Source organism: Puia sp., from assembly GCF_035546395.1.
GTDB lineage: Bacteria > Bacteroidota > Bacteroidia > Chitinophagales > Chitinophagaceae > Puia.
In genome coordinates, this window is the sequence record NZ_DASZXR010000002.1 from 1 (window position 1) to 57671 (window position 57671).

General features: G+C 52.3%; 49 protein-coding genes and 1 rRNA gene (1 of these 50 running past the window's edge). 26 read left to right on the top strand and 24 right to left on the bottom strand.

Annotation, left to right across the window (positions count from 1 at the left end):
* Positions 1–11 precede the first annotated feature (11 nt).
* Both rrf and VHE34_RS01030 read left to right on the top strand, forming a co-directional pair.
* Positions 12–123 (top strand): 5S ribosomal RNA (gene rrf, locus VHE34_RS01025).
* Between the two features lie 82 nt (positions 124–205).
* Entirely contained in the window at positions 206–1573 is a 1368-nt protein-coding gene (locus VHE34_RS01030; protein WP_325583648.1) for a DUF1080 domain-containing protein, read from the top strand.
* Here the strand turns inward: VHE34_RS01030 and VHE34_RS01035 are convergent.
* The 5 genes from VHE34_RS01035 to rpsF form a co-directional block, all read right to left on the bottom strand.
* Entirely contained in the window at positions 1570–2901 is a 1332-nt protein-coding gene (locus tag VHE34_RS01035) for a Gfo/Idh/MocA family oxidoreductase (RefSeq protein WP_325583650.1), read from the bottom strand. The genes VHE34_RS01030 and VHE34_RS01035 overlap by 4 nt on opposite strands.
* Before the next feature lie 72 nt (positions 2902–2973).
* Positions 2974–3339 (bottom strand): RNA-binding protein, encoded by a 366-nt coding sequence (locus VHE34_RS01040; RefSeq protein ID WP_325583652.1) that lies wholly within the window; start codon positions 3337–3339, stop codon positions 2974–2976.
* Between the two features lie 360 nt (positions 3340–3699).
* Positions 3700–4146 (bottom strand): 50S ribosomal protein L9, encoded by a 447-nt coding sequence (gene rplI / locus VHE34_RS01045; protein WP_325583654.1) that lies wholly within the window; start codon positions 4144–4146, stop codon positions 3700–3702.
* An 87-nt stretch (positions 4147–4233) separates the two neighbouring features.
* Positions 4234–4500 carry a 30S ribosomal protein S18 gene (rpsR, locus tag VHE34_RS01050; protein WP_188937544.1) on the bottom strand — a complete coding sequence of 89 codons (267 nt, stop codon included), beginning with the start codon at positions 4498–4500 and terminating at the stop codon, positions 4234–4236.
* 3 nt (positions 4501–4503) lie between these two features.
* On the bottom strand, positions 4504–4857 hold the full coding sequence (gene rpsF, locus VHE34_RS01055; RefSeq protein WP_325583658.1) for a 30S ribosomal protein S6: 354 nt from the start codon (positions 4855–4857) through the stop codon (positions 4504–4506).
* Positions 4858–5030: 173 nt separating this feature from the next.
* On the opposite strand from rpsF, the gene htpG reads away from it, so the two are divergent.
* Complete coding sequence (gene htpG / locus VHE34_RS01060) at positions 5031–6881, top strand: molecular chaperone HtpG (protein ID WP_325583660.1); 1851 nt, start codon at positions 5031–5033, stop codon at positions 6879–6881.
* Here htpG and recJ read toward each other — a convergent pair.
* Both recJ and VHE34_RS01070 read right to left on the bottom strand, forming a co-directional pair.
* Positions 6878–8578: a single-stranded-DNA-specific exonuclease RecJ gene (recJ, locus tag VHE34_RS01065; protein WP_325583662.1), complete on the bottom strand. Its 1701-nt coding sequence runs from the start codon at positions 8576–8578 to the stop codon at positions 6878–6880. The two genes, htpG and recJ, sit on opposite strands and share 4 nt — an antisense overlap.
* Positions 8579–8583: 5 nt before the next feature.
* Positions 8584–9546, bottom strand: a complete 963-nt coding sequence (locus VHE34_RS01070; protein WP_325583664.1) for a polyprenyl synthetase family protein — start codon at positions 9544–9546, stop codon at positions 8584–8586.
* A 197-nt stretch (positions 9547–9743) separates the two neighbouring features.
* Between VHE34_RS01070 and VHE34_RS01075 the strand changes: the two genes are divergently transcribed.
* From VHE34_RS01075 to VHE34_RS01110, 8 genes are all read left to right on the top strand, one after another.
* On the top strand, positions 9744–11420 hold the full coding sequence (locus VHE34_RS01075; RefSeq protein ID WP_325583666.1) for an OmpA family protein: 1677 nt from the start codon (positions 9744–9746) through the stop codon (positions 11418–11420).
* A gap of 157 nt (positions 11421–11577) precedes the next feature.
* The gene (locus VHE34_RS01080) at positions 11578–12393 is read left to right on the top strand and encodes an outer membrane protein assembly factor BamD (protein ID WP_325583668.1); all 816 of its coding nucleotides are present in this window, start codon (positions 11578–11580) and stop codon (positions 12391–12393) included.
* Positions 12368–12709, top strand: a complete 342-nt coding sequence (locus VHE34_RS01085; RefSeq protein ID WP_422662668.1) for a DNA-directed RNA polymerase subunit omega — start codon at positions 12368–12370, stop codon at positions 12707–12709. The genes VHE34_RS01080 and VHE34_RS01085 overlap by 26 nt, the downstream gene beginning before the upstream one ends.
* A 71-nt stretch (positions 12710–12780) precedes the next feature.
* Complete coding sequence (coaBC, locus tag VHE34_RS01090) at positions 12781–13992, top strand: bifunctional phosphopantothenoylcysteine decarboxylase/phosphopantothenate--cysteine ligase CoaBC (protein ID WP_325583672.1); 1212 nt, start codon at positions 12781–12783, stop codon at positions 13990–13992.
* On the top strand, positions 13992–14915 hold the full coding sequence (locus tag VHE34_RS01095) for a DUF4835 family protein (RefSeq protein WP_325583674.1): 924 nt from the start codon (positions 13992–13994) through the stop codon (positions 14913–14915). The genes coaBC and VHE34_RS01095 overlap by 1 nt, the downstream gene beginning before the upstream one ends.
* Positions 14912–15427, top strand: coding sequence for a DUF4296 domain-containing protein (locus tag VHE34_RS01100; protein ID WP_325583676.1), 516 nt, complete (start codon positions 14912–14914; stop codon positions 15425–15427). Before VHE34_RS01095 ends, VHE34_RS01100 begins: the two co-directional genes overlap by 4 nt.
* Before the next feature lie 41 nt (positions 15428–15468).
* Positions 15469–16176, top strand: a complete 708-nt coding sequence (locus VHE34_RS01105; protein ID WP_325583678.1) for a CoA transferase subunit A — start codon at positions 15469–15471, stop codon at positions 16174–16176.
* A gap of 23 nt (positions 16177–16199) precedes the next feature.
* Positions 16200–16856, top strand: a complete 657-nt coding sequence (locus VHE34_RS01110; protein ID WP_325583680.1) for a 3-oxoacid CoA-transferase subunit B — start codon at positions 16200–16202, stop codon at positions 16854–16856.
* Here VHE34_RS01110 and VHE34_RS01115 read toward each other — a convergent pair whose 3' ends face one another.
* From VHE34_RS01115 to VHE34_RS01130, 4 genes are all read right to left on the bottom strand, one after another.
* Positions 16857–17507: a response regulator transcription factor gene (locus VHE34_RS01115; RefSeq protein ID WP_325583682.1), complete on the bottom strand. Its 651-nt coding sequence runs from the start codon at positions 17505–17507 to the stop codon at positions 16857–16859.
* Positions 17508–17549: 42 nt separating this feature from the next.
* Complete coding sequence (locus VHE34_RS01120) at positions 17550–18392, bottom strand: sensor histidine kinase (protein WP_325583684.1); 843 nt, start codon at positions 18390–18392, stop codon at positions 17550–17552.
* A gap of 74 nt (positions 18393–18466) precedes the next feature.
* A complete protein-coding gene (locus tag VHE34_RS01125) occupies positions 18467–19102 on the bottom strand; it encodes a hypothetical protein (protein WP_325583686.1) in 636 nt (211 codons plus the stop codon).
* A gap of 154 nt (positions 19103–19256) precedes the next feature.
* Positions 19257–19610, bottom strand: a complete 354-nt coding sequence (locus VHE34_RS01130) for a hypothetical protein (protein WP_325583688.1) — start codon at positions 19608–19610, stop codon at positions 19257–19259.
* Positions 19611–20311: 701 nt separating this feature from the next.
* On the opposite strand from VHE34_RS01130, the gene VHE34_RS01135 reads away from it, so the two are divergent.
* The 5 genes from VHE34_RS01135 (at position 20312) to VHE34_RS01155 (ending at position 24578) form a co-directional block, all read left to right on the top strand.
* Positions 20312–20971, top strand: a complete 660-nt coding sequence (locus VHE34_RS01135) for a response regulator transcription factor (protein ID WP_188937515.1) — start codon at positions 20312–20314, stop codon at positions 20969–20971.
* A 148-nt stretch (positions 20972–21119) separates the two neighbouring features.
* Positions 21120–21389 carry a hypothetical protein gene (locus tag VHE34_RS01140; RefSeq protein ID WP_325583692.1) on the top strand — a complete coding sequence of 90 codons (270 nt, stop codon included), beginning with the start codon at positions 21120–21122 and terminating at the stop codon, positions 21387–21389.
* A gap of 360 nt (positions 21390–21749) precedes the next feature.
* Positions 21750–22421, top strand: coding sequence for a response regulator transcription factor (locus VHE34_RS01145; RefSeq protein WP_325583694.1), 672 nt, complete (start codon positions 21750–21752; stop codon positions 22419–22421).
* 1 nt (position 22422) lies between these two features.
* A complete protein-coding gene (locus VHE34_RS01150; protein WP_325583696.1) occupies positions 22423–23271 on the top strand; it encodes an aminotransferase class IV in 849 nt (282 codons plus the stop codon).
* Positions 23268–24578: a deoxyribodipyrimidine photo-lyase gene (locus VHE34_RS01155; RefSeq protein WP_325583698.1), complete on the top strand. Its 1311-nt coding sequence runs from the start codon at positions 23268–23270 to the stop codon at positions 24576–24578. Before VHE34_RS01150 ends, VHE34_RS01155 begins: the two co-directional genes overlap by 4 nt.
* Here the strand turns inward: VHE34_RS01155 and VHE34_RS01160 are convergent.
* Positions 24565–25383: a 1,4-dihydroxy-6-naphthoate synthase gene (locus VHE34_RS01160; RefSeq protein ID WP_325583700.1), complete on the bottom strand. Its 819-nt coding sequence runs from the start codon at positions 25381–25383 to the stop codon at positions 24565–24567. The genes VHE34_RS01155 and VHE34_RS01160 overlap by 14 nt on opposite strands.
* Complete coding sequence (gene mqnB, locus VHE34_RS01165) at positions 25380–26036, bottom strand: futalosine hydrolase (RefSeq protein ID WP_325583702.1); 657 nt, start codon at positions 26034–26036, stop codon at positions 25380–25382. Before mqnB ends, VHE34_RS01160 begins: the two co-directional genes overlap by 4 nt.
* A gap of 66 nt (positions 26037–26102) precedes the next feature.
* Here mqnB and VHE34_RS01170 point away from each other — a divergent pair, with 66 nt between their 5' ends.
* The 4 genes from VHE34_RS01170 to fabD all read left to right on the top strand — a co-directional run bounded on the left by VHE34_RS01170 (position 26103) and on the right by fabD (position 28643).
* Entirely contained in the window at positions 26103–26513 is a 411-nt protein-coding gene (locus VHE34_RS01170) for a 6-pyruvoyl trahydropterin synthase family protein (protein ID WP_325583704.1), read from the top strand.
* 77 nt (positions 26514–26590) lie between these two features.
* Entirely contained in the window at positions 26591–27013 is a 423-nt protein-coding gene (locus VHE34_RS01175; RefSeq protein WP_325583705.1) for a 6-carboxytetrahydropterin synthase, read from the top strand.
* Positions 27014–27042: 29 nt separating this feature from the next.
* Complete coding sequence (gene folE, locus VHE34_RS01180; RefSeq protein WP_325583707.1) at positions 27043–27639, top strand: GTP cyclohydrolase I FolE; 597 nt, start codon at positions 27043–27045, stop codon at positions 27637–27639.
* 113 nt (positions 27640–27752) lie between these two features.
* The gene (gene fabD, locus VHE34_RS01185) at positions 27753–28643 is read left to right on the top strand and encodes an ACP S-malonyltransferase (protein WP_325583708.1); all 891 of its coding nucleotides are present in this window, start codon (positions 27753–27755) and stop codon (positions 28641–28643) included.
* A gap of 10 nt (positions 28644–28653) precedes the next feature.
* Here the strand turns inward: fabD and VHE34_RS01190 are convergent, their stop codons facing one another.
* Together VHE34_RS01190 and VHE34_RS01195 are read right to left on the bottom strand one after the other, a co-directional pair.
* Positions 28654–29103, bottom strand: a complete 450-nt coding sequence (locus tag VHE34_RS01190; RefSeq protein WP_325583709.1) for a GNAT family N-acetyltransferase — start codon at positions 29101–29103, stop codon at positions 28654–28656.
* Positions 29104–29120: 17 nt separating this feature from the next.
* Complete coding sequence (locus VHE34_RS01195) at positions 29121–30113, bottom strand: beta-ketoacyl-ACP synthase III (RefSeq protein ID WP_325583711.1); 993 nt, start codon at positions 30111–30113, stop codon at positions 29121–29123.
* A gap of 58 nt (positions 30114–30171) precedes the next feature.
* Here VHE34_RS01195 and ruvA point away from each other — a divergent pair, with 58 nt between their 5' ends.
* Positions 30172–30777: a Holliday junction branch migration protein RuvA gene (gene ruvA / locus VHE34_RS01200; RefSeq protein ID WP_325583712.1), complete on the top strand. Its 606-nt coding sequence runs from the start codon at positions 30172–30174 to the stop codon at positions 30775–30777.
* Between the two features lie 102 nt (positions 30778–30879).
* Entirely contained in the window at positions 30880–38229 is a 7350-nt protein-coding gene (gene sprA / locus VHE34_RS01205; protein WP_325583714.1) for a cell surface protein SprA, read from the top strand.
* On the opposite strand, the gene VHE34_RS01210 is transcribed toward sprA, so the two are convergent.
* The 8 genes from VHE34_RS01210 to VHE34_RS01245 form a co-directional block, all read right to left on the bottom strand.
* Complete coding sequence (locus tag VHE34_RS01210) at positions 38226–38987, bottom strand: SDR family NAD(P)-dependent oxidoreductase (RefSeq protein WP_325583716.1); 762 nt, start codon at positions 38985–38987, stop codon at positions 38226–38228. The two genes, sprA and VHE34_RS01210, sit on opposite strands and share 4 nt — an antisense overlap.
* Before the next feature lie 2 nt (positions 38988–38989).
* Positions 38990–39787, bottom strand: a complete 798-nt coding sequence (locus VHE34_RS01215) for an alpha/beta hydrolase (RefSeq protein WP_325583718.1) — start codon at positions 39785–39787, stop codon at positions 38990–38992.
* The gene (gene lnt, locus VHE34_RS01220) at positions 39780–41369 is read right to left on the bottom strand and encodes an apolipoprotein N-acyltransferase (RefSeq protein ID WP_325583719.1); all 1590 of its coding nucleotides are present in this window, start codon (positions 41367–41369) and stop codon (positions 39780–39782) included. Before lnt ends, VHE34_RS01215 begins: the two co-directional genes overlap by 8 nt.
* Entirely contained in the window at positions 41369–42874 is a 1506-nt protein-coding gene (gene guaB, locus VHE34_RS01225) for an IMP dehydrogenase (RefSeq protein ID WP_325583720.1), read from the bottom strand. Before guaB ends, lnt begins: the two co-directional genes overlap by 1 nt.
* Positions 42875–42983: 109 nt before the next feature.
* The gene (dprA, locus tag VHE34_RS01230; RefSeq protein WP_325583722.1) at positions 42984–44180 is read right to left on the bottom strand and encodes a DNA-processing protein DprA; all 1197 of its coding nucleotides are present in this window, start codon (positions 44178–44180) and stop codon (positions 42984–42986) included.
* Between the two features lie 46 nt (positions 44181–44226).
* Positions 44227–46143: an OmpA family protein gene (locus VHE34_RS01235; RefSeq protein ID WP_325583725.1), complete on the bottom strand. Its 1917-nt coding sequence runs from the start codon at positions 46141–46143 to the stop codon at positions 44227–44229.
* A gap of 12 nt (positions 46144–46155) precedes the next feature.
* The gene (locus tag VHE34_RS01240) at positions 46156–46767 is read right to left on the bottom strand and encodes a 7-carboxy-7-deazaguanine synthase QueE (RefSeq protein ID WP_325583727.1); all 612 of its coding nucleotides are present in this window, start codon (positions 46765–46767) and stop codon (positions 46156–46158) included.
* Positions 46760–47644 carry a bifunctional 5,10-methylenetetrahydrofolate dehydrogenase/5,10-methenyltetrahydrofolate cyclohydrolase gene (locus VHE34_RS01245; protein WP_325583729.1) on the bottom strand — a complete coding sequence of 295 codons (885 nt, stop codon included), beginning with the start codon at positions 47642–47644 and terminating at the stop codon, positions 46760–46762. The genes VHE34_RS01240 and VHE34_RS01245 overlap by 8 nt, the downstream gene beginning before the upstream one ends.
* A gap of 329 nt (positions 47645–47973) precedes the next feature.
* Here VHE34_RS01245 and VHE34_RS01250 point away from each other — a divergent pair, with 329 nt between their 5' ends.
* From VHE34_RS01250 to VHE34_RS01260, 3 genes are read left to right on the top strand one after another with little or no spacing between them, the layout of a single operon-like run.
* Positions 47974–51213 carry a SusC/RagA family TonB-linked outer membrane protein gene (locus VHE34_RS01250; RefSeq protein ID WP_325583731.1) on the top strand — a complete coding sequence of 1080 codons (3240 nt, stop codon included), beginning with the start codon at positions 47974–47976 and terminating at the stop codon, positions 51211–51213.
* A gap of 23 nt (positions 51214–51236) precedes the next feature.
* Positions 51237–52742: a SusD/RagB family nutrient-binding outer membrane lipoprotein gene (locus tag VHE34_RS01255; RefSeq protein WP_325583733.1), complete on the top strand. Its 1506-nt coding sequence runs from the start codon at positions 51237–51239 to the stop codon at positions 52740–52742.
* Positions 52743–52782: 40 nt separating this feature from the next.
* Positions 52783–53718, top strand: coding sequence for a DUF1735 domain-containing protein (locus VHE34_RS01260; RefSeq protein WP_325583735.1), 936 nt, complete (start codon positions 52783–52785; stop codon positions 53716–53718).
* 68 nt (positions 53719–53786) lie between these two features.
* Here the strand turns inward: VHE34_RS01260 and VHE34_RS01265 are convergent, their stop codons facing one another.
* On the bottom strand, positions 53787–54482 hold the full coding sequence (locus VHE34_RS01265) for a hypothetical protein (RefSeq protein ID WP_325583737.1): 696 nt from the start codon (positions 54480–54482) through the stop codon (positions 53787–53789).
* 369 nt (positions 54483–54851) lie between these two features.
* Here VHE34_RS01265 and VHE34_RS01270 point away from each other — a divergent pair, with 369 nt between their 5' ends.
* Positions 54852–57671, top strand: the 5' portion of a protein-coding gene (locus VHE34_RS01270) for a SusC/RagA family TonB-linked outer membrane protein (protein WP_325583739.1). Its footprint extends 417 nt past the window's final position; only the first 2820 of its 3237 coding nucleotides appear in the window; its start codon is at positions 54852–54854; its stop codon lies beyond the right edge, outside the window.

Here is a 57671-nt window from a genome sequence, read left to right on the forward strand (position 1 = left end):
CAGGAGCGTCTTATGGTGTTTTTGCCGAGGGTGTTCACCTCTTCCCATACCGAACAGAGAAGTTAAGCCCCTCATGGCCGATGGTACTGCACCACAATGCGGGAGAGTAGGTAGATGCCATATTCATTTAAAAGCCTCGTCTAACAAGACGAGGCTTTTTTATTTACTGCCATCCCTTAACTTTACCTTCGTAATCATCCCTCCAATGAAGAAACAATCCATCCTCACGCTTGCTGGTCTCCTTTTCGCTTCCTCTCTCCTCGCTCAATCCTGGACACCCCTCTTTGACGGCAAAAGCCTCAACGGCTGGAAAAGACTGGCCGGCACGGCGGAATATACCGTAGAAGACGGCGCCATTGTCGGCACCAACGTCCCTAACTCCGGTAACACCTTCCTCGTCACGGAAAAGACATACGGCAACTTCATCCTCGAGCTGGACGTAAAGATTATGGACACGACCAGCAACTCCGGCGTACAGGTACGTAGCCACTACGACCCCGCAGGCCATCAGGGCAAGGGCCTCGTATACGGCTGCCAGTACGAAATAGACCCTTCTGCCCGTCGCTGGTCAGGCGGTATCTATGACGAAGGACGCAGGGACTGGCTCTATCCCGGCTCCCTCAACCCTAAGGCACAGGACGCTTTTAAAGTCGGTGAATACAATCACATCCGCATCGAATGCATCGGCAACGAAATGAAGACCTGGGTCAACGACAAGGCCGTCGCCTACCTGGTGGACACCGTAGATCACAATGGATTTATCGGTCTCCAGGTCCATGCCGTAAGCAAACCCGGTCTGGCAGGAAGAAAAGTATATTTTAAGAACATACGCATTCAGACGGAAGGCCTTCAGTCCAAGGCCTTCCCTTCAGGCATCTATGTCGTCGACAATATCCCTAACCACCTTACTGCCTATGAGAAGAACAGCGGCTGGAAATTGCTGTTCGATGGTAAAAAGGCCGAGCAGTGGGTCGGCGCCTACAAGGACAAATTTCCCGACACCGGCTGGAAAGTGGCCGACGGAATGATCAGCGTACACGAAACGGCAGGAAAGGAAGGCGGGACCGGCGGCGATATCGTCACAAAGGATGTCTATAAAGCCTTTGACCTGTCCTTCGAATTCCTGCTGACACCCGGAGCCAACAGTGGAGTAAAATACTTTGTAAAGCTCGCCCCTGAAGAAAAAACGACCGGCTCCGCCATCGGCCTCGAATACCAGATCCTGGACGACACCTTGCACCCGGACGCGAAATTGGGCCGCGACGGCGACCGCACGCTCGCCTCCCTCTATGATCTCATCAAAGCCAATAAACAAAAGAGGTTTATCCATCCAATGGGACAATGGAATACCGGCAGGATCATCGTCTATCCCAACAACCATGTCGAACACTATCTCAATGGTGTGAAAGTGCTGGAGTACCAACGGGGATCACAAGCATACCGGAACCTCGTCGCGATCAGCAAATACAAGATCTGGCATAACTTCGGCGAAGCCGCCGAAGGCCATCTCCTCCTGCAGGACCATGGCAATGACGTCAGCTATCGAAGTATCAAAGTACGCCGGCTGAACTAAGCCACTACCGGCTCCCACCCGTGTTCATATTGGCGCCGCCAAAGGGCCATCGCTTCGGGATTGTTGAGGATGTGCCCATTAGCGGGGTCGCAATGAAAAGCGCCTAAGGTCCGCTGGGCGATGTTCGCCAGGTGACAAAGCAACACACTTTTAGCGCCTTCATCGACAGGCTGTGTGAGCGCAGCTTCTCCGCGTATGGCTTTGACGAAATTATCGAAGTGATAGAGGTCCATATTGCCGCTCGCAGCCACTGGATCGGTCGGATCGGCTACGACCTCTGACTTCACTTCTTTTACGAGCTTATTCTTGTCGTCAAATATTTTGTAGTCCCCACCTCCGAGGTTGACCAGGCTTCCTTTATCGCCATAGATGATAAAGCCGCGATCGCTGCCCTCGGTCGGAAAGTGATTGCAGCTGCGCCCTTCCCATGTGATGGTCTTACCCTCCGCAAACTCGAAGCTTGCGATCTGGGTGTCCGGCGTCTGCCAGTCATCTTTATATGCATAACGGCCGCCGGCCGAGACCACCTTGGTGGGATAATTTACACCCAGAAACCAGCGGCAGCAGTCAATCTCATGCGTCCCATTGTTACACGCCTCACCCGTCCCCCAATTCCAGAACCAATGCCAGTTGTAATGCACGAGATTGTCCTGGTATTGCTTTCGGGGGGCCGGCCCCTGCCATAGCTCGAAGTCGAGCGTCGACGGTACGGGCACCTTCTTTCCAACGCCGATGGATTTTCGATTGTTGGCATACCAGGCCTTTCCCAGGTACGCATTCCCAATAACCCCTTCCTTTACCTGGCGGACCGCGTCGATCAAAGATGGGAATGAACGGCGCTGGCTTCCCATCTGGATATGGCGCTTATACTTGACCAATGCTTTTGCCAACAATTCCCCTTCATAGGGATTGTGACCGCAAGGCTTCTCAACATATACATGCTTGCCGTTTGCGGCGCCAAGGATTGCCGCTGGGGCATGCCAGTGATCCGGCGCGGCTATCACCAGCCCATCGAAATCTTTTTGCTGAACAAGCTTACGGATATCGTGCACGACCGTTGGCTGTCTGGAAGCCGCCTTTAACGCTACTAATCCGTTCTGAATGGCCTTCTCCTCTACGTCACAGATATAAGCTACTTCGACATTCGGCAATTGAGAGAAAGACTTGGCGAGATAAGCCCCGCGGCTGTTGACCCCCATGACGGCCAGCAATACCCTATTGCTGGGTGCCATTTTGCCATAAATGGGAAAATTAAGAATGGTCACACCGGCAGTGGCGAGACCAGCCGTACGAACGAATTCACGGCGACTGATATTTTTACGCTGCATAGGAGCAATTTAAAATAAAAAATCCTTTCCACATGTAGAAAGGATTTTGAAATAGATGTATCGATGGAAAGATTAATAATCCCGGTTGTAACCACCACCGCCGCCGCGGTCATAGCCACCTTTTTTATAACCTCCGCCGCCACCGCCGCCGAAGCTTCTCTTCTTGTAACCGCCACCACCGCCGCTGCCGCCTTGTTGTTTAGGCTGCGATTCGTTGACGATGATCTTGCGGCCCATTACTTCCTGGTCGTAGAGATTGGTGATGGCTTGCTGAGCTTCGCCATCGTCTTCCATCTCGACAAACCCGAAGCCTTTGCTGCGACCGGAGACCTTGTCTTTTACGATCTTGGCAGAAGCGACTGTGCCGTGTTGTTCAAAAAGATTCCTAAGATCCTCATCGGTCATCTGCCAGGAGAGGTTGCCTACATAAATGTTCATTGTACAAAAAATTAAAAAAATGAAAAAAACTACTCTACCTACTGTTAGACTATAATGACTGAGGAATCTCGCTGAATAGAAAGTTACGACAGCCGAATGACAACACTAAATAATAGAGCTATTGTAAAGATAGCAATTTTTATTACTTGTTAAAATTTTGGCTGAATTCCCGGAAATTTAGTATTGGTCAGGTTTTTAGCGGATTTCATAGGCTACAAAAAGCAATTTTGTACATAATTGATTGGAGATTCTTTAACATAATAGCAGGAAATGTGGGCGCACAAATAAAAAAGCCCACGATTTATTCGTGGGCTTTCAAACAATCAGCTATTTTGTTAGCAGGATTTTAGCAAATTGCCATTATTCTGCCGTGACTTCGAACTCTACCTCGGTTTCATTGCTGTTACCAAAATCGACCTTTGCCTTGTAAGTACCCAATTCCTTGACCTCATCAAGGATATGGATCCTGCGGCGATCGATTTCGTAGCCTTTCTGGTCGCGGATAGCGCGGGCCAACTGCACAGAAGTGACGCTCCCGAAGATCTTGCCGCTGGTACCGGTTTTGGCGCCGACCTTTACAGGAGAAGCCTTCAGTACCTCGATAACCTTGTTCACCTCCGCCATCATCTTGGCTTCCTTCTTCTGCTGCTGCTTCATCCGTTCTTCCAGCTGTTTTAGGTTGGAAGGGTTGGCTTCTACGGCTAACTTTCGGGGGATCAGAAAGTTACGAGCATACCCATTCTTCACATTCACCTTTTCGTGCGCAGAACCGAGATTGTCTACGTCTTGGATCAAAATGACTTCCATTATTCTGTTTTTGTTCACCGTTTTCCCAATCCAGCCTTCGCAAAGTGAAGGCGGACTGTTTCCGCAATATCGCGGATTAGGGTGAGGTTACTTTAAAAGGTCTGTTACGTACGGCAATAATGCCATCTGACGGGCTTTCTTCACTGCATCCGATACTTTCCGCTGATATTTCAGGGAGTTGCCCGTGATGCGGCGGGGTAACAGCTTACCCTGCTCATTCAGGAATTTCTTGAGGAACTCGGCATCTTTATAGTCGATGTACTTGATACCGTATTTCTTGAAACGGCAGAACTTCTTTGCACGCTTCTCGGGCTTTATCGCCGTCAGATACTTGATCTCATTCGCTTTTGCCATGGTTTATGCCCCGACTTTTTCAGTTCCTGTAGGTACACCACTTCTCTTTTTGGCATTGTACTCGACGGCGTATTTATCGAGCTTGGTCGCCATGAAACGTAACACGGTTTCGTCGCGGAGAATCTGGATCTTCAGCTTCTCATTGAAGTCGGATGGCGCATTGTACTCCATAACCCAGTATAAACCAGTGGTTTTTTTCTGGATGGGATACGCCAGTGATTTCAGGCCCCAGGCATTTTCATGCACTACTTCTCCGCCATTTTCTTTGACGAACGAAGCGTACTTCTTCTGAGCGGCTTTATAGTCCTCCTCAGAGAGTACAGGGGTAAAAATCACCATCAATTCGTAATTGTTCATGTCTGTTTTGATGATTATTGTTTCGTAAAATCCGTCTCCCAAAAGAGTGAAACGGGCTGCAAAACTACGGTTTTTGAGCTAATCCAGCAAACAAATCGTTTCTTGACAGTGTGTCAGCCCGGCGACAATGGCATTTTCTTTGATTTGGGCCCTAGGCCATAAATCAACATACTATGCAAAAAGGAAATATCCGGGTTCAGACCGAGAACATCTTTCCCATCATTAAGAAGTTCCTTTACAGTGATCATGACATTTTCATCCGCGAGCTGGTCAGTAACGCGGTCGATGCCTCCCAAAAGCTGAAGACCTTATCCTCTCTTGGTGAGGCAAAGGGGGACTTGGGGGAGTTAAGTATTGATATTCAGTTAGATAAAGAAGGCAAAACGATCACCATCTCCGACAAAGGGATCGGCATGACGGGCGAAGAAGTGGATAAATACCTCAACCAGGTTGCCTTTAGCGGCGCGGAAGAGTTTCTGAAGAAATACAAAGGACAAAACGAAGCCAATATCATTGGCCATTTTGGCTTGGGCTTCTATTCTGCCTTTATGGTCAGCGAACGGGTAGATGTCATCAGCAAAAGCTACCGGGAAGGGGCCCCGGCCGTCAAATGGGAATGTGATGGCAGCCCCGAATATACCCTTGAAGAAGTGGAAAAGGCGGATCGCGGTACGGATATCGTCCTGCATATCAATGAAGAAAGCGCAGAATTCCTGGATGCTGCGCGCATCCGGACCATTCTTAAAAAGTTCTGCCGGTTCCTCCCCGTTCCCATCCGGTTCGAAGGCGAGCAGATCAATAACACTCACCCTGCCTGGACAAAAAAGCCCAATGAGCTGACTCCCCAGGACTACCAGGACTTTTATAAGGAACTCTATCCATACAGCGAAGCGCCCTTGTTCTGGATCCACCTGAACGTGGACTATCCATTTAACCTGACGGGTATTCTCTATTTCCCCAAGATCAAGCAGAGCTATGAGATCCAGAAAGACAAGATCCAGCTGTACAGCAACCAGGTGTTCGTTACGGACGAAGTGAGCGATATCGTCCCCGAGTTCCTGATGCTGCTCCATGGGGTCATCGATAGCCCGGATATCCCTCTGAACGTAAGCCGGAGCTATCTTCAGGGCGATCCGAATGTCAAAAAGATCAACAACCATATTACCAGGAAGGTCGCCGACAAATTGGAGGAAATATTTACGAAAGAGAGAAAAGAATTTGAGGAGAAATGGGAGAGCCTCGGACTGTTTGTCAAATACGGGATGATGACCGATGACAAATTCCTGGATAAGGCAGCGAAGTTCCATATCATGGAAGACGCAAAAGGGGGGGCGTTCTATACGCTGGAAGAATACCGGACGGCTACCGAAGCGCTGCAAAAGAACAAGGAAGGCCAATTGGTCATCCTCTATACGACCAACCCTGTGCAACAGGACAGCTATATCCAGCAGGCCCAGGCAAAAGGATATATAGTCGTCAAACTGGAGACGATCGTCGATGCCGCCTTCATCAACCAGATGGAGACAAAATGGGAAAAAGTTCATTTCACCCGTGTCGATGCGGATATCGTCGATAATCTTATCGACAAAGCTGAAACGACCGGCAGCGTGTTGACCAATGACGAAGAATCCACCTTAAAGGAATTATTCGGCAGGCAGATCCCTGAACTGCACGTGACGGTAGAGGTGAAGGGATTGAGCCAGGAGGCGCCTCCCGTCGTCGCTACCCGGCCGGAATTCATGCGCCGCATGAAAGATATGGCGGCCATGAACGGCCCGATGGGCGGGTTCTATGCGAATATGCCCGATGAAGTGACGCTGACGGTTAACGGTAATCATCCCATTTACCAGCACATCCTGAAAGAAGGCGACCGGGAAAAGCAGGAAAAGCTGGTTCACAACCTGTCGGACCTCGCGCTGCTGTCGCAGGGGCTGCTGAAAGGGAATAATCTAACCAGCTTTATCCAGCGCAGCGTCGAATTGATGGGTGGGGAGGCAAAACCGAAGATCATCCTCGAAGCCTAGGCAGACGGCGCGAAGTCGATGACTTTTAGCTGTAAAGACCTGATATTATTCCACTCGTTCTCCTCCAGCGTGAATACCACATCAACCGGTGCTCCCGCCTGGAGGAGAGCGAATTTTGAGGCCAGCCCGAACCCGATCCCGTCGGCCGTGGACTGGCCTTGCTGAAGACAGAAGCGGATGTGCTGTTCCTTTACGATCCGCGATCCCTTGTCCATCAACCGCCGCGCTATGAACACAGGCTGGGTGTTACCGGGACCGAATGGCTGCATCTGTTCGAGGATGTTAAAAAATCCAGGCTTTATCGCGTCGAGCGGGAGCTCGGCATCGATGATCAGCTCGGGTATCAATGAGTGCGGCTGGATGGTGTTGGCGACTACTTCTTCAAATTTGAGAATAAAAGCGTCCACCCGGTCAGGCTGGAGTGTTACGCCAGCCGCGGCAAAATGACCCCCATATCCCAACAGGTGTTCGCGGCAGGCATGAATAGCCTCATAAACATTGAACCCATTTACACTCCTGGCGCTGCCGGCGATGACCTCGCCACTGCGGGTAAGCACGATAGTCGGGCGATAATACCGCTCGATAAGCCGGGATGCGACAATGCCTACGACACCCTTATGCCAATGCGGCTGAAACAGAACGGTGGACCTCCTGCCGGCATAAGCCTCGTCGTTTTCAAGAATGGCCAGCGCTTCGCCGGTTATGTTGTAATCGGTCTCCTTTCGTTCGCTGTTATCCGCATGAAGCAGTGCTGCATAGGAGACTGCCTCCTGTAGGCTGGCTGCGGTGAAGAGATGGACCACTTTCCTGGCATCGTCCATCCTGCCGGCGGCATTTACCCGCGGGGCGATCATGAATACCAGGTTGATCATCTTCAGTTCCCTTTGGAGGCCGCTAAGCTGGATCAAGGCCTTGATCCCATTGTTGGGATCCTCGTTCACCTTTTTCAACCCAAAATAGGAAAGGACCCTGTTCTCCCCATCCACGGAAACGATATCCGCGGCGATGGCCGTAGCTACGAGGTCGAGGTATTGTAAGGCCTCCCCCTCGCCAAGACCCAGCCGGCCGGCCAGGGCCGTGATCAGCTTGAATCCAACCCCACAGCCGCACAACTCTTTATAAGGGTAGGTGCAGCCGGGTTGTTTGGGATTGAGGATGGCAACGGCGGGCGGCAGTTCCTCGTCGGGCAGGTGGTGGTCGCAAACGATGAAATCGATCCCCAACCCGGCGGCATAGGTGATCAGATCGACCGATTTGATGCCACAGTCCAATGAAATGATCAGGTTAAAGCCATTGGCGTGAGCGTGGTCGATACCCTGGCGGGAGACGCCATATCCTTCCCGGTAACGGTGCGGAATGTAAAAATCGATCGTGTCGGGAGGACAGAATTTCCTCAGGAATTGAAAAACACAGGCGACAGCCGTCGTGCCGTCAACATCATAATCCCCGAATACCAGGATCTTCTCTCCCCGGTTACGGGCCGTAAGTATCCGATCGACAGCCTTGTCCATGTCTTTCATCAACCAGGGATCATGCAGATCGGTCAGCTGTGGACGGAAGAAGCTTCGCGCCTGCTCAAAGGTCCGGATGCCCCGCTGTACAAGGATGCGGCAGAGAACCTCGTTGATCCCGAGCGCGGTCTGCAGGTCGCGCACCCCGTCGGCATCCCCTTGCAATATGTTCCAGCGTTTTTCCATCCGGTTCAGTATTTTCTGTCCGTGGTGTAACGGACCAGTTCCTCGAGCCCCTTACGGGCATCGCTATCTTCGAATTCGTGGAGAATGGCAAGCGCCTCGTCCCGGTAGGCATACATGCGGCCGGTGGCATAATCGATCCCGCCCGCCTCGCTTACTTTGTTTATGACGTACTGCACCTTCCCCGCGTCCCTGTTCCGGTTCTTGATGATAAAGATCAGCTCCCGGCGCGTAGCCTTGTCCAGCTTGTTCAGGGCATAGATGAGCGGCAGCGTCAGTTTCTTCTCTTTGATATCATTGCCGGTCGGCTTCCCCACATTCTCCGACCCATAGTCGAAGAGATCATCCTTTATCTGGAATGCGATGCCCACCTTCTCGCCGAACAGCCGCATCTTCTCAGTCATTTCCTCATCGCGGGAAGATGCATAGGCCCCTGCGGCGCAGGAAGAGGCAAGGAGGGAGGCGGTCTTGTTCCGGATGATCTCGAAATAAACGGCTTCACTAAGGTTGAGCGATCGGGATTTTTCTATTTGCAGCAACTCTCCCTCGCTCATTTTCTGCACGGCGTCCGAAAGCAATTGCAACACCCGGAAATCGGAGTTGTCCAGCGACAGCTTCAGTCCCTTCGAAAGCAGGTAATCTCCGACGAGAACGGATATCTTGGTTTTCCATAACGCATATGTCGAAAAAAAACCTCTTCTTTCCAACGACTCATCCACCACATCGTCATGCACAAGCGTTGCAGTATGCAGCAGTTCGACAAGTGAGGCTGCCCGATAGGCCGAATCGGTAACGGGGCCGCATAGCTTAGCCGAAAGCAGCACGAACATCGGTCTCAGCTGTTTTCCTTTCCGGTTGACGATGAATTGCATGATCCTGTCCAGCAACGGGGTCTGGCTCTTCACCGCCTCCTTGAACGTTTTGTCGAAAACTTCAAGCTCTTCGCGCAGTATGGCTTGTGCTATCTTCATGGACCGGCAATATTACTACTTTGAAAATATTTTCAGGTGAATGCATCGGATTTTAAATTTAGGATGTCTAACGGTGGTTTCAATACAACTTTAATTTTATATGTATTGTTAAAAAAATTTGGTTATTGCCCATCAATATTTATTTTTGCACAATATTCTACTCAGGTTTAATTCATTCATTCACATAAACTTCAGTTATGGCAAGTAAAAAATGGACTCTTTTATTTGGGTTCCTCTGCCTGTTTATGTCGTACGCAGAAGCTCAGATGGTGGGCAGCAGCTATGATATTCGGGACTCTTCTCTCATTCCTACTAAACGCCTCGCGCAGCACAATGAATTCTTGAATAATGCTTATCCTTTTCCGGCTAAGCCTAGGAATGAATGGGAGATCGGAGTAAAAGGAGGGTACACCAGCGGGTTTACTTCCGTCACTAACTGGGGGCCCACCGGCGGATTCGGTTTTCACGTCCGGAAAGCACTGGGTTATGTGGTTTCTCTGAGAGCAGAATATGACTGGATCCGCCTGAGAGGGCTGAACTACCAGTATAGTCAATCCTACGGTCGTAACCTCTCGCTGACGCAACAGAACCTGTATCCGAACACCACCGGTACCTTCGCGCCAATCTTCTATAACTATCGTTCGACCATCCATGAATTGACCTTCCAGGCACTATTCTCCTTCAACAATATCAATTTTCACAAGGCAAAAAGCTGGTGGAACGCCTATTTGTTCATTGGCGGCGGTCCGATGACCTATGGTACGCTGTATAAGCAGGATGACAGCTATCTGCAAGGTTATCAGAACGTGATCAACCAGTTCCCGAACGAGGACTACAAGCACAAGGGGGATATCCGTAAGGCGCTCAAGAGCGTTCTGACCGGTAAGTGGAACCATATCGCCGAAAGGCCTTCTACTTCCGCTACACTGGGTGGCGTGCCGCTGACCTTTGTCGCCGTCACTGGTGTCGGTTTCGAATTCAAGCTTAGCCCCCGGGTCAATATCGCCATCGAGGATAAGTTTACCATCACTACATCCCAGCTGATCGACGGTCAGCAATGGCAAAACAACTACGAGCCGATCGCTCCCCAGGCTGTCGCCCAAACGACCTCCAAGGACCGCTATAACTTTGTTTCAGTCGGCATCAACTACAATATTTTTGCAAAGCATGCTGTTGAACCGCTCTGGTGGCTCAATCCCCTGGATTATGCTTACAACGAGATCAACCAGCCCCGCCATATGAAGCTGCCCAAGCCGGTGTTGGATGATACGGATGGTGACGGTGTCACCGACCAGTTCGACCTGGAACCCAATACGCCCAAAGGCGCCCCGGTCGACAGCCATGGTGTCAGCCGCGATACGGACGGCGACGGTGTTCCTGACTTCAAGGATAAGGAACTCATCACTCCGACCCAGTGCCAGCCCGTTGATGCGGATGGTGTTGGTAAGTGCCCTGATCCTCAATGCTGTAAAGATCTCCGTGCCTATATCGACTCCAACGGCGTAGGCATGGGCTCTAGGTGCCACATCGGCGATCTTCCCAGCATCACCTTCAAGGGCCGCTCGGTTTCCCTCACCAAGGATCACAAAGCCCTGCTGGCTACGGTAGCTTCGAAGATGCGCGAAAACCCCAACTGTAAGGTAGCCGTTATCGGTTATGGCGAATCCAGCAAGGCCGCACAGCAGCTCAGCTGGGACCGGGTTAACGCAGTCATCAACTACCTCGTTGAAAAAGAAGGTGTTAGCTCCGACCGGTTCATCTTCCGCTACGGCCAGAGCGGTGGCGAAGAAAGCACCATCGATCTGAAGGACGGCACCGGCGAAGAAGGTCCGAATACAGTACCTGCTCCGCACCCGAACCTTCGCAAACGCTAGATTTGCCCTTTCGGCAAGCCGCCGCCGGCGGTTCCCGACAATATTTCTTTATAAATAGTTAAGAGCGAGCCCCAAAGGCTCGCTCTTACCATTTCTCGTATATATTTGCCCATAAAGCGGCAAGAGCCGCTTAAAAACCTTAACTTTGCAGGCCTTTATGCGATTATTTACTGTTTTAATTTTAGGGCTATTCTTGTTCGCATCTTGCTCTCACTTTTCTCAGGTGATGAAAAGCAATGACTACGATTACAAGTTGAGAGTGGCGGACAAGTATTATGCAGATAAGGATTATGGCCATGCCCAGCAACTGTTCGAAGAGCTTTTCCGTATCTTCAAGGGCAGCGAGCATTTTGAGGACATTTATTACAAGTTCGCATATTGCGCTTATTATCTGAGGGATTACGCAAATGCCGAGAACCTTTTCAAGGGATTTGTAGAGAACTTTCCCAATAGCAATAAGGCCGAAGAAATGGACTATATGCGGGCCTACACTTTTTATAAGCAGTCGCCAAAGGTAGACCTGGATCAAACCAATACGACCAAGACCATCGGCTTTATGCAGGCATTTATCAATACCCACCCGGGTTCCGATAAGATCAAGGAGGCGACAACAATTATCGATAAATGCCGTGCGAAGCTGGAACTCAAAGATTACAAGAACGCCCAGCTGTACTATGACCTGGCGTATTACAAGGCTGCCGGTACAGCGCTGACCAGCCTGATGAACAGCTATCCGGACTCTGAGAAGAGCGATGAATATAAGTATTTGATAATCAAATCTGATTATCAATATGCACTCCAAAGTGTCGAAGAGAAGAAAGGCGAGCGATTTGAGACCGTCGTTACACAATGCAACGAGTTCATCGATCGTTTTCCCGAAAGCAGACTGAATAAGAGTGTTCAGGAATACCTGACCATCTCCCAGAATAACATTAAATCGCTAAAAAATGAGCAGGTTAAGAAGGCAAGTTAATGCAAACACTACCAATGTAGTGGAAACCAAGAACCTTACCGATATCAAGGCGAAGACCGGGAATCTGTACGAGTCTATTGCCATTATCGCGAAAAGGGCTAACCAGATCAACATCTCCCTTAAAGAGGAGCTGCACAACAAACTGGAGGAGTTTGCCAGCCATACCGATAGCCTCGAGGAGATCCACGAGAACAAAGAGCAGATCGAGATATCCAAGGCCTACGAGCGGATGCCCAATCCCGCCTTGCTGGCGACCCAGGAGTTTATGGATGAGAAGATTTATTATCGCCGCAACGACGACGATCTCTTTAAATAATTGCGCTTCGCAAGTGTAAGAGGGCGCCTATGGCGCCCTCTTGTCATTACCGGAGCCGATAAGCGCATCGTATGCTACAGGGCAAAAAGATCTTACTCGGTGTAACGGGCAGCATCGCCGCCTATAAATCCCTTTTGCTCGTCCGGTTGCTGGTTAGGGAAGGAGCGGCCGTACGCGTGATCCAAACTCCGGCTTCCCGGGATTTCGTTACCCCCCTTTCCCTGGCAACTCTTTCGAAAAATCCCGTTCATTCCGATCTCTTCGCTGGCGACACCTGGGCCAATCATGTAGAGCTTGGCAGGTGGGCCGATGTCTTTGTCATTGCACCGCTCAGCTGCAACACATTGGCTAAAATGGCCAATGGACTTTGTGACAATCTGCTGCTGGCTACCTATCTGTCGGCCATCTGCCCCGTATTGGCTGCCCCTGCCATGGATGAAGATATGTGGCGGCATCGGGCCACCCAGGACAACCTGCAACGGATCAGGGGATTTGGCAACCAGGTCATCCCCGTTGAAAAAGGTGAGCTCGCGAGCGGACTGTTTGGCGATGGCCGCATGGCTGAACCCGAGACGATCGTTGAATTCATCCGGTCAATCCTTCTTGAAAGGAAGGACGAGCTCGCCGGTCGAAAAGCTCTCGTGACGGCCGGACCGACTTACGAGGCAATCGATCCCGTCCGGTTCATCGGAAATCATTCCTCCGGCAAGATGGGGATCGCCATCGCCGAAGAATTAGCCGCTCGTGGTGCACAGGTGCATCTTGTCCTGGGGCCATCCTCCCTGGCCGTTGAAGGCGATGGGATCACGCTGCACCGGGTCACCTCGGCCGAGGAGATGCACCGGGTAGCCCTCGCGGAATTTGCCGCCGCCGATATTGCCATACTGGCCGCCGCCGTGGCCGATTACAAACCCGTGGAAAGGGCGCCTGAAAAGATCAAGAAAAAGGACGGGAACCTGGTGCTGGAACTGACAAGGACACCCGATATCCTCAGGACTCTCGGCGGGTTGAAAAAGCCTGGCCAGACCCTGGTCGGATTTGCCCTTGAAACGACAGATGGCCGGTCATATGCACTGGACAAGCTTCGGTCCAAAAATGCCGATTGGATCGTGCTCAACACACTGAGTGACAACGGCGCCGGCTTCGGTTTCGACACCAATAAGATCACTATTTTTGGGAACGACGGTTCCGAGCTGGCTTTTGAGAAAAAGCCCAAGCAACAAGTGGCTAAAGATATCGTTGATACTGTAATTGGACGGAATCCATTTGTAAAAAGGTTGTAATGCGTAAAAGCTATTTTCTGATCCTACTCCTGTTCGGCGCTCTGTCGTCCCGTCTCCGCGCCCAGGAATTGCAGGCCAATGTCGCAGTCGTGGCAAACAGGATCCCTTCCACGGTCGATCACAAACAGTTTCAGACGCTGCAGGCTTCCCTGTATGATTTCATCACGAACCGCAGATGGTCGAACGAGACCTTTCAAAATAACGAGAAGATCGTCTGTAATTTTCTTATCGATATCAGCAGCGCCGGGTCGAACAATACCTTCCAGGCCGTTCTTACTGTCCAGGCCGGCCGGCCGGTATATAACTCGAGTTATCAGAGTCCACTGATAAATTTCCGGGATGAAAATTTCAGTTTCCGGTATGTGGAGTATCAGCAACTGGACTTCAATGAGAACCGGGTGCAGGGATCCGAACCATTCACCGCCAATCTCACGGCAGAGGTCGCCTATTATATCTATATTATTCTGGGGCTTGATTTTGACACCTTCTCCCTACGGGGCGGCGATCCCTATTTTCAGAAAGCACTCAATATTGTAAACAACGCGCCCGACAGCCGGGATATCAATGGTTGGAAGGCCTTTGACGGTACCCGTAACCGGTATTGGCTGATTGAGAATCTTACGAACAGCAAGTATACCCTGGTACATGACGCATATTACAGCTATTTCCGGTCGGGCCTCGATCAGATGTATGATAAGGAAGCCGACGCTCGCGCGGGGATCCTCAATGCGCTGAACATGCTCAATACCGTCAATACGGAAACGCCCAATACAATGATCATCCAGTTCTTTTTCCAGGGGAAGGGGACCGAACTGTCCAAGGTGTTTCAGAAGGCGGCCCCTGACGAGAAATCCCGGGCGCTGGACCTTCTTATGCGGCTGGATGTCTCCAATGCAAACAAATACAAACAGGAACTGCAATGACCAGAGTGGGGTGCATGCTGATCGTTTTAATGCTGGCAGGCATAGGTTGTTCGGATAAGGATAGCGTGCCTTCCGGCGTTTTAGCCAGGGAAGACATGCAAAACGTCCTTTGGGACATGATCCAGGCCGACCAGTATTCTACCTATCTCGCAAAGGATTCCGGCCGGATCAATGTCAAGCTGGAAAATATGCGCCTGTATGATCAGGTGTTTCAGCTGCACCATGTTACCCGGGAGAAGTTCACGAAAAGTTATAAGTATTATATGGCCCATCCTGAACTTACGCAGGCCCTTATGGACAGTCTGCTCTCGATGGGCAACCGGCTGCGTAGCGAGAGCTATAACCGTCCCATCAACCGGCCGGTCAGCACTCCGCCTCTGACCATCGTTCCTCCACAGGCGACACCGGCAACAAAGACTCCGCCTCAAAAGCCCACTGCGCCGAGGTCTGCCGTTCAACGGGCCGCCGACTCCCTCCGCAAGCGACAGATGAAAAGGTTCGCAGCGCCGTAATGCAATCTAAATCGTACATTGAGTCTAAATTTGTCTTGCCGATGAAAAAACAAGTTTCCGGCGCCGATGACGCGATTCGCGATATCCCGGATGACGCCGTTATAATGTTGGGCGGATTTGGTCTTTGCGGCATCCCCGAAAATTGTATCGAAGCGCTCGGCCGCAGCGGGATCCGCCGTCTTACCTGTATCTCCAACAACGCCGGGGTCGACGATTTTGGCCTGGGCATCCTCCTGAGAACCCGTCAGATCAAAAAGATGATCAGCTCCTATGTCGGTGAGAATGCCGAGTTTGAACGGCAACTCCTGCAGGGGGAGCTGGAAGTGGACCTCGTTCCACAAGGCACCCTGGCAACCCGCATTCAGATGGCCGGGATGGGGATCCCCGCGTTCTTCACGCCCGCTGGATATGGTACGGAGATCGCCGTCGGTAAGGAGGTCAGGATATTTGATGGAAAGCCTCATTTAATGGAATATGCCCTTCACGCCGATTTCGCCATCGTCAAGGCCTGGAGAGGCGATACGATGGGTAACCTCGTATTTCGGAAGACGACGCGTAATTTTTCAACGTCAATGGCAAAAGCCGGCAATATCACTATCGCAGAGGTCGAGGAGCTGGTGCAGCCCGGCGAACTGGACCCTGACGAGATCCATGTCGCCGGCATCTATGTGCATCGCATTTTCCAGGGGTCGAACTACCAACGGCGCATCGAACGCAGGACGGTGCGACTTACTGATTCAAGATCATAATACAAACCAGGAAATCTCCCTATATGGCATTGGATAAATTCGGGATCGCAAAGCGGATCGCGCAGGAATTACGGGACGGAATGTATATCAACCTGGGGATCGGCATCCCTACGCTGGTCGCCAACTATATTCCGGAGGGTATCTCAATCATGCTTCAGTCAGAGAATGGAATGCTGGGAATGGGCCCTTATCCCACAGATGCGGAAATAGATGCCGATCTCATCAATGCGGGGAAGGAAACCGTTACGATTCTGCCGGGAGGCGCATTTTTCGACAGCGCTGAAAGCTTTGGTATGATCCGGGCCGGAAAAGTCGATCTGACCGTGCTCGGCGCGATGGAGGTCTCCGATACCGGGGATATTGCCAACTGGAAAATTCCCGGCAAGATGGTGAAGGGAATGGGCGGCGCTATGGACCTGGTGGCCAGCGCCCGCAATATTATCGTAGCCATGCAACACACCAACCCCAAAGGGGAGTCCAAGCTTCTCCCTGCCTGCACCCTGCCGCTTACAGGAGTGAACTGTGTCCGTCGTATCGTCTCTGACCTGGCGGTGCTCGACATCGGCCCCGGGGGTTTTATCCTCCTCGAGCGGGCGCCGGGGGTGACTGTGGAGGAGATCAGGAGCAAGACGGCAGGCCGGCTGGTAATACCCGGCGAAGTACCACAGATGGTAATTTAACTAATCAATGAGGTTATTCTTTACGGCAAAGAACACCAGCCCCGCAGTATTCTTCGCGCCAAACCGCTCCATGAGCCGATCTTTGATGGCCTCTACGGTGCGGGGGCTTACATCGATCTTTTGGGCGATCTCCTGGGCAGTGAATTCCATGCAGATGTAACGGACTACCTCCCGCTCCCGGTCGTTCAGCGTGATCTCCGTGTTGAGGCTGGGGATGGTCTTGGTGCGAACGTGGGATTTCTTCAGCAGAATGCGATTGACAAAATTGTTCAGGTAATAGCCCTTGGTCGCCACTTCAATAATGGCCCGTTTGATCTCCGAAGGATCCGCGCTCTTCAACAGGTATCCATTCGCCCCGATCTCCATCATATGACTTACAAAGCGTTCGTCTTCATACATCGTGAGGGCGATAATATGGATGGACGGGTATTGTTTTGCAATGATCTTGGTTGTCTCTATCCCATCTTTCTGCGGCATCCGGAGGTCCATCAGAACAACATCGGGTTCAGACGCAGCAAGTCCGTCCAGCAGTTCCTGTCCATTTTCGGCTTCCTGCACAAATTTGATGGCACTGTAAGGGCGCAAAGATAAAATGACACCCTTACGGAATATCTTGTGGTCATCGGCTATTGCAACTTTAATCACTCCCATAGGCTATTGTAGGACTCCGTCCCCTAAAGATACATATAAATTCTAATCCTGTTCCTGCAGCTTATCTTCCTCTTCCTTAACGAGTTCGATCGTAACCTTATAGTAGGTTTGAGACATATCCTTCTCGAAGAAGATCTTGCCGTGCAGGACTTTAAGCCGGCTCTGAATATTCTTCAGTCCTAGGCCCACATTACTTTTATTCAGTTTGTTGAAATCATTCTGCGTGATCCCCCTGCCGTCGTGATGCAGGCGTATAAAGAACTTATCGCCGCTTGTATTTTGCGTCAGGTGGATAAAGCTGGCGTTGCTGTGCTTCAGGATATTGTTCACCAGTTCCTGGATGACACGGAAGATAATGAGCTCGGTCTCGGCCTGCAGCCGTTCCCGGTAGTCATGAAAACGCGAGCTGGCATTCATGCTGCCCGAACCGCTGATCTTCTGGAAAAGGTCGTTGACGGCGGATTCCAGCCCGAAATTCTTCAGGGTAGGCGGCATCAGGCTGTGAGAGATATTGCGGATGAGCTGGATCGTATCGTCGATGATCTGTTTGGCGTTATAGATGCTTTGCAACTGCGTGGTTTTGTCCAGGTTGACAAGATTCTCATTGAGATACAGCCGGGCAGTGGCCAGGAGAGGACCGGCGTCATCATGGAGGTCGGCTGCGATCCGCTGCCGCTCCTCTTCCTGCAGGCGAATAGAGGCGTTGAGAAGGAGCTTTTGCTGATCCTGTTCCATCCGCTGCAGCTTTAACTGGTAGCGGATGACCTTTCGCTGATGGAAAATAATAAAGACGATCAGGCCAATAGTAAGCGCCAGCATTCCTATAGTGCCAAAAAACAGCACCAAGGATACGTTACCAGGGCTAGTGACTTCTAAGAGTATCATGAATTGCGTCGTCTCCGGGACAGTTGGTTAGGGGTTTAGTGTGTTTTTTCAGTTATTAATTTTATCGGGCGCGATCAAGCTTCAAAACCATCCACTGCATAGGGGTTCTTATAGCTCTTTTTCATTATAAACGAGACGCAGAAAAGGATATTCTTCAACAAATCAAAGAAATTATTGATCATCCAATAGTTGGAATGCTGTTGTTCCGAGAAAGAGCCAGCATAAATGAAAAGGAAAAGAGTCGATGAAAAGTAGAGGAAAAACGCAATTATGACCCAAAATTTCTTTGTATTGTACACAAAAACAATATTTGGGTCTTTGATCTGCTCGTATAATAATAAAATACAATATGATATAACCAACACCGCTTCGACGGATGTAGGAAGAGAATCGAACTCATGGGGAGCCTTGGTAGTAAAACTACCGATCGCAATTGCATAAAATACTACTGCGCCGATGATGGGAATGTACTTGAATTTCCGGTCGCGAAGCGAAGTATAAAAGAAGAAAGAAAAAAGGGAGAATTCTATGATCGTAAAACTTGAAAAAACAAGTTGTGTTTCCCAGATCGCATGCACCACCTCCGTCAACAAGGACAACACGCAATACAGGAATATTACCAGCAATCCCTCCCCCCTGTTTCGTTTGAGGAAAATGAGGTAGACGAAAATGGGTAAAAATTCGGAGAGGAGAGCTAAATCCCGGAGCAAAGCCTTGTTTTTTTATTCAAATATAAAAGGCATTGTCCTATAATCCAAGTAATATGTGCAATAAGGATTTGTATGGGAAATTACCCAATTACCCGAGGCTCTGAGAAACGAAAAGTGGTCTCTGAGACCACTTTTCGTTCAAGTTCGTTTTGAATTAGAAGGGCCATCTGATGCCGCCGATACGATCAGCAACGACGCCATCGGCTTCCACCAGTGCGCCGCTTGACATGACCACCGTAGTTTTTACGATATCCTGTCCTTCAGCATCCACACCTACATAAACCAGGGTCTTTTGGCCTTCTTCATTGAGACCATAGTAAAAACGCATCCCTACGCAACCCGGTTGAGCCAGGATCTGATCGATGATATTGCGACCTAAAGTATACCCACGAGCTTCCGTCGGATAAGTTTGCTCATAGGCTTTTACAAAATCAGCGGCGAGCTCATGGCTGATCGCTTCGCCAATAGCAGCATAGTCTTTTTTGGTAAGTAACTCTTTTTGCGACATACACGCGAGTTTTTAGAGGTTGTAAAATGTTAGTTTGTAAGGCTAAATAACCCCTAAAAAAAAAACTGGGCAACGGCCAAAATTTATGGTAAAATGGTTTAAATTGCCTGTAATTCAAGTCTGTATTGACTTTGACGGGATTTTACGAGGAAGGTTACGAGGGTAAAATAGAGTACTTTCACGCATAAAATATAGTATTTTTACTATCTTAATTCTCGTAAAAGACCCTTCGGGAAATTACTAGTTCTTAAAGATATTCACAAGTGCGCAGATAGTGTGGATAACCCAGTATGATAAGATGAACGAGGACCCGGATCAAGGGTACGTAATTAAATTCCTGATTTTTCGTTTTTTGGTTAACCGGAAATTAAAGGTAAATTCATTACCAATAGAGGGGAGGTATCGACTCGAAGGGAGAGAAGTTGACTGAATCCGGATCTACCTGTTTGGTTTTAAAGGATATTGAAATCTTTTACTGGACGGTAAACGGGACATTATGGATGGTTTGAGGTTCGATCCTCTCAGTCAACTTCCATTACAAATGTAGCTCCTCCGATTCGGCCCGGCAAGAGAAGAAACGCCCGATTTAAGAAATGCGGAAATTACTTTTTTAATCGTAAATATTCTAAGGAGATCCACCAATCCTGGCATCATTAACCCAAATCACGACCTATACCTATTAATTCTACAAACCTGCCGGTATGACTGCTGAACTAGTAATCAAAGTATCGATCGCTGATGATCACAAGATCTTCCGCGACGGTATTAAAATGGCTCTGAAGAACAAGGAATATCTGAGAATCTTGTGGGAAGCGGAAGACGGCAAGGACCTGGTACACAAAATGCAGATCAAACGGCCCGATGTACTGCTGATGGATATCCGGATGCCGGAGGTGGACGGTATCAACGCAATAGGCCTGCTCCGGAAAGAATACGAAGACGTCAAGATCATCGTCCTGACCATGTACGATGACCAGGAAATGATCTCCAAAATGATGGAAATGGGGGCAAACGCATACCTGACCAAAACGACAGACCCCGACGAGATCTACCAGGCCATCCTTACCTGCATGAACGATGACTTCTACTTCAACGACCTGGTCAATAAGGCCGTTCTCTCCAAACTGCAGACCAAACGACAGGTAAGACAATTCTATCCCAGTCCCATTAAATTCTCCGAAAAAGAGATCCGCATCCTCAAACTCCTGGCTGAAGACAAAACGACCGAAGAGATCTCAAAAGAGGTGTTCTTAAGCACGCGCACGATCGAAACCATCCGTCAGAACATGAAAACGAAGATCGGCGCCAAAACCATCGCCGGCCTCATCATGTATGCCATGCGCAACAAGATCATCGATTAGCATTTAATACTCAAGCGTTACGACGCCGCTTTGCCGGATCCGGCAGGCCGTAAGAGATCATTACTATCGAAGGGGAAAGCGGCCAGGGAACGGCATGGGGGACGCCGCTATCGTCTGGATGGGGGAGTACTAAATGAAAAAAGCTTCCATGTTCGATAACATAGAAGCTTTACAAACTTTACAAACCAGAGAAGATACCAAAACACTTACTGAAGCAGCAACGGCGCTGAATAGGACAAAAATTGATATTGGATGTGTTCAGACTGTGGCTTTCATAGGAACCGGAATCGGGTTTCTCAATTGGATGTTGGATCTTGGAAAGGTTTTTCGTTGTCTTGTGCGTTTTATAAGGATATCGAACGAATTTGAAAAAAAGTTGATTGACTATTGGATTTTGCCGGGTTTCATAGAATATTGAAAAAGGTTCTGGACGGTTTCTAGGACATTGGACGGTCTGAGGTTGCTAATCCCGTCAATCAACTGATACAAAAATAGCGTTGGCTGCAGAAGTAGGCAAGCGCAGAAACGCCCGATTTTAACTTTTCAGATTTTACGGCTCCCATAGTAAATTAACGATCTGGACCCTAGTATAAATTCCGCTTTTAAATCGGGAAAAAAGCACTTATCTTCGTAGTGATCGTATATTCCGAAAACAAGTTGTTACGTACTTTACCTATAGTAAGTATTGCATTTTTTGTGTCAATTTGCAGATATATGCGGCAGTCCGTCCAACTGCCTCAGAGGGGCCGAGCCCGCCTCATAACAAATTCTAAATCGTATGAAAAGACCCGAATTTAACCAGCCGATCAAGGTTGCTATTGCCGATGATCATGCTCTTTTCCGTGCCGGGGTCAAGACGGCCCTTGCTGTAAAAAAAGACGTCGAGCTGGTAGCGGAAGCCGATAACGGCATGCAGCTGCTGAACCTGTTGAAACATGTCGAGCCGGATGTCATTCTGCTTGATATTCAAATGCCTATAATGGATGGCATCCAGACCCTTCCGGAGATCCGCAAGGATCACCCCCATGTCAAGGTCATTATCCTTTCTATGCACAATGACCATTCGATGATCTCCAAACTAATGGAAATAGGGGCAAATTCCTATCTCACCAAGAATTCGGATTCCGAGACGATCTATCAGGCCATAAAAACCTGTTACGAGCAAGAATTCTTCTTTAATGAGTTGACTAACAAAGCCTTATTAACGGGCCTGCGAACCAAGCGGCCCGAGATCGGCGCCGTTCAGGATGTAAACCTCACCGAAAAGGAATTGACCGTATTGAAACTCATGTGCGAGGAGAAAACTACGAAGGAAATAGCCGATATCGTCGATATCAGCCCCCGCACCGTTGAAGCCATCAGGGACAAGTTAAAGACCAAGACCGGGGCAAAATCTATGGCCGGATTGGTCATGTACGCGGTCAAGAACGGCATCATCGAACAGCAATAAGGTGAACTCCCCCGCCTGGATCGATCATAATGGCGCCTTGCTTCCCTCAAACAGCGGGATCATAAATGCCGCAAACCGGGCGTTCCACTATGGTGACGGGCTTTTTGAGACCCTAATGGTCAGGAATGGCCGCATCCGGCTCCGCGACGCACATTTCGACCGCCTTTTTGCCGGGATGAACCTGCTCCGATACGTCATTCCACGCCAATTTACCCGGGAAAGCCTGGAAGCCAGCTTATTGCAGTTATGCGACCGGAATGGTCACCTCTCTCTTGCCCGCGTAAGGCTCACCATTTACAGGGGAGATGGCGGGCTTTATGATCCTGAAGATCTCCATCCCCGCTACCTCATTGAGTCCTGGCCGCTTGGCCCGGCCGATATCGATTGGAATGAAAAGGGGTTAGCGATCGACATCTACCCCGATGGGATAAAGTCCTGTGATCTCCTCGCCAATGTCAAGTCAAATAATTTTCTGCTTTATGCTCTTGCTGCACTATATGCGAGGGAATGTGGACTGGACGATTGCCTGGTCCGGAATAGCCACGAGAGACTCGCAGACAGTACTATTGCCAACCTCTTCTTTTGCAAGAACCGGCAGGTATACACCCCGCCGCTGTCGGAAGGATGCGTGGCCGGGGTCATGCGGCGATTCCTGCTCTCCCAACTCCCTGGTGCGGGCATTCTCGTTCACGAACATCCGGTGACGGCCGAAGATTTGCTGGATGCCGATGAGGTCTTCCTCTCCAATGCCATCCGGGGCATCCGATGGGTGCAGACTTTTCGTAAATCTCGCTACGGCTGCGATCTATCGCGGACCATCCATCATCAACTGATAAAAGCATTGCTGTGAAAACTGCCATCACCATTTTCTGGTTCCGCCGGGATCTCCGCCTGGAGGATAATGCCGGGTTATACTATGCCCTCAAAAGCGGGCCCCCCGTCCTGCCGGTGTTCATTTTTGACAAGAATATCCTCGACCTCCTGGATAACAAGACCGACCGGCGGGTAGAGTTTATTTATAAGACCCTGATCGCAATTCAGGAGCAGCTGGAAAAGATCCATTCGACCCTGGACGTGCGATATGGCCGGCCGGCCGAGGTATTTCGTCAGCTTCTCGACGAATACGAGGTCAAGGCAGTATATACCAGTACGGATTACGAACCCTATGCCACCGAACGGGACAGGGAGATCGGCCGGCTGTTGAATGACGAACGGATTCCTTTCCAAAGCCATAAAGATCAGGTTGTTTTTGAAAAGAATGAGGTGGTCAAGGAAGACGGGAGCCCGTATACGATCTTTACCCCCTACAGCCGGAAATGGAAGACCGTATTGAACAACTTTTATCTCTCCTCGTATCCGACGGAAAAATATTTCAACCATTTTCTTCAGCAGGAACCCATCGCCACTCCCACCCTCCGCTCCATTGGGTTCAAAGCTACCGGCGAGCCCTTTCCCGCTGACCGGATAGAAAGCCAGCTTTTGATCCGCTATCAACAACAGCGTGACTACCCCGGCGTAAACGGGACCACTCATTTGGCTCTCCATCTGCGCTTTGGGACCATCAGCATCCGAAAACTGGCGAGAAAGGCGTCCGAGCTGAGCGAAACCTTCCTCAATGAGTTGATCTGGCGGGAGTTTTACCAGATGATCCTCTGGCATTTTCCGCAGGTCGGAAAGGGAAAGGCTTTCAAGCCGGCCTTTGACCGTATCCAATGGCGCAACGATGAAAAGGAGTTTGAAAAATGGTGTACCGGTCAAACCGGTTATCCCTTCGTAGATGCAGGGATGCGGGAACTCAACTCGACGGGGTTTATGCACAATCGTGTACGGATGGTGGTGGCGTCCTTCCTGGCCAAGCATCTGCTGATCGACTGGCGTTGGGGCGAGACTTACTTCGCCGAACGACTGCTTGACTTCGATCTGGCAGCCAACAACGGCAACTGGCAGTGGGCTGCCGGCTGTGGCTGCGATGCCGCCCCGTATTTCCGGGTCTTTAACCCTGCGCTTCAAGCCAAAAAATTCGATCCTGATCTTCGGTATATCCGCCGATGGGTGCCGGAATTGGAAGAGCTCGGCTACCCGCCCCCGATCGTGGATCATGAAATGGCCAGGGAGAGGGCTATCAAGGCCTACAACAAAGCGGTCAAAGGGAGTTAATGCCCACCCGCTGATGAATACGTTCGTAGGTTTGCAACAGGGTCCTGACGGCTTTTGCACCATCCTCGCCCAAAGAAAGCGAATAATTATTGACGTATAGGTCGATGTGCTGACGCATCACCCGCTCGTCCATCTCCTGTGCATGGGATCGAACGAATTCCGGCAACTCAGGGTAATGGTCGAACGCATATTCGAGGCTCTTCCGGATAAGACTGTTTATCTTTTGAGATAAGGCGGCGTCATGACCTTTTCGAAATACGATCCCGCCCAGGGGGATTGGCGCTCCCGTCTCATGCTCCCAATATTCCCCTAGATCCAGCAACTTGACCAAATCCCGTTGCTGGTAGGTGAAACGGTTCTCGTGAATGATGACCCCGCAATCGGCAGTTCCGGACAGCACCGCGTCCTCGATGTCTGAAAAGACCATGAACTCTTTCCTGCGCGCCTCAGGGAAGGCCAGCGAGAACAGGAGGTGTGCCGTGGTTCGTTGCCCGGGGATGGCGATACGACCACCGGGTACCTCCGTCAAAGCAATCGGTTCCCGGGCGATCAACAGCGGGCCAACGCCCTTTCCCAGTGCACCGCCCGCATCGAGCAATTCATAATGGGACAGCAGCAATGGCAGGACGCCATAGCTGATCTTGGAGATATCCAGCTTTCCCTGCACGGCCCATTGGTTGAGGGTTTCGACGTCCTCCAGGAAAAGTTCGAATTCGATCCCCTCCGTATCGATCTTTTTGTTGACGAGGGCATTGAATATGAAGGTGTCGTTAGGACAGGGACTGAAGCCGAGCGAAAATTTCATGATCTTTCTTTTTCGAGTTTTTTCAACAGGCCAATGAGTTGTTCATTGAGCCGGGTAATGGCAAACGGAATATTCCATTTTGTCTTATCTCGCACGCCGATGAGGTTCGATACTGCCCGCAGCTGCAAAAAAGGCACCCCTGTCTGCAGACACACATAGTGAAGCGGGCCTCCTTCCATGCTTTCAACAACCGCGGAGGTATTTTGTTGATGCCACCGGATCCTTTGGGGATCGGTCGTTATTTCGTTGACGGTCATGGCTCTGACTCGTTCGAGACCGGTTTGGGCAAGTAATGAAGTATGCGGGTTTACGAGGCGGCCATTGGTGAAAGGGAAGCCATTCGGGTCAGCCAGCTTCATATCGAACAGTGATTTAAAGCGTTCGTCCTCCCAGACTCCAAGGTCGGCCAGCACTTCTTCACTGACAACCAACACTTCCCCCGCTTTTTTATCGGTCAGACAACCGGCGATACCCGCCTGGATGACCACCGCCGGACGCGAACTCCCGATCTGCCGGGTAAGCGCATAGCTGGTGGCGAGACTACCCACTCCGGTGATCAGCGGAGATACGGAAACCGACCCGCCGTTACGGTTGAGGTAATCGATAGTTGGTTGAATTTCAAAGCTTGTGGCGGCCGTCAATAGGATCTCCATTTTACAAATATCTGCTTCTTAATTGTTACCTTTGCCGGAATTTTATCTCTAATAGGACTAAGGCAAATGGTGTATCTGACGCGCCTGGAGCATTTCAATGCAGCGCATAAACTCTATAATCCAGGCTGGACCAAGGAAAGGAATGAAGCTGTTTTTGGACTTTGCGCCAACGAGAACTGGCATGGGCATAACTATGATCTTTATGTCACCATCAAGGGTGAGCCCGACCCGGATACGGGGTTCGTGTTTGATGTAAAGCGGCTGAGCGACATAATAAAAGAGCAGGTCATAGAGAAAGTAGATCATAAGAATTTGAACCTGGATGTCGAATTTATGCGGGACAAGATGTGCTCCACCGAGAACCTGGCCGTCGGCATCTGGCAACAGTTGGTGCCGCATCTTCCGGCCGGTGTCCTATTGCACGCGATCAAGCTCTATGAGACACCCAGGATCTACGTAGAATACTTTGGAAACTGACAACGGGGGTCACAGGCCCCCGGGCCGAAGGCCTATCATTAGCGCTGGCGCCGAAGGCGCAAAAAAAAACAGCATCTATGAATCAAGAGACAAAAAAAGTAGCTGTCTACCGCAAAGAACACTTCAACGCGGCGCATCGCATTTTCAATCCCTCGTGGGATGACAAGAAGAATGCGGAAGTGTTCGGAAAATGCAGCAACCCCCATTATCACGGCCACAACTATGAGTTGGTCGTCAAGGTAACCGGGGTGCCTGATCCCGAAACCGGATACGTGATGGATATGAAAGTGCTGTCCCGGATCACAGCGGAAGAGGTGCTCGAAAAGTTCGATCATAAGAACCTCAACCTCGACACCCTCTATTTTCGCGATCTTAACCCTACTGCCGAGCACATCGCCATGGTGATTTATGATCTGCTTCGGGCAAGGATCGACCCACGCCTGGATCTTCAGGTGAGACTATATGAAACGGAGCGGAATTTTGTTGAGTACCCTGCCTGATCAAAGACAAATATTCAAGGTAACGCATTATGGCATATACGAAAATCGAACAGTACGACGAAAAGATAACCGCGGCGCTGACAAAGAACTATCGTGAGTCTCTCGATCTCCTGGGCGAGGACGGTAACCGGGAAGGTCTCTTGAAAACCCCCGAGCGGGTCGCAAAAGCGATGCAATTCCTGACACAAGGATATGAGATGGATGCGCATGCGATTCTCAATTCGGCTAAATTCCACGAGGAGGTAAGCGAGATGATCCTGGTAAAGGACATCGAATTGTACAGCTTGTGCGAACATCATATGCTGCCCTTTTTCGGCAAGGCCCACATTGCCTATATACCCAACGGATGGATCACAGGATTGAGCAAGATAGCGCGTGTCGTCGACGTATATGCCCGCCGTTTACAGGTGCAGGAGCGGATGACCACGCAGATCATGCATGCCATCAAGGAAACCCTAAATCCCCTCGGCGTTGCCGTTGTCATCGAGGCATCCCACCTTTGTATGATGATGCGCGGCGTACAGAAGCAAAACTCGGTAACCACGACGTCCGCGTTCTGGGGTGAGTTTGAAAAGAACGAAACCCGCAATGAGTTCACAAAACTTATCTCTTCCAGTCTGCACTGATATCGATGATCTTTTGGATATCCAGAGATTTTCTTTGCTGAATCCGGGCTTTATGGCATATTTGCAGGTTCATTGGGGGCCGATGGCCGCCAAAATAATAAACTCGGATTAGTATGAAGCATGCCTACGTTTTCCCCGGACAGGGATCGCAATTCCCGGGAATGGGGAGAAACCTTTATGAGAATAGTGCGTTTGCAAAGAAGTTATTCGAACAGGCCAATGAAATGCTGGAATTCCGGATATCCGATATCATGTTCAACGGCACCGAGGAACAACTGCTTCAGACCTATGTGACCCAACCGGCTATATTCCTTCATTCCGTCATCGCATTCAAGGGCATCGAGAACAGCAAGCCCGAAATGGTGGCAGGCCATTCCCAGGGAGAATTCTCTGCCCTTGTTGCAAACGGCGTATTAAGTTTCGAGGATGGGCTCAAACTGGTCTCGGCACGTGCCGAAGCCATGCAACATGCCTGTGAAAGGGAGCCTTCGGGAATGGCGGCTATATTGGGCCTTGCTGACGAAGTAGTGGAGAATATCTGTGTCGAAGTTCAAAAGGAAACAGGCGAGATCGTCGTTCCTGCCAACTATAATTGTCCCGAACAACTCGTGGTCAGCGGCTCGCCGAAGGCGTTGCAACTGGCCGGCGAAAAGGCGAAAGCTGCGGGGGCGAGAAAGATCGTCCCGTTAAAGGTTAGCGGCGCCTTTCACTCTCCTTTCATGGCTTCCGCGCAGGAAGAGCTAAGAGAGGCCATTGAAAATACCACCTTCTACACTCCCACTTGCCCCGTGTACCAGAACGTGGTGGCCAGGGCAGTCGTTTCCAAGGACGAGATCAAGAAGAATTTGATCGAGCAGCTCACGGGGCCCGTAAAATGGACCCAGTCCATTCGCGCGATGGTAGCCGACGGAGCGTCTCATTTTACAGAGGTAGGCCCGGGAAAGGTGCTGCACAAGCTCATCCACAAGATCAACCACGACGTACTCATGGACGGCGTTCACTGATGGATCCCGATCAATCGATGGAGCAGTTGACCCATCCCGCATCAAACTGAGCGGCATATTTTTTATAGAACCGGATGGCGGGTTCGTTCCAATCCAATACCTGCCATACCATGCCTTTGAAGTTCTTTTCCCGAACCTCCTCTATAAGCCGGTCGAACAATAATTTCCCGAGGCCCTTGCCACGCATTTCTTCGGTGACGATGAGGTCCTCGAGGTACAGCCGCTGTCCTTTCCAGGTGCTGTAGCGAATATAGTATAACGCAAATCCTTCGACCCGGCCATCCACAGTAACGACAAATGCCCACCATACGGGCCGGGGGCCAAAGCCGCTTTGGGTAAAATGCTCAAGCGTTACCGTTACTTCCTGCGGCGCCCGTTCATACTCCGCCAATTCACGGATCAGCTGTAACAAACGCGGGCAGTCCTCACGGACCGCCCTGCGAATCATGATATTTTCCATAAATCCAAAAATCCGGTTTAGTGCCCCCATTTGACCCAGGTAGCACCCCAGGTGAATCCGCCGCCAAACGCCGCCAATACCAGGTTGTCCCCCTTTTTCAGCTTGTCTTCCCAGTCCCACAGACAGAGGGGAATGGTCCCGGCCGTAGTATTGCCGTACCGCTGGATGTTGACCATCACTTTCTCTTCCGAGAGACCCATGCGGTGCGCCGTGGCATCGATGATACGCTTGTTGGCCTGGTGCGGCACGAGCCAGCTGATATCATCGCCGGTCAGGTTATTCCGTTCCATCAGTTCCGCACTGACATCGGCCATGCCCTTTACGGCAAATTTGAAAACGGCCTGGCCCTCCTGGTAGATATAGTGCTCTTTGGCGGCAACCGTCTCTATGGTAGAGGGCTTCAGTGAACCGCCGGCCTTCATATGGAGATGGGTCCGGCCGCTGCCGTCGCTTCGCAAAATGCTGTCCAACACCCCATATCCTTCCGTATTGGGCTCAAGTAGTACGCCCCCCGCGCCGTCGCCAAAGATGATACAAGTGGTCCGGTCGGTATAGTCAACGATGCTGCTCATCTTGTCCGCGCCGATGACGACCACTTTCTTGAATCTGCCGCTCTCGATATACATAGCACCGCTCGTGAGGGCGTAGAGAAACCCCGAACAGGCGGCGCTCATGTCAAAACCCCAGGCATTCTTCGCACCTACTTTGTCGCAGACGATATTTGCCGTGGAAGGGAATAACATATCCGGCGTTACCGTCGCTACGATAACACAATCGATCTCCCCGGGGGTGATACCCCGCTTGCGACAAATCTCCTCCATCACCGGTACGCAAAGATCCGACGTCGCCTTACCCTCTCCTCTCAAGATCCTTCTTTCCTCTATCCCCGTGCGGGTCCGTATCCATTCATCATTGGTGTCAACCATTTTTTCCAGGTCGGCATTCGTCAATCGGTCCTCGGGTACATATCCTCCTATCGCGGTGATAGCGGCGGTGGTTCTCTTAGTCATTATAAATTTCCAATCAGGTGAAGAAAAGTTTTTTGCAAAGGTGGGGAAAAATATCCAAATGCGTATTTTCGTGACTATGATCGCTTTTTTACGAGGCAGTTTTGCCTTCAAAAGTCCGGCGCTGGTACATATCGATGTTGCCGGAGTGGGGTATGAGCTCCAGATAAGCCTTAATACCTATTCCCGCATCGAATCCCTGGAAAGCGGCGCCCTGCTCACTTACTTGCATATCCGCGAAGATGCGCATGTCCTTTATGGGTTCTTCGATAAAGCGGAAAAAGACCTGTTTATCCAGCTGATCGGCATATCAGGAGTTGGCGCCGCGACCGCAAGGATGATGTTGTCTTCCATGAAGCCCGAGGAGATCACCCGGGCGATCCTGCAGGGCAACGCGAAACAGCTCGAAACGATCAAAGGGATCGGTAAGAAATCCGCCGAAAGGATCGTCCTCGAACTGCGTGATAAACTGGGTAAATCCCGGGAAGAAAACACAAATATTTCATCTCTGACAAGCAATACCTTAGAACAGGATGCGTTAAATGCACTGATCACGCTGGGAATAGCCAGACCTGCCGCAGAAAATGCCATCAAAAGAGTCATGAGTGAAGGGCCCGGAGCAGATAAGATCGAGGATGTTATTAAGAAAGCTTTAAAAATCTTGTAAGCCTATCGGTGGAACTCTACCTAACTAATTCTTGAGGAAAGTTTGACCCGCCATTTGTTTCTGTTGGTCCTGGCAACGGTAGTGTTAACAGCCGCTTCAGTTGTGTTTTGTACAACTGTATCGGCGCACCCATTCCAGCAACGGGACACGACGGCGCCCGGGAATAGACGGGATACCGTTGCTCATCGCACCGATACCGTCGGTCTGGCCGATTACTATCTGAACCAGATGCGAAGAGCCGCCGACTCGATCCGGAAACAACAGGACTCCATCCGGCGACAGCGAGACTCCATCCAGCGCCGGGCCGCCCGGGACACCGCCCGACCCGGCGACAGCCTCCGATTCCCCATTTACGACCGGCGCGGCGACCGGTTCTCCAATCCCGGGAGGAATCCCTTCGACCTCAAAGACCCGCCCAACCTCCGCGATTCCATCGTCTACGACCCCATCACCCAGCAGTACTATATCATTGAAAAGATTGGTAACCAGTATTATAGAAAGCCGACCTATCTCACATCCCAGGAAATGCTCCAAATGTCCGGAGATTCGGCCGAGCGGGACTACTTCCGAAAGCGGGCGGACGCCCTCGATGCTCTCAACCGGCGGCTTTTCCGCCCCAAGCTATCGGTAAGCGACAATCTCTTCAACCGCATCTTCGGGAACGGCAAGATCGACATCAAGCCCCAGGGCAACGTCGATGTCACCGCGGGCTATATGGGTCAGAACATCCAGAACCCGACCCTTCCCGAAAGCGCCAGGCGCACCGGGGGCTTCGACTTTAACGAGAACGCCAACATCCAGGTGGTCGGCAATATCGGGGACAAGCTGAAGCTGCCCATCAGTTATAACACTTTGGCAAACTTCGACTTCGAGAACCAACTGAAACTGGATTATACCGGCGGCCCGGACGAGATCATCAAAAAGATCGAGGCGGGTAACGTTTCCTTTACCACCCCCAGTACCCTGATGACCGGCGCCCAGTCCCTCTTTGGGATCAAGACCAAGCTCCAGTTCGGAAAACTGTCCCTCACCGCGGTCCTTGCCAACCAACGCTCGCAGAAGCAGACCGTTTCCTCCCAGGGCGGTGCCGCCGTCACTTCCTTCCAGTTCAAAGCGGACGACTATGATGAAAACCGGCACTTCCTGCTGGCGCAGTACTTCCGCAACAACTTCAACCGGGTCATGTCGACCATTCCCGTCGTCAGCTCCCAGGTGAATATCCTGCGGCTCGAGGTCTGGGTAACCAACCGGAATGGGGTCGACACCGGCTCCCGGCAGATCGTGGGCCTGATGGACCTCGGGGAAGCATCCCCCTACAATAATCGGATCGGGCGTGGTGCCAACGGTACGGGGCTTCCCGACAACGATGCCAACGGCGAATACCGGAGCATCATCAACGATCCTTCCAGCCGTAGCCCCTCCTCCGCCGCAAACAAACTTAACTCGCTGGGACTGGCCCAGGTACAGGATTTCGAGATAGTTTATGCCCGGAAACTGAATCCGGCGGACTATTATTTCAACCCACAGGTGGGTTTTATCTCGATCAATCAAACCCTCCAGGCCAACGACGTGCTGGCCGTCGCTTACCAGTATAGCTATAACGGACATATCTACCAGGTCGGGGAATTCTCCAACGACGTTCCGCCGGACACCACCGCGGGAACGGGTGGGGGAGCATCCAAGGTGCTGTACCTTAAATTATTAAAGGCCACTTCACAGCGTACGAATCTGCCGCTCTGGAACCTGATGATGAAGAACGTCTACTCCCTAAAGACGCCAACCGGCGGCTACCTGGCGAATATTCAGCAATTGGGATTCCAGTTCAATGTCAACTATGACGAACCAAGCAAGGGTACGAAGCGTTACCTGCCCGAGGGACCAAAGGCCAACTTACCGCTCATCTCCGTCCTCGGCCTCGACCGGCTGAACCAGCACAACGACCCCGGCTCGGACGGCATCTTCGACTATATCGAAGGACTAACCGTTATTTCTAACCAGGGCCGGATAATCTTCCCGGTCCTCGAGCCCTTTGGCCGGGACCTCGACTCCCTGGCTTTTCCCGGCGCACCGCAGTCTCTGAAGGATAAATATGTCTTCTACCAGCTGTACGATACCATCAAGGCAGTTGCGCAGACCTTCGCCAACGTCGACCGGTATGTACTGAACGGTTCGGCCAAGGGACAATCCACTTCCAGCCTGTCGCTGAATGCGTATAACGTTCCCCCAGGTTCCGTCGTGGTCACCGCAGGGGGGCAAACCCTGCGGGAGAATATCGACTATGTGGTGGACTATAATCTGGGCCAGGTCCAGATCATTAACCAGGCCATCATCAATTCGGGCGTGCCCGTCAACGTTTCGTTCGAGAACAATGCCAATTTCGGCTTGCAGCAACGAAGCTTCATGGGCGTCCGGCTCGACTATCTTGCCAAAAATACCGCAAAGGAGTCCCTCAATATCGGCGCCACGTTCGAACGGCTGAACGAACGTCCCTTCTTCAGCAAGACCGACTATGGCGAAGACCCTATCCGGAATACGATGATCGGTTCGGACGTCAACTACCGGGGACAGCTACCCCAGCTTACCCGCCTGCTGGATAAGCTGCCATTCTATTCGACAAAAGAGATGAGCACCATCAATGCGTATGCAGAGGGCGCCATCCTCCGGCCCGGCCATCCGCCACAGATCGGTAAGGGCACCAGCGGCGCCGTCTACATCGACGATTTTGAAGGCAGCACCAGCGCCATCGACCTGCGTTTCCCATTGACCAGCTGGGCGCTGGCTTCCACGCCGGCTGTCCCGCTCACCTCGCCAGGCTCTTATCCGCCATTATTCCCGGAAGCAAATCTGACCGACTCCCTGGACTATGGCTTCAACCGCGCCAAGCTGGCCTGGTATAACATCGAACCTACCTTGCAGGACCCGAGCAATTCCAATAACCCGGTTGCCGGCTACGAAAATCCCCTGCACGATCCGCGCATCGGGCCGATACAGGTGCAGCAGCTGTTCCCGAATCAGTCGGTACAGACGGGCCAGGCACAGCTGGTCACCTTCGACATGGCCTTCTATCCAACCGACAGGGGGCCCTACAACTTCGACGCCCGGCCGGGAAGCATTGGGCCGGATGGCAAACTGTTGAACCCGCAGAAGCGATGGGGCGGGATCATGAGGGCTCTCGACCAGACCGATTTCGAAACAGCCAATATCGAGGTTCTCCAGTTCTGGGTACTCGATCCCTTCGCCGCCCCCAATGGCGTGACTAATACCAGCAAGGGCGGCCAGCTCTATATCGATCTGGGCAGCGTTTCGGAAGATATCCTGAAAGACGGGAAAAAAGAATTCGAGAACGGCCTCAACTCACCGAACATCACCGCGGAGATCGACAGCAGCTCCGTCTGGGGCAGGGTACCGGCCAATCCGATCCAGGTGACCACCGCCTTTAGCAACAACGCCGCCGACCGCCCTTTCCAGGACGTCGGTTTGGATGGGATGCGCGATATCGAGGAACAATCGAAGTACAGGCCTTATATACAAGCCCTGACCGCAACGGCCGGCGCCACGGTCGGGCAGAATGCCAACAATGACCCGTCGAGCGACAACTTCATCAACTACCGCGACGCTGCCTACGACGCCTCGAAAACGGGTATCCTCGGCCGCTACAAGAACATCAATAACCCGGATGGCAACTCACCCATCGCCAATACGGGGTCGACTACCATTTCCGCCTATACGCTTTATCCCGATCAGGAAGACCTGAACAAGGATAATACCATGAACACCCTCGAACAATATTTCGAGTACAAGGTCAACCTTACCCGGGACAGCCTCGGAAGGACAATGGGATTCGACTATGTCACGGACTCCGTCACCTTCACGCCCTCCGGCGGCGGTGTGAGCCAGACCTGGTACCAGATGTCTATTCCCCTCTCGGAGTATTATCAGAATGTGGGGAATATGCCCGATTTCCGGTCCATCCAGTTCATCCGGATGTACCTGACCAACTGGTCGGATTCGGTGGTCCTCCGCTTTGCCCAGCTGCAGCTGGTACGCAACTCCTGGCGCAGCTTCGCCTATACCATCGATACGACGGGCAATATGACCCTGCTACCGAACAGCACGACGAGTTTCAACGTTACGGCCGTGAACATCGAGCAGAACGCCTCGCGCGCGCCCGTTAATTATGTTTCCCCGCCTGGTGTTGTCCGGCAACAGGAACTCAGCAACAACAATGTCAACCTCCTGCTCAACGAACAGGCGATGAGCCTGCAGATCTGCAACCTCCTGCAAGGGGATGTTCGCGGGGTCTACAAAACGACCAACTTCGACCTCCGCCGCTACGGCACCCTCGAAATGTTCGTTCACGCGGAAGCGGTAGTGAATGGAGGCGTGAACGACAACGATATGTCGTACGTCGTCCGCATCGGCAGCGACTTCGTCAGCAACTATTATGAGATCCGGGTGCCTATGCGCGTAACGGCATGGTACCCCACCGGGACAACCGATCAGGTAGCCGAATTGGTCTGGCCTGCACAAAATAATCTCAACCTGAACCTGAACCGGCTGGTGAAGTTAAAGGTGGATCGGAACAACGGAGGCACCACCAACAGCTATTATAAAGAGACGGATGCCGATGGCCGGTCCTACGCCATCCTGGGTAACCCCAACCTTGGAGCCATCCAGGCCGTCTTCCTTGGCGTACAGAACGTCAACCGGCCTACTGTCTGTACCGAAGTATGGTTCAACGAGCTCCGGCTCACCGATATCAGCGAAAGGGGAGGCTGGGCTGCCGTCGGCAAGGTCGACATGAAGCTGGCCGATCTCGGTACGCTCACCGTGTCGGGCAGTAACAGGTCGGTCGGGTGGGGGACCATCGATCAGAGCACCAACCAACGATCCCTGGATAACAATTCGGAAATAGACGCCGCCATCAATATCGACGCCGGAAAGCTCCTGCCCAGGAAGGCCGCGGTGTCCATACCCGTGTACGCAGGTGTGACAAAAACGACAAGTACGCCGGAATACGATCCGTTCGACCTGGACATCAAGCTCAAGGATAAGCTGAATTCGGCGGCCGCCAGGCAAAAAGATTCCATCCGGCAGCAGGCGATAGACCAGACGACCGTGCAGACCATCAACTTTACGAACGTCCACAAGAATAACACGACCAACAAGAAGTTGAAGATCTGGAGCATCGAGAACGTGAACGTCAGCTATTCCTATAGCCGGAGCGAACATCACAGCCCGCTCGCCTCGGAAGACGAGCTTATCACTCATAAGGCCATTTTTGCCTATAACTATACGCATACGGCGAGATTTATCGAGCCGTTCAAAAAGCGCATCAAATCCAGGTCTCCCTGGCTGGGGCTGATCCGGGATTTCAATTTCAACCTCATGCCGAGCGTTCTCGGCTTTCAGGCAAATATCAACCGGCAATTCGGCGCCTACCGCTCCCGCAATATCGGCGGGCCGGACGTCCTGCCGGAGACCTTCAATAAGTTCTTTACCTTCGACCGGCTCTATACGCTGCGCTGGGATTTCACAAAATCCCTTGCCCTGGACTTTACCGCCACCAATAGATCGTGGATCGACGAAGACAGCGGAAGACTCAACAAACAGCAGCGTCACCAGATGTGGCAACGCTTCTGGCACGGTGGCCGTACCGTCCTGTATACACAGAACACCAACGTCACCTATACGCTGCCGACAGCCAAGTTCCCCGCCCTCGACTGGACCACGGTGAAGGCCGGTTATTCGGCGTCCTATACGTGGACCGGCGCCTCCCAGTTCCTTTATGCACAGGCTCTCGGGAACAGCATTTCCAATACCCAGCAGCGGACCGTGATCGCCGATCTGGATTTTACGCGGTTGTACAGCAAGTGGAAACTATTGCGCGGACTCGATCAGCCGCCGAGGACGATCACGGTGAATGGGAGACAGGTCCCCGATACATCGAGGCGCGCGACGGCATCGCCGCAGGCTGCCGCCCTCATCGGTGTGCCCAAGGCCCTGGCAAAACTGCTCACTTCGCTCAAGCATATCACCGTCAACTATTCGGATAACAGTTCGTCCACCATCTATGGTTTCCTCGACAGCACCCGCGCATTGGGCATGGACTTCCATTCGATGGAACCCGGCTGGGGCTATGTCTTCGGACGGCGTGCCGACACCAATTTCATCAATAAACTGGGAAGAAGGAACCTGATCTCCCGGGACTCGGCGTTGAATAGTCAAAACCTGATCAGCTATGCGCAAAAAATCTCGGCTACCGCCACTCTGGAGCCCATCCGCGATCTGCGCATCGCACTCAATTTGGATAAAACCTTCGGTCAAAATTATTCCGAACTGTATAAGGACACGATTGGCGGCAACGGGTTTGCCCGGCTGAATCCCTATATTGCGGGGACCTTCAGCATCAGCTATATTTCCTACAAGACACTTTTCGAGAAATACCGCCCGGACCAGATCTCCGCTACCTTCCAGCGGTTCGAAAATTACCGGCAGATCATTTCCCAACGCCTGGGGTCCATCAACCCTTATACCGGCGGTCTTACGGGCGGCGACGGGTATACGGTGGGATATGGCCGTTATGCCCAGGATGTGCTCATACCCGCCTTTATCGCGGCCTATACCGGCAAGAGTCCGACCCAGGTGGCGCTTGTCAATGAGAAAGGCAGTAATGTCACCAGCAACCCCTTCTCCGGCTATCTGCCTAAGCCCAACTGGCACATCACCTATAACGGACTTAGCAAGCTGCCCTGGTTCAGCAGGATCTTCACCAACTTTAACCTGACCAACTCCTATACGGGTAGCCTGAGCATGAACAGCTTCAATTCCCAGCTCAACTATGGAGATCCGTCAAGATATGGCCAGCCGGGTTTCATCGATACCCTGACCGGCAACTTCATTCCCTATTTCGCGGTGCCCAATATCACCATCTCCGAACAATTCTCGCCGTTGCTTGGGGTCGACATGGCTTTCGTCAATATGATGACTGCGCAGGCCAGCTATAGCCGCTCCCGGCAACTCAGCCTTAGCCTGATCGATTTCCAGCTCAGCGAGACGCATTCATCGGAACTGAGCATTACCCTCGGCTATAAGAAGAGGAATGTGGGACTGCCCTTTGGCTGGAAGGTCCCCGGTAACGGGAAGACTCCGCCCAGTGGGGCACCCGGCAGTATCAATGCGCAGAAGGGATCGAACGATCTTACGTTGAAGTTGACGGTCAGCGTCAGAGATGACGCCATGTCCAGCAGCTACCTGGACCAGAATGCCTCTCTGCCGACAGGAGGACAACGGGTGATCCACATCGGTCCAACGATCGACTACGTACTGAATAACCGGATCAGCCTCAATTTCTATTTCGACCAGGCCCGGACAACTCCCAAGATATCCACCACTCCCCCGATCGTTACCACCAAGGGTGGCATCCATATCCGGATCGCACTGGCGCCTTAAAATTTCTTATAGAAGTAGATGCCATCGGCCTGCGCCGTACAGGTCATGACCAGATCGTTGATACAGACATGCGGCGGCAAACCGGCACAGTAATGAATGACATCGGCAACATCCCCGGCGGTAAGCGGTGTATAACCGTCATAGATCTTCTTTGCCTGACCGGCGTCTCCCTTGAAGCGGACATTGGAAAACTCGGTTTCCGCCGCGCCCGGGTGAATCGCCGTGACCTTTATCCCATGCCGCAGCAGATCGATCCGCATCGAATGAGAAATAACATCCACCGCGGCCTTGCTCCCGCAATAGGCATTTCCTTTCTCATAGATGTCCTTTGCCGCAACGCTCCCCAGGTTGATGATATGCCCATTTCCAACCGGGATCATCAGTGGAAGAACAGCCTTGGATACATACAAAAGCCCTTTCACATTCGTATCGATCATGGTCTCCCAGTCCCCGAGATCGGCATCGTCGAAGAAGTCCCTGCCCAAGGCGAGACCTGCATTGTTGATCAGGATATTGACCCTTTTCCAGGATGCGGGCAGGCTCGCCACCGCCGAAAAGACTGCGCTTTTGTCCTGCACATCGAAAGTCAGCGGCAACACTCGTACGCCGGTGCGATCTTCCAGTTCCCGCTTCAGGGCAATAAGCCTGTCCTCCCGTCTTCCGGTAATGATAAGATGATCGCCGCCGGCGGCGAATTTCCGGGCGCAGGCTTCACCGAAGCCAGAAGTTGCGCCGGTAATAAAAATGGTCCTGTTCATAACTATTTTATGAAGTTTAAAAAAGATCCGATCGCCTGACTTCCCTGTTCGGGCTCTTCCAGCATGCCCATATGACCGGAATGATCCAAAGTATGGATAACCGAGATCATCGGCTCGTGGCACTGTTTCACCGCCTGTTCGTAGGGGACGACGGTGTCCGCGGCGCCCATGATGAACAACACCGGGCCGGCAAATTGCCGGAGTACCTGGATCCGCTCGGGCCGGCGGATCATCGCCTCGTAATAGTAAACCAGCGATTCCGGGGCGAAACCGGAGTACCGCCGGATCGTTTCTTCCAAAAGTGCCGGCCGCTGTTCCCTCGTCTCTGCCGCAAAGAGATTGGGCATGGACTGGCGGACAAAGGGGGCGGCTCCGTGCTGCCGGATAAAATCGATACTCTTGCGACGGGCTGTACGCTTTTCTTCGCTGTCGGCGGTTGCCGTGGAATGAAAGAATCCAAAGGCTTTCAGCTGCTGTGGGTATTTTTCCGCAAAGGCCAGGGAGATGTAGCCGCCCATGCTATGGCCGATAAGTACGCAGGCGTCCAGGCCCAATTGATCGATGAAGGTCTTTATCGCATCGGCCAACGCATCGACCGAGGGTTCACCCGGCAAAATTGTGGATTTACCGCTCCCGGGAAGATCAGGGATCAACAGCCGGCAATGAAGGCTGAGCCGCGGCGCCAATTCATTCCAGATCTGCCCGTCTTCCGCAAACCCGTGCAGCAGTAACACCGGCAGCCCGCTTCCTTCCTCGCGGTAAAAAAGCGTTCTCCCGTCCTGTGTAAGCGTCTTATCCACGACCTGCTCTTGTTTTGACGAAGGTAACGATAAGCCAGCCAGGGAACAACGCCGTAAGTACAAGCATAATTTTGGAGAGGAGGTCGCCGAACCGGACGTAGAATGTCTGGTTCGACTCCGTCGGTATTACCTGCCGGATAGCGGCTTCGGTATACCAGGGCCGGGAATCGAGGATATTTCCCGACGGATCGATGATACACGAAACCCCCGTATTCGCGGCCCGTATCACCCAACGCCGCGTCTCTATCGCCCGAAGCCGGGCATAGCTTTCGTGTTGACGATAACCGGGCGTATCGCCCCACCAACCATCGTTGGTGATCACCGCAAGCACATCGGCGCCATTGTGAACGTATCGGGACATGAATTCCCCATAGATGCTTTCATAACAAACCGCCGGTGCGATGACATACCTGCGATCCGTCGTTGTGAGTGGTGTCCTCTCCGCTTGTCCCGTATACCCTTCCTCGGTGCCCCCGAATTTTTCGAACAGGGGTACCATGAAATGCAGGTACGGTGGAAGGCTTTCGGCGCCGGGAACAAGCCTGGACTTATGATAGAAGGCGACGGGTCCCGAACTATCCATCACCGTCGCGGCATTATAGCTCTCTAAGAATTTGTCGGTATCCGGGATCTTCATCGCTGTCGAAGAATGTTTATAAGGAAACACTCGAAAGCTTTCGATGCCCGTCAGCAAGTTGACATGCGGATGACGATGGAGGAAATCCCAAAGGGGATTGAGGAAGTAGTTTTGTCTCAGATGGGCTTCGTCAAAGCCATGTTCGTTATATAATGCCGTTTCCGGCCACACCACCAGCACGGTGTTGCTGTCGATGGTCGAGTCGCTTATCCGGATCAACCGGTGCAGTTGTGCGTCGAAGCTGCCGGTCATGATCTTGTCGTAAGGATCGATATTGGGTTGAACGATCACGACATTTGATCCCCCCAAATTTCGATATACCGTCTTCGTTGTCTCTTCGCCCAGCACAGCTGAAACTGCCGGCGGAAGAATGATCAGGCCGAGTATCCACCAAACCAGCCGGAAGACCACCCGCCGCTTCTGCACCCAATCCCAAACCAACAGAAACACCAGCACATTCACCACCAGGACCCAAAGCCCGCCACCGCTGGTGCCGGTATATTCATACCACTGTATCCAACCCGTCCGGGCGGCAAATACATTCCCCAGCGTCAGCCAGGGCCAGCTAAGTCCCCAATTCTGTAAATGAAGGTATTCAAAGCTCAACCAGAAAACGATCAGTGAGGTATAACCGATGGTATCACCCATCCGGCGCCTGACAACCCGGAACCCAAGCCAGGGCAGGCACATCAACAGGCTGTTGGCAAGAAAGGCGCCGATAGCGCCCGGTCCCGTAGCATTCCAAACCCACCAGGTGGCTGCGACGTTCCAGGTCAGCATTGCGATATACACCCAACCGAAGAACCGCCGGCCCCCCTGTCGTTCCAGCCACAACAACGGAATAAAAGCAACAAAGATCAAAAAAGTCAGCGGCGAGACCGGCCAGGCGGCAAAAAGCAGCAGCCCGGAAAGGACAGACAGCAGGAAGGGGTGAACGTTTTTCATTAGCGGCGACTGTAATTGGGAGCTTCCTTGGTGATCTCCACATCGTGCGCATGACTCTCTTTCATCCCTGCATTGGTGATCCGGATGAACTGGGACTGCTTTTGCAGCGTCGGAATATCCTTTGCGCCGCAATAACCCATACCCGCCCTCAGCCCTCCGACATATTGCTGAACCACTTCCGACAAGCTGCCCTTAAAAGCTACGCGGCCTTCGATACCTTCCGGCACAAGTTTTTTGATGTCGTCCTCCACATCCTGGAAATACCGGTCGCTGCTGCCCTGCGACATCGCGCCGATGGAGCCCATGCCCCGGTATTGTTTGAATTTTCTTCCTTCGTAAATAATCGTTTCACCCGGGCTTTCTTCCACACCGGCAAAAACGCTTCCCATCATCACGACATTTGCGCCGGCGGACAGGGCTTTCACCATATCGCCGGTATACCGGATACCCCCGTCAGCGATCACCGGGATTCCCCGGCGGTTGAGCGCCGAAGCCGCTTCCATCACGGCCGTGATCTGCGGCACTCCGGCGCCGGCCACGATGCGGGTGGTACAGATGGAGCCGGGGCCGATCCCGACCTTGACGGCGTCGGCGCCTGCATCGGCAAGCGCCTTCGCGCCGGCCGCCGTGCCGATATTGCCCGCGATCACCTGCAGGTTCTTAAACGACTTCTTCAACGACTTCAATGCGTTGATCACCCCGATATGATGGCCGTGGGCGCTATCCAGGGTAACGACATCCACCCCGATCTGCTGAAGGGCGCCGGCCCGTTCCAGCAGGTCCTTGGTGATGCCCAACGCAGCGCCGACCAGCAACCGGCCATATGAGTCCTTGACCGCGTTGGGACAGCTGGACAGCTGCAGGATATCGCGATAGGTGATCAGTCCGATCAGCTTACCCTGCTTGTCGACAACAGGTAATTTTTCGATCTTATATTTCTGCAGGATCTTCTCCGCCTTTTTCAGATCGGTGCCTTCGGGCGCCGTCACCAGTTTCTCCTTCGGGGTCATTACTTCGCTGACCTTCCGCCGCTTGTTATCTTCAAACCGAAGGTCGCGATTGGTAACGATGCCGACCAGCACCCTGCTATTGTCGCACACCGGGATCCCGCCGATCTTGTTTTCCTTCATCAGGCGAAGCGCATCGCCAATGGTGGATTCCTCATGCAGGGTGATGGGATCGATTATCAGGCCACTCTCGCTCCGCTTCACCTTACGCGCCTGCTCCACCTGCTTTTCGATGCTCATGTTCTTATGAAGGATGCCGATGCCGCCTTCCCTAGCCAGGGCAATGGCGAGATTGGCCTCTGTCACCGTATCCATCGCGGACGAAAGCATGGGAATATTGAGGGTGATCGCCTTGGTAAGCTGACTCCGGATGTCGACTTCCCGGGGCAAAACCTGTGAGAACGCGGGAAGTAATAGCACATCGTCAAAGGTGAGTCCGTCTCCGAAAAATTTTGAGGGGGATGCTGACTTGGCAGCGGGAGAATTTATTCTTGCCATGTGCAAAGGTAAAGCAGGGCAAAAAATTGTCCAAATGTAATTTTTTGCCCGCTTTGCACAATAGTCTGTGCACTGCGGCCCCCACGGCCGCCGGCCGAAGGCCCCGCTATTAATGGCAGGTATCAGTAATAGAGCGGTTCTCCGAGACATGAAGCCTGTATCTCTTTCCCGGCAATGCGCTGATCGCGCCTTTGAGCTCGAGCTGGAGTAACAGCAGGGCGAGAGATGAGCAAGGAAGCCCCGTGCGGGCTGTGATCTCATCGATGGTCAGGCTATCCTGCTGTTTCAGCAGGTCCAGCAGGGTATTTTCGGCATCCGCCGTGCCGGCCCCGGCTGAAGGCATCTCGCACGAAGGCAACTCATCCAAAGACAACTCACCCAACGGCAACACCTTTTGTGTGCCCTTGCCACCCTTGGGCCAACTCCAGCCCATCGCAGCCGGTAGCTCTTTGCCCGAGGTCAGCATCGTCGCCTGATTCTGCCGGATAAGCTCATTGCATCCCGCACTGCGCGTATCCATGATCCTGCCCGGCACGGCAAACACCTTCCGGCCGTATCGCAGCGCCTCTTTCACCGTCAGCAGACTGCCCCCATTTTTTGCCGTCTCTACGACCAACAGGGCGTCACATAACGCGGCGACGATGAGATTGCGGTCGGGAAAATAATAAGGCTCCGGTTGGGTGGAGTAGGCAAGCTCAGTGAGCAGACCGCCTTCTTTCAGCATCTCCGTCGCAAGCGGTTTGTTCTCCCGCGGATACAGATGGCCAAATCCATGGCCCAGAACGCCGACGGTCGGCAATCGATGATCCATTGCCGACCGGTGGGCAGCCGCGTCGATGCCAAGCGCCAGCCCGCTGATAATGAGCATACCGGGCTGCGCCATCTGATGGATCAGTTGCGCCGTTACTTCCCGGCCGTAATGGCTGGGAATACGAGTGCCCACGACAGCCACCACTTTTTTCGCGTTGAGATCGGCATTGCCCTTGTAAAAAAGAAGAGAAGGCGCATCTGGTAGACACCGTAGCCGGTTTGGATAGTCCTTGTCGGTAAAAAAAAGCACCCGGATCCCTTTCCTCTCCAACAACTGAAGTTCTTCTTCCAACGCTGCCCGGCCGCAAAAGCCAACTATCTCTGCCGCGGCCTGAGGCATTGCGCCGGCCTGCCTCAGTGCAGATTCCCCCGCCCGAAAAACGGACCTCGCATCCCCGAATACTCCGATCAATTTTCTCGTACTGGCGGGACCGATACTTTTGATCCGCGTCAGGGCTATACGATAAAGCGTTTCTTCCGCCACCAATGTCTCCATCCCCAAATATACTAATTTATTTAGTATTCCGCCCACCCACGGATATCTATTTGCTGATAACGTTAAGTTCGGTCCGCCGGTTCCTGGCGCGGCCCTCCGGCGTTGCATTATCTGCGATGGGTTGGGTGTCGCCAAAGCCCTTGTACGTAAGACGCGCCGCTGCGATCCCCTTGGCGACGAGGTAGTTGGTCACGGCCTTAGCCCGATTCTCCGACAGGAGCTGGTTGTCCGTCGCCTTGCCCGAGTTGTCGGTGTGGCCGCTGATCTGAATGTGAAGCGTCGGGTTCTCCTTCATCAGCTGCACGACCTCGTTCAGCTCGGCTTCCGACTCCGACTTCAACTGGTACTTATTGGATTCAAAGAAGATATTCTTCAGCACGACAGCCGCATTGGCTTCCAGCGGCTGTAGCGGGATATCGATCTGATATGCGCTGTCAGCCACCTGGTTCTTATCGAGCGAGAAATTCTCGGAGTAAAACAGATAGCCGCGCCGGTTGACATTGAAGGCATAGTCCTTGCCCCTTGGCAGAGTGATCAGGTAGTTACCCGTCTCATCGGTCTGCAATTGGCTGACCACATCGCGCGAAGCAAGATCGGTCAGGATCACGCTGGAAGGCAAACCCTTATTGGTCTTACGGTCATAGACCCGGCCTTTTACCCAGGTCGTCGGCGCCGGACGGATGTCCTCCCGCATCTCGAAGGAATAAAGATCGAGACCACCACGGCTGTCGGCGCGATCGCTCGCATAGTAGGCCGTCTTTCCGTCCGCGCTGATCACCAGGCTGCCCTCGTTCTCTATCGTGTTGATGGGATATCCCAGGTTTTCCGGCTTGCTCCAAACGCCTCCCGGACCTTTCCGGGTCACGAAAAGATCATCCCCCCCATACCCGGGATGACCGCTGGACGTGAAGTAGAGACTTTGATTGTCCGCATGAATGAACGGGGTTCCTTCATCCCCGATGGTATTGATGGTGGGCCCCAGGTTTTCCGGGGCGCTCCAGCGACCGTTCAGCAACCGGTGACTCACGAAAAGATCGCTGCCTCCATATCCATCAGGCTGCCGGCTGGAAAAATAAAGGTCCCGCTTGTCGGGCGACAAGGACGGCGCCGATTCCCAGAATTCGGTATTGATACTGTCGCCCAGGTTTTCCGGCGTGCTCCATCCATCGGCCGTCAGATAGGAAATATAAAGGTCGCAGCTGCCGTGGCCCTCGGGGAAATTGCACCCGGTGAAGATCAGCCATTGTCCGTCCTGCGATACGTTCTGCGCTCCTTCGTTCTGATTGGTATTGATATTTCCCGGGAGACTGATGCTTTTGCTCCAGGCTCCATTAACCTTGTCGGCTTCGTAAAAATCCTCGTTGAAATTATTCACCCGCCGGGTATAGATCAGCTTATTGCCATCGATGGTGATGGTAGGATAATATTCGGAGACCGTGCTGTTGATGCTGTCACCCAGGTTATGCGGCTCGAATTTATAGCCGCTCCCGGGATGGCTGGAAGCGTAGTCGAGGGCAAAACGATAACAGCGTTGCCGGTATTCTCCCGCTTTCCGGCTCGTTTCATTGAGATCGGTGACGGTCAGAAAGACATTTACGGCGTCCAGCGCTCTCTGGAACTCGCCTTTTCCCGCCAGGTTGATCGAATACGGAAGATTGTAGTCCTTGAAAAAGTTACTGTCGATCGCCCTTGCCTTTTCATAGTTATCGATGGCGTTTGGGTAGTCCTTCAATTCTCCATACATCCCGGCCATGGAAAGGAAAGCCTCTTCGAAGTTCTTATCGATGGCCACCGCCCGTTGCAGCGCGGCGATCCCACCCTTGAAATCGTCGTTCTGAGCCAGCTCCAGCCCCTTGGAGTACAATTGAGCCGCCTTTTTATTCACTTTGTCCGGATTATACTGGGCCTTTGCCAGCAGCCCGCTCAAAAGTGCGATGCCAAGAAGGATGTTTCGGTTTTTCATATAAGGACAAATTTAGGGTACATGGATATACTTGTGCAATTGCAGCGAGAACTCCCAACGGGGATGGGCTTTTATATAGTCGATAATGAGGGGTGTGACGGCAGCCGACCGGCTCCATTCGGGTTGCAGGAAAAGGCGGCAGTCCGTCGAAGTTTGGGCCGCCCATTGCTCGGCCCAGGCAAGATCGGTCTTGTTAAAGATAACGACCTTCAGTTCCTGGGCCTGCGGCACGATCCCGGGCAGCGGAGCCTTGAATTTCTTCGGGGAAAGACAGATCCAATCCCATTCTCCGCTCAGCGGCCAGGCGCCCGACGTCTCGATATGGGTGGCAAAACCGGCTGCGCGCAGGGCCCGGGTCAGTTCCGCGCAGTCATGCATCAGCGGTTCTCCACCCGTGATCACCGCAAGCCGGCCGGGATGCTCTTCCGCTGCGGCCACCAGTTCGCCTACTGATCGCCGGGGATGCTTCTCCGCCTCCCAGCTTTCCTTGACATCGCACCAGGCACAACCTACATCACAACCGCCGAGCCGGATGAAATACGCGGCCCTCCCCTGGTGATACCCTTCTCCCTGTAGGGTATAAAAGGATTCCATTACGGGTAAGCCAATCTCTATATTATTCATTTCCATTTCTTTCTATACACGCCGTAAGCGTGTTTTTCATCAGGGCGGCAATGGTCATCGGACCGACCCCGCCGGGAACAGGAGTTATATAGCTGCAAAGGGGAGCCACTTCATCAAACTTTACGTCCCCTTTTAGAGCAAAACCGCTCTTTTTGGCGGCATCGGGAACCCGGGTGATGCCGACGTCAATGACAATAGCGCCTTTTTTGATCATGGGCGCGGTAACGAACTCCGGCCTCCCCAGGGCCGCGACGATGATGTCCGCCTGCCGGCAGAGTTCGGCGATATTGCGCGTCTGGGAATGACAAAGGGTCACCGTACAGTTTCCAGGGTTGGAATTGCCGCTCAGCAGGATGCTCATCGGTCTTCCCACAATATTGCTCCGTCCTACAACGACAGCGTGCATGCCCCTGGTATCTATCTTATAATGTTCCAGCAGCAGCAAAATACCGTGAGGGGTGGCCGGAATATAAGCGGGAAGCCCCTGCACCAGCCTGCCCACATTCTCGGGATGAAAGCCGTCCACATCCTTGGAAGGATGGATGGCATTAATGACCTTTTCGTCGGAAACGTGCTTGGGCAGAGGGAGTTGGACCAGGATCCCGTCAACATCCGGATCGTCGTTGAGCTCATCGATCACCGTCAGCAGCCGGTTTTCGGTGATGCTGTCTTCCAGCCGGATAAGGGTCGATCGGTAGCCGATCTCCGCGCAAGCCTTGACCTTGGCGCCGACGTAAGTCTCGCTGGCCCCGTTGTTCCCAATGAGAACTGCCGCCAGATGCGGGATCTTTTTTCCTTCTGCTATCCGCTGTGCAACCGTAAGAGTAAGAGCGTCCTTGATCGCTTTCGAGGCAATTTTACCATCTAATAATTCCATGGCGCAAAGGTAAGTTATTGAGTTCTCTTATTCGGGTTGATCGCGCAAGCATGCTTGTTGCCATTTAAGAATAAAAAATATGTAAATGTTATAGATATAGACATTAAAATAAAAGATATAGCATTTGTGTTGCTCCGCTATTTTTAATCCCTAATTTGTAAGTAATTAAATTATATGTAAAAAATATTGGTTATCATTTTTATATAGATTATATCTATAAATATGCGCGCTCATATTTTTAACCTTTTAGTTAATTCAATTTTAACAATTTTTTGCGCTCGTCCTAAACTTCCCTTAAATTACATATTGTAATAAAACTAACTACACACATGAGAAAATTGATTACACTGCTTGCAGTGCTGATCGTCACTGAATTGTCAGCACTTGCGCAAACTCGTATCCCGGTAAAGGGAAGAGTACTCGATGACGTAGGCCAGCCTGTTTCCTTTGCGACCATTCGGGTCAAAGGACAAAAACAGGGGACGAGCGCAGATGCCGATGGCTATTTCACCATTAAAGTTCTAAAGGGCGCCACAATTCTTGTCAACGCCGTCGGCTATGAAGAAATGGAGCTGCCGGCGGACGGAGACCTTTCCTTCCGCCTGAAAAGAACCAACAAGGCTCTATCAGAAGTGGTTGTCAGCACCGCTTTCGGCGTTCGGAAAAGCGAACGGACAACTCCTTACAGCGCCCAGGTGGTCAAAGCCGAAGCGATCAACATGATCCCGCAAACCAACCTGGCAGATGCTCTCGCCGGCAAAGTCGCTGGTGTCCAATTCCGGTCACAGTCCCCCTCCAAGTTGAACAGCCAGGCTTTCGCCCGCATCCGCGGCGGACTCATGTTATCCGGCGACGTTAGCCCGATCTACGTGGTAGACGGGACGATTATCGAGAATGACGGGTCCCGCGATGGTTCATACGACATCGACCCGGCCAATATCGAAAGCGTCACCGTCTTGAAAGGCGCCAATGCCACAGCACTGTTTGGAGGAAAGGCCGTCAATGGCGCGATCGTCATAACAACCAAAAAAGGTTCTTCAGGCCGTTCCTCCGTTCAGGTCACCCAGGGCCTGATCGCGGATAAAGTAACCCACCTTCTTCACCTGCAAAACCGATACGCCGGTGGCGCGAACAACTATCTCACCACGTATCACTGGAAGGCGGGCGACCCCGAAGAATGGAAAACGCTGGAAGGGGTGGGATTCCCTGACTATACAGACGACTCCAGCTGGGGCCCCGAAATGACAGGCCAAACCTACGCCCCCTGGTACGCCTGGGTTCCCGGTACGGCATACACCGGCAAGTCAGCCAAACTGGTTGCGCAGCCGGGTAACGTAAAGGATTTCTGGGAAACCGGCCTTACCTCCAATACGAACGTTAGCTTCACAAAAGGAGGCCAGGGATACACGACGCGCCTTTCCTATTCCAAACAATACATCGGCGGCATTATCCCCGACTCGAAATCGGATCGCAATATTATCACTTCATCGACCACCATAGAACTGAACAAATACGTCAGCGCAGGAGTTGACCTTACCTATAACACCCAATTGCTGACCGGTGAATACAATGATGGCTATGCCAACCAAACCTCGGGAAACTTCGGTCAATGGAACCATCGCGATCTGGATATGAAGCTGGTCAAGCAACTCCGGACGCTGAAGACACCCATCGGAACGCTGGCCTCCTGGAACTGGTTTCACAACCCCGACGGATACGACGCTTCCAACCCCTCGTCGTTCTTTACGGGCAACTACTGGTATAATTTCTATGGTTACCAGGACAACCTCAATTATCAGACCCGCAGAGACCGCATCTTTGGTGATGCCTATATCAAATTGAATCTCTTCAACGGTTTTAGCGTCAAGGGAACCGTTCGAAAGGATCAGTACAATTACTGGTTTGAAAATAAAACTGCGTCCATCCTCGAGAAAAGCGGAAGTCAGACCGGTCTCCTTGCCGCTTATTCAACGGGACAGCGCTATCAGAATGAGCTGAACTATGAATTGATCGCCAACTATAACCAAACCCTGTTCAAGGACCTTTCGATAAATATCCTCGGCGGCGCGAACGTCAATACGTACACCCGGAAGGATCTAAGCTCCAACACGAACCAGGGATTGAATATCCCCGACTTCTACGATATTTCTAACTCCAAGGCGCAGCCTTCCGTAGGAAGCTCGAGGCTGGATTCAAAAACCAACTCCCTGTTCGCATCCGGTGAGTTCGAATACAAGAGATTCCTGAGTTTGACGGGAATGGTCCGGCAGGATTGGTCATCCACGCTTCCTTCGTCGGCAAACAAACTGCTCTATCCTGCCGCCGGTTTTTCGTTTGTCCCGACAGAACTGATCAAGAAACTTCCTGCTTGGCTGTCGTTTGGAAAATTGTACGGCTCCTGGGGCCGAAAGCCGCTTACGCTCGACATCTACGCCAACAACTTTCCTTACAGCGTCGACCAATATCAATGGAACGGGAACTTCCTGATGAGCTCGCCCGGAGTGGTCCCTGACCCCAGGCTCAAGGGAGCTTTGATCACCAGCTATGAAGCAGGCATCGACATGCGCTTTGTCAACAACCGGTTTGGCCTGACCGTGAACTATTACAACGAGACTTCCGCCAATCAGCCCGTCACCATCAACGTGGATGCCGTGAGTGGATACACGTCGAAGACGATCAATGCAGCGACCGTCCAGAGAAAGGGCTTTGAATTCACGGCCACCGCGGGGATCATGCGCAGCAAGGACTTTTCCTGGAACGTTACCGCCACGCTCGGCTGGCTCCTGAAGAACCCCGTTACGCAGATCGTCCAGGGCCAGAAGAGGATCCAACCCAGCGGTTGGATCGGAACCTTCGGTACGCATTACGCATCTTCGTATCAGGTGTTGAACCAGGACTGGGGCCAGCTCATCGGCGGCGGCTATACCCGCGGAGCCGGAAATCTTCCGGAGATCGATCCGACAACCGGCCTTTATATCACCGGCGACCCCAACAAGAACTGGGGAAGCATTGTTCCCAAGGTCACGGGTGGATTTCAAAACCTCTTTACCTATAAGGATTTCATCGTCAATGCCAGCCTCGATTACCAGTTCGGCGGTAAATTCTTCTCCCTCACGGAAAGCTGGAGTATGTACTCGGGCGACATCGACTATACGGCGGCAAACAACGACCGCGGGAAGAGCGTTCGGGACCCGGTCGCCAACGGCGGCGGGGTGCATGTCAAAGGCGTCAGCTCGGTGGATCAAAAAACGCCCATCGACATGTATGTGGACGGTTTTACCTATTTCCACCAGTTCTATGGCGCCCAAATCGCAGAGCCTTTCGTCCACAGCCTTTCCTTCGTCAAATTGAGAGAGGTAAGTGTTGGATACAATCTGCCTGTAAAAAAATGGGGCCTGACCGGAAAATTCATGCAGGGCGCGACGGCATCCGTGGTCGCCCGCAACCTGTGGTTGATCTACAGCGGCAGCCGCAACTTCGACCCGTCGGAGATCTCGGCCGTTTACGGCGAGAATGGTCAACTGCCGGCCACCAGGTCCCTGGGTGTTAATCTCAGCTTCACCTTTTGATGATCACGCAAAAATTGAAAAAAATGAAACAAAAGAGATTTAATATAGTAAGTTTCACAGGTGTCGTCCTTCTGATAGCGGGTCTGGGTTCCTGCAAAAAGAGCCTCAGTGACTTTGGTTCGACAAATAACAACCCGGGAGCCACCACGGCGCCGGTGACTTCCGCCCTCTTGAGCAATGTACTCTCGACAATGGCCGGTTATACCTGGGACGCGGGCGGGATCACCACCGTCTCCGGTCTTTACTGTCAGTACTTCTCGGAAACGCAGTATACGGATATCTCCATTTACAACAAAGAGAAGCCCGATTGGAACTACTATTTTGCCGCATCGGGGAACAGCTTCACCACCAGCGGAGCTTTGTACAATCTTCAGACCATTATCAATTACAATACAGACAAGAAGACGGCCGCGATCGCCGCTGCGAACGGATCCAACGCCGATCAGATCGCCATCGCCCGCATCCTGAAAGCATACATCTTCAGCGTGCTCACCGACACCTGGGGTGATATTCCCTATTCCAAAGCCCTCCTGGGTGATAACGGTGTTGTCGTATACGACAAGCAACAGGCGATCTATACCGACCTGTTCAAGGAACTGACCGAAGCAGTTGCCCAGTTCGACGGCGGCATCGCGGTTTCGGGCGATATCCTTTTCAGCGGCGATGAGACGAAATGGAAACAATTCGCCAATTCCCTTCGTCTGCTGCTGGCTCTCCATCTTTCAAAAGTGGACGCTGCCACAGGGAAAACCCAGTTCAACGCTGCGCTGGCGGCGCCCGGCGGAGTCCTCGGCGCGGGTCAGAGCATCACGCTCGCCTTCCCCGGCGGCAACTTCCTCAGCCCTATCTATCAATACTATGACGTGACAAAGCGCTTCGATTATGCCGTGTCTAAGACCATCACCGATTGGCTGGCTGCCAACAATGACCCGCGCGGGAAATCCCACATATACGGTACTTCCAATATCGGGTTTCCCTACGGTCTTTCCCGCAACGATGCGGTCGCTTTCGCCAACGCCAATACAAAGTACGCCCAATTGCTGAAGGGCGCGGACAGTTCCTTGCCCACCGACGCATTCCCGATCATTACTTCGGGCGAGATATTCCTGGCGCGGGCTGAGGCGGCGCAACTGGGTTGGACTGGAGAAGATCCGGCGGCGATGTATGCCACCGGGATTGCGGAAAGCTGGAAACTCTGGGGTGTCTACGATGCCACGGCATTCGCCAATTACATGGCCAGCAGCAATATCGACCTGTCCGGGGGCAGCGCCCTGCAAAAGATCTGCACGCAGGAGTGGGTGACCCATTTCCCGGCAGGGGCAAGGGGCTGGGCGGACTGGCGGCGTACCGGCTTTCCCGTGCTGGCGCCCGCGCCTGCAGGAGTTTATCCAAATATTCCCAGAAGAATGTCCTACGGACCCAACGAATACAGCTATAATCCGGCCAACGTAGCTGCCGCCGGTTCCCAGTATGCCTCGGGAGGCGAATCAGACTCCCAGTATGGCCGCATCTGGTGGGACGTCCAGTAAAACGCAACCGTTCGATGAGCATCACTAAACTCAAGTAAAAATGCAAAACAAAATATATAAGACAAGTATCATCATCAGCCTGCTCATTTTCCTGGCCGGCTGCAAAAAGGACATCGACGTGCTGGCTACTGCGCAGAATGGAAGCACTCCGGCGACAGGTTTCGGCATCAGCAATCTCGATGCGATGGTCCTCTCTATCGATGCGTCGACAACAGAGGTCGATACGGCCCTGCTGGTGTTCAACAATGCAAAGTACGGCGCCGAGACCAAGGTCACCATCGTTGTGGATACCTCGCTTGTCAACAGCTACAATAATGCAAAGGGATCGTCCTTCGATTACATGCCGGCCGATGTCTTCACCTTTCCTGCGACGGTCAGTATCCCGGCCAATTCGCTGCAGGGATCGGGTAAGGTAGCGATCAACATTTCCAAATTACTCACCTACGGAACCTCGTTTGCGACGGGCTTTACCATAACCGCCGTCTCGGGCGGATCGGGGCAGATCCTGACCATGCACAACCATGTCACCTTGGTCGTACAGGTAAAAAACCAATACGACGGGGAATACACCGTTACGGGATCGATGGTTGACTACGCCAACGGGACCCTTACCGGACCCTATCCCTGGGACGTATATCTCATCACCAAGAGCGCAACACAGGCCCAGCTCTTCGACAACGACTATACGGGCGGCATCTATCATAAGATCCTGAGCAACGGCGCGGACTCCTACTATGGAGCCTTCGGGCTTCAGTTCAATTTCGACGTAAATGGAAATGTTACCAGCGTGGTCAACGTCTACGGACAGCCTTCGTCGAACGGCCGGTCGGCAACGCTCGATCCTTCCGGTATCAACAAATTCGACCCGGCAACAAAAACGCTCGATGTGAAATACTGGATGGACCAACCCAGCGTCATAACCCCGCACCGGGTAAGCTTTACCGAACACTTTGAATATGTAGGCCCCCGGCCTTGAGCCGGCAGGGCCAGGAACGGAACGGGCCGCCCTCGGACGGCCCGTTCCGTTTTACCCTATACCCTTCCCTACGGAAGACTATTATAATACTGAATGATCTTCGACCACCCCTCCTCGCTATTTGTTGACCACGCGCTGTCCTTCGCATGCTCACTCACGGCCTTCCAGGCCGGTCCCATCTCTTGCTCCAGCATCTTCCGGCCCGGCTTTACCGGTTGCGTCTCCCCGTTACCTCTTGCCAGATAATAACACTGCTGTGGGATAAATTTCTTTGTAGTCGATAATGGGCCGTCTTCATGCACGTCCTTTACCTCCAGCGACTGTTGCTTTAATAGCGTAAGCTTGCCGGCAGCAAGCACCTGCACGAACTTATCCGGACCCGGCCCTCCTGCCCCGTATCCCCGCCGGAAGACAACTGAATCGCTCCCGGCAGAATGATTATAAAGCACAAGCTGCAGTATGCGCGCATTCGTCAGATCGTATAAAGTATCATGCGTCATCATATATACCCGATTCTTATACATGTCAAGTTTCACATGGATGCTGGTGAACTTGGTTCCTCCCTCCGTTACCACGGATGCCGGCAGCCATGAATCGGAAAAGAATGCGCTCCCTTGGACATCTTCATATTGACTCTCGATTCCGTTGGTCACTGCTACGCCGCCACTTTGCAACAATTGATAACGGGTATAGTCGAGATGCTGAGCATCGCCTCTGAATGCAAAAGCCATGAATGCCGGCAGCAGGAGATATTTGATTAACATGCAAAAGATTTATGAATTTAAATATACGTTTTTAAAATCAATGAGTTAACAACCATTATCAGCACGGACTCAACTGATGCGACTGCGATATGGATGCGTGCGCGCATAGCGTGAATTAACATTTTTTTGGCGAATATTGGAAGTTCTCCTAATTTAGGCCCTCGACAAAACTAACACACATGAGAATTTCTTTCACACTGTCCGCGGTGCGCTCAGCACTCATTGAAATTTTTCACATTCATCGAAGGCAGGTTCCTCTCTTTATCTCCGCATAGTCATTGTTTTTATCCCGTTCTGAATTCTAAGGAATTCGGACTGAGTATTTTAAGGTTCACCAAACGTTCGTATTTAAATAAAAATCAGAGTCACATGAGAAAATGTCTAATGCTGCTGACATCACTGATATTGTTATTTATATCAGTGCATGCTCAAACCAAAACCACGACCGGCAGGGTCACTGATCAACAGGGCCAGCCAGTTCCTTTTGCCACCGTCCAGGTAAAAGGCAGCAAGGCCGCTACCAGCGCCGATGCCGAAGGTAATTTCTCCATAAAAGTAAAAGAAGGCGATGTGCTGGTGATCAGCGGCGCTGGTTTTGAATCCAAATCGGTAACCGTGGGCGCCGGTCCCATCAGCGTCCAGGTAAGTCGCAAAGAGTCGAACATGGCTGAGGTGGTGATCACCGGCGCCCTGGGTGTGCAGAGACAAGCCAAGGAACTGGGTTACTCCACGGCCAAGATCTCGGCAAAGGACCTGAACCAGGCAAAACCGATCAGTGCGGTAAACGGTCTGACGGGTAAGGTCTCCGGTTTGCAGATCAACACGGTGAACAACGGCGTATTCGCCCCGACCCGTGTTACTCTTCGTGGTAACCGTTCGCTCACTGGCAACAACCAGCCACTGTATGTCGTGGATGGAGCGATCTTTTATAATGACATCAGCACCCTTAACGCAGATGATATCGTCGATATTACGGTGCTGAAAGGTTCTTCAGCATCTGCTGTTTACGGTTCCGATGCCTCCAACGGTGTTATTATCGTTACCACTAAGAAAGGCAACCGCGGCAAGCCGATCATCTCCGTTTCGTCCACGGTTCAAAAAGAGCACGTGTCTTATATGCCCGCCTACCAGGACCGGTTTGGTTCCAACGGCGGTGAGCAATGGGTGAATGATTTCAACGATCTGTCCACGGCGGTTCCCTACGAGAACCAGGCTTACGGTCCTGCTTTCCGCCCCGGAGCGATGGTTCCCATCGGCCGCCCCATCTTCGACGGGACGTATCAACTGATCCCTTATATGCCAGTGAAGAATCAGAAAGAGAATTTCTTCGACGCTCCCATCACCACGCAAAATAACTTCTCCCTCAGCGCCGGTGACGACAACAGCCGTTTTTTCGTCAGCGCCCAGGACATCCACACCAATGGCGTCATCCCCGGCGACAAGGGTAGGAGAGACGCGTTCCGCGTAGGCGGTTCCCGCACGGCAGGCATGTTCACCGCCGACTTCACCCTCGCTTATACCTATAAGAAGACGGATCTGACCTCTAACCCGGCCGCCGTTTATGATAACCTGATCCAGACCCCGGCCGACATTCCCATCACCCGTTATAAAAACTGGGCTACCGACAAATTTTCGGATGTCAATGGTTTCTATAACGACTACTACATGAACCCCTATTGGACGGCCGCAAACGACCGCTCCATCACCACGGATAACAACCTGGAGGGTAACGTTCACCTCCAGCTGAAGCCCACGTCCTTCCTGACATTTTCCTACCGGTTGTCACTCAACAATCTCAACCGTGCAAATGATATCCAGAATGCCGGTGTGACCTACTCAACCTTCGCTTCTTCCCAAAGCGACTCGGTGTATTATTCCAACCCCGCAGGTAACGGGATAATCAGGGTTGATGAGTCGCCGAAATTCAATGCATCGCAGGGTAACTCGTTACCTACCTATGTAACGACCAATTTCAACAACTTCCTGGTCACCTCCGACTTCCTTGCTACTTTCAACAAGAACCTGACCAAGGATTTCAATTTGGTGGCAACCGTCGGTACGACCTATATCGACAACCAGATCAAGGGCAGCCAGATCAACGCCGGTAATCTCTTCTTCCCCGTTTATAGCGTCAGCAGCCTCACCGGCATCGCCGGCGTGAACAGCGTCAGGGAAGAAGCAAGGAAACTGGGTTACTTCGGCGAAGCGACCGTTGGCTATAAGGGATTTGCCTTCGTACATGGGTCCTATCGTTCCGATATCGACTCCCGGTTGTCCAAAGAGAATCGCTTCATTCCTTACTATGATGTGGACGGATCGCTTATCATCAGCGACCTGATCCCCTCCATGGGTCAAAGCAGCGGATTCAATTTCCTGAAAGTCCGTTACGCCCACTCACTCACCGGTAACGTCTCCGCCATCGCCCAGGGTTCCCCTTATATGGCAGACGGTGCTTATCAAACCTCGCCGACCCTCATTTCTGCTGCCGGTCTCGGTTTCCCCTACAACGGCGTCGGTGGCTATGTGCTGAACAGCACCATCGCCAATCCGAATATCAAGCCTGAGAAAGTTACGGAGAACGAAGTTGGCGTTGAAATGGGCTATGCAAATCTCATCAGCCTTAACGTCAACGCCTATCGCCAGATCCTGCGCGACGGTATCGTCTACGCCCAGCTGCCTTCCAGCTCCGGCTTCGGTAAAGCGCTGGTCAATGCGGCTAGCACGAAGAATGAAGGTATTGAAACCGAACTGCAGGCAACCATCATCCATCGTAAGGATTGGGGTTGGAAGGTAGGGGTTAACTATACGCACACGCACAGTGTGGTGCTGGCCATCAACGGCGGTCAGAAAAGCCTGACCATCGGCCAGACGGTTAACCAGTTCATCAACGCCGGTCAGAACAACGGGTCGAACCCCAACTCTTTCGCCGTCGTTGGTCAGCCTTATCCCGTTATCGAGTCGTACGACTGGGTACGCGATCCCAATGGTCATGTCATCGTCGATGCGGTATCCGGTCTGCCGACAAAAGCATCTGCATTGTCTATCCTCGGCAACGCCAACCCCACCGATATTCTTGGCCTGACGACGAATGTCACCTGGAAGCGCTTCACCTTTGCGGCTACAGCCGACTACCGCGGCGGGTATAAGATCTTTAACAACATCGGTAATGCAATGGACTTCTCCGGCGCA

Excerpts from the sequence above, each read along its gene's own strand:
- VHE34_RS01095 (WP_325583674.1), top strand. The coding sequence starts at position 13,992 with ATGCGTAAAAGCTATTTTCTGATCCTACTCCTGTTCGGCGCTCTGTCG.
- VHE34_RS01080 (WP_325583668.1), top strand. The coding sequence starts at position 11,578 with ATGCGATTATTTACTGTTTTAATTTTAGGGCTATTCTTGTTCGCATCT.
- VHE34_RS01235 (WP_325583725.1), bottom strand. The coding sequence starts at position 46,143 with ATGAAAAACCGAAACATCCTTCTTGGCATCGCACTTTTGAGCGGGCTG.
- VHE34_RS01135 (WP_188937515.1), top strand. The coding sequence starts at position 20,312 with ATGACTGCTGAACTAGTAATCAAAGTATCGATCGCTGATGATCACAAG.
- VHE34_RS01070 (WP_325583664.1), bottom strand. The coding sequence starts at position 9,546 with ATGAAGATAGCACAAGCCATACTGCGCGAAGAGCTTGAAGTTTTCGAC.
- rpsF (WP_325583658.1), bottom strand. The coding sequence starts at position 4,857 with ATGAACAATTACGAATTGATGGTGATTTTTACCCCTGTACTCTCTGAG.
- folE (WP_325583707.1), top strand. The coding sequence starts at position 27,043 with ATGGCATATACGAAAATCGAACAGTACGACGAAAAGATAACCGCGGCG.
- VHE34_RS01245 (WP_325583729.1), bottom strand. The coding sequence starts at position 47,644 with ATGGAATTATTAGATGGTAAAATTGCCTCGAAAGCGATCAAGGACGCT.
- VHE34_RS01175 (WP_325583705.1), top strand. The coding sequence starts at position 26,591 with ATGAATCAAGAGACAAAAAAAGTAGCTGTCTACCGCAAAGAACACTTC.
- rpsR (WP_188937544.1), bottom strand. The coding sequence starts at position 4,500 with ATGGCAAAAGCGAATGAGATCAAGTATCTGACGGCGATAAAGCCCGAG.
- lnt (WP_325583719.1), bottom strand. The coding sequence starts at position 41,369 with ATGAAAAACGTTCACCCCTTCCTGCTGTCTGTCCTTTCCGGGCTGCTG.
- VHE34_RS01190 (WP_325583709.1), bottom strand. The coding sequence starts at position 29,103 with ATGGAAAATATCATGATTCGCAGGGCGGTCCGTGAGGACTGCCCGCGT.
- VHE34_RS01035 (WP_325583650.1), bottom strand. The coding sequence starts at position 2,901 with ATGCAGCGTAAAAATATCAGTCGCCGTGAATTCGTTCGTACGGCTGGT.
- VHE34_RS01105 (WP_325583678.1), top strand. The coding sequence starts at position 15,469 with ATGAAAAAACAAGTTTCCGGCGCCGATGACGCGATTCGCGATATCCCG.
- VHE34_RS01030 (WP_325583648.1), top strand. The coding sequence starts at position 206 with ATGAAGAAACAATCCATCCTCACGCTTGCTGGTCTCCTTTTCGCTTCC.
- mqnB (WP_325583702.1), bottom strand. The coding sequence starts at position 26,036 with ATGGAGATCCTATTGACGGCCGCCACAAGCTTTGAAATTCAACCAACT.
- VHE34_RS01085 (WP_422662668.1), top strand. The coding sequence starts at position 12,368 with ATGAGCAGGTTAAGAAGGCAAGTTAATGCAAACACTACCAATGTAGTG.
- dprA (WP_325583722.1), bottom strand. The coding sequence starts at position 44,180 with ATGGAGACATTGGTGGCGGAAGAAACGCTTTATCGTATAGCCCTGACG.
- VHE34_RS01210 (WP_325583716.1), bottom strand. The coding sequence starts at position 38,987 with ATGAACAGGACCATTTTTATTACCGGCGCAACTTCTGGCTTCGGTGAA.
- recJ (WP_325583662.1), bottom strand. The coding sequence starts at position 8,578 with ATGGAAAAACGCTGGAACATATTGCAAGGGGATGCCGACGGGGTGCGC.
- VHE34_RS01240 (WP_325583727.1), bottom strand. The coding sequence starts at position 46,767 with ATGAATAATATAGAGATTGGCTTACCCGTAATGGAATCCTTTTATACC.
- VHE34_RS01250 (WP_325583731.1), top strand. The coding sequence starts at position 47,974 with ATGAGAAAATTGATTACACTGCTTGCAGTGCTGATCGTCACTGAATTG.
- VHE34_RS01145 (WP_325583694.1), top strand. The coding sequence starts at position 21,750 with ATGAAAAGACCCGAATTTAACCAGCCGATCAAGGTTGCTATTGCCGAT.
- VHE34_RS01115 (WP_325583682.1), bottom strand. The coding sequence starts at position 17,507 with ATGGGAGTGATTAAAGTTGCAATAGCCGATGACCACAAGATATTCCGT.
- coaBC (WP_325583672.1), top strand. The coding sequence starts at position 12,781 with ATGCTACAGGGCAAAAAGATCTTACTCGGTGTAACGGGCAGCATCGCC.
- rplI (WP_325583654.1), bottom strand. The coding sequence starts at position 4,146 with ATGGAAGTCATTTTGATCCAAGACGTAGACAATCTCGGTTCTGCGCAC.
- VHE34_RS01040 (WP_325583652.1), bottom strand. The coding sequence starts at position 3,339 with ATGAACATTTATGTAGGCAACCTCTCCTGGCAGATGACCGATGAGGAT.
- VHE34_RS01255 (WP_325583733.1), top strand. The coding sequence starts at position 51,237 with ATGAAACAAAAGAGATTTAATATAGTAAGTTTCACAGGTGTCGTCCTT.
- htpG (WP_325583660.1), top strand. The coding sequence starts at position 5,031 with ATGCAAAAAGGAAATATCCGGGTTCAGACCGAGAACATCTTTCCCATC.
- ruvA (WP_325583712.1), top strand. The coding sequence starts at position 30,172 with ATGCGTATTTTCGTGACTATGATCGCTTTTTTACGAGGCAGTTTTGCC.
- fabD (WP_325583708.1), top strand. The coding sequence starts at position 27,753 with ATGAAGCATGCCTACGTTTTCCCCGGACAGGGATCGCAATTCCCGGGA.
- guaB (WP_325583720.1), bottom strand. The coding sequence starts at position 42,874 with ATGGCAAGAATAAATTCTCCCGCTGCCAAGTCAGCATCCCCCTCAAAA.
- VHE34_RS01120 (WP_325583684.1), bottom strand. The coding sequence starts at position 18,392 with ATGATACTCTTAGAAGTCACTAGCCCTGGTAACGTATCCTTGGTGCTG.
- VHE34_RS01170 (WP_325583704.1), top strand. The coding sequence starts at position 26,103 with ATGGTGTATCTGACGCGCCTGGAGCATTTCAATGCAGCGCATAAACTC.
- VHE34_RS01160 (WP_325583700.1), bottom strand. The coding sequence starts at position 25,383 with ATGAAATTTTCGCTCGGCTTCAGTCCCTGTCCTAACGACACCTTCATA.
- VHE34_RS01075 (WP_325583666.1), top strand. The coding sequence starts at position 9,744 with ATGGCAAGTAAAAAATGGACTCTTTTATTTGGGTTCCTCTGCCTGTTT.
- VHE34_RS01110 (WP_325583680.1), top strand. The coding sequence starts at position 16,200 with ATGGCATTGGATAAATTCGGGATCGCAAAGCGGATCGCGCAGGAATTA.
- VHE34_RS01195 (WP_325583711.1), bottom strand. The coding sequence starts at position 30,113 with ATGACTAAGAGAACCACCGCCGCTATCACCGCGATAGGAGGATATGTA.
- VHE34_RS01260 (WP_325583735.1), top strand. The coding sequence starts at position 52,783 with ATGCAAAACAAAATATATAAGACAAGTATCATCATCAGCCTGCTCATT.
- VHE34_RS01265 (WP_325583737.1), bottom strand. The coding sequence starts at position 54,482 with ATGTTAATCAAATATCTCCTGCTGCCGGCATTCATGGCTTTTGCATTC.
- VHE34_RS01140 (WP_325583692.1), top strand. The coding sequence starts at position 21,120 with ATGTTCGATAACATAGAAGCTTTACAAACTTTACAAACCAGAGAAGAT.
- VHE34_RS01100 (WP_325583676.1), top strand. The coding sequence starts at position 14,912 with ATGACCAGAGTGGGGTGCATGCTGATCGTTTTAATGCTGGCAGGCATA.
- VHE34_RS01130 (WP_325583688.1), bottom strand. The coding sequence starts at position 19,610 with ATGTCGCAAAAAGAGTTACTTACCAAAAAAGACTATGCTGCTATTGGC.